Annotated in this window: 51 protein-coding genes, 1 tRNA gene and 2 pseudogenes (1 of these 54 cut by a window edge); 34 read left to right on the plus strand and 20 right to left on the minus strand. The window is 70.4% G+C overall.

Going from position 1 to position 56,647, the window contains the following annotated elements; genetic code table 11:
* Positions 1-208: 208 nt before the first annotated feature.
* The 3 genes and pseudogenes from ACGFZS_RS42095 to ACGFZS_RS42105 all read left to right on the plus strand — a co-directional run.
* A pseudogene (locus tag ACGFZS_RS42095) lies at positions 209-683 on the plus strand (tyrosine-type recombinase/integrase); the annotation flags it as partial.
* A gap of 666 nt (positions 684-1,349) precedes the next feature.
* Positions 1,350-1,901: a hypothetical protein gene (locus ACGFZS_RS42100; protein WP_393799598.1), complete on the plus strand. Its 552-nt coding sequence runs from the start codon at positions 1,350-1,352 to the stop codon at positions 1,899-1,901.
* Between the two features lie 13 nt (positions 1,902-1,914).
* Positions 1,915-2,301, plus strand: a complete 387-nt coding sequence (locus tag ACGFZS_RS42105; RefSeq protein ID WP_393799599.1) for a hypothetical protein — start codon at positions 1,915-1,917, stop codon at positions 2,299-2,301.
* 593 nt (positions 2,302-2,894) lie between these two features.
* On the opposite strand, the gene ACGFZS_RS42110 is transcribed toward ACGFZS_RS42105, so the two are convergent.
* On the minus strand, positions 2,895-3,635 hold the full coding sequence (locus ACGFZS_RS42110) for a GntR family transcriptional regulator (protein ID WP_393799600.1): 741 nt from the start codon (positions 3,633-3,635) through the stop codon (positions 2,895-2,897).
* 204 nt (positions 3,636-3,839) lie between these two features.
* Here ACGFZS_RS42110 and ACGFZS_RS42115 point away from each other — a divergent pair, with 204 nt between their 5' ends.
* The 8 genes from ACGFZS_RS42115 to ACGFZS_RS42150 all read left to right on the plus strand — a co-directional run bounded on the left by ACGFZS_RS42115 (position 3,840) and on the right by ACGFZS_RS42150 (position 9,361).
* On the plus strand, positions 3,840-4,187 hold the full coding sequence (locus ACGFZS_RS42115) for a hypothetical protein (protein ID WP_393799601.1): 348 nt from the start codon (positions 3,840-3,842) through the stop codon (positions 4,185-4,187).
* A 53-nt stretch (positions 4,188-4,240) separates the two neighbouring features.
* Positions 4,241-5,506 carry an FtsK/SpoIIIE domain-containing protein gene (locus ACGFZS_RS42120; RefSeq protein WP_393799711.1) on the plus strand — a complete coding sequence of 422 codons (1,266 nt, stop codon included), beginning with the start codon at positions 4,241-4,243 and terminating at the stop codon, positions 5,504-5,506.
* A gap of 12 nt (positions 5,507-5,518) precedes the next feature.
* Positions 5,519-5,713: a hypothetical protein gene (locus ACGFZS_RS42125; RefSeq protein WP_393799602.1), complete on the plus strand. Its 195-nt coding sequence runs from the start codon at positions 5,519-5,521 to the stop codon at positions 5,711-5,713.
* A 32-nt stretch (positions 5,714-5,745) separates the two neighbouring features.
* Positions 5,746-6,036, plus strand: a complete 291-nt coding sequence (locus ACGFZS_RS42130; protein WP_393799603.1) for a hypothetical protein — start codon at positions 5,746-5,748, stop codon at positions 6,034-6,036.
* Positions 6,037-6,140: 104 nt separating this feature from the next.
* Positions 6,141-6,404, plus strand: a complete 264-nt coding sequence (locus ACGFZS_RS42135; protein ID WP_355718427.1) for a hypothetical protein — start codon at positions 6,141-6,143, stop codon at positions 6,402-6,404.
* A complete protein-coding gene (locus ACGFZS_RS42140) occupies positions 6,401-7,774 on the plus strand; it encodes a replication initiator (RefSeq protein WP_393799604.1) in 1,374 nt (457 codons plus the stop codon). Before ACGFZS_RS42135 ends, ACGFZS_RS42140 begins: the two co-directional genes overlap by 4 nt.
* On the plus strand, positions 7,764-7,976 hold the full coding sequence (locus tag ACGFZS_RS42145) for a helix-turn-helix transcriptional regulator (protein WP_393799605.1): 213 nt from the start codon (positions 7,764-7,766) through the stop codon (positions 7,974-7,976). Before ACGFZS_RS42140 ends, ACGFZS_RS42145 begins: the two co-directional genes overlap by 11 nt.
* Complete coding sequence (locus tag ACGFZS_RS42150; RefSeq protein WP_393799606.1) at positions 7,973-9,361, plus strand: tyrosine-type recombinase/integrase; 1,389 nt, start codon at positions 7,973-7,975, stop codon at positions 9,359-9,361. Before ACGFZS_RS42145 ends, ACGFZS_RS42150 begins: the two co-directional genes overlap by 4 nt.
* An 84-nt stretch (positions 9,362-9,445) precedes the next feature.
* Here the strand turns inward: ACGFZS_RS42150 and ACGFZS_RS42155 are convergent, their stop codons facing one another.
* From ACGFZS_RS42155 to ACGFZS_RS42165, 3 genes are all read right to left on the minus strand, one after another.
* A complete protein-coding gene (locus tag ACGFZS_RS42155) occupies positions 9,446-10,150 on the minus strand; it encodes a hypothetical protein (protein WP_393799607.1) in 705 nt (234 codons plus the stop codon).
* Between the two features lie 500 nt (positions 10,151-10,650).
* A tRNA-Arg gene (locus ACGFZS_RS42160) sits at positions 10,651-10,722 on the minus strand.
* Between the two features lie 183 nt (positions 10,723-10,905).
* Positions 10,906-11,832: a Ku protein gene (locus ACGFZS_RS42165; RefSeq protein ID WP_393799608.1), complete on the minus strand. Its 927-nt coding sequence runs from the start codon at positions 11,830-11,832 to the stop codon at positions 10,906-10,908.
* 75 nt (positions 11,833-11,907) lie between these two features.
* Here ACGFZS_RS42165 and ligD point away from each other — a divergent pair, with 75 nt between their 5' ends.
* Positions 11,908-12,792 carry a non-homologous end-joining DNA ligase gene (ligD, locus tag ACGFZS_RS42170; RefSeq protein ID WP_393799609.1) on the plus strand — a complete coding sequence of 295 codons (885 nt, stop codon included), beginning with the start codon at positions 11,908-11,910 and terminating at the stop codon, positions 12,790-12,792.
* Positions 12,793-12,906: 114 nt separating this feature from the next.
* Here ligD and ACGFZS_RS42175 read toward each other — a convergent pair whose 3' ends face one another.
* On the minus strand, positions 12,907-13,710 hold the full coding sequence (locus ACGFZS_RS42175; RefSeq protein WP_393799610.1) for a nuclease-related domain-containing protein: 804 nt from the start codon (positions 13,708-13,710) through the stop codon (positions 12,907-12,909).
* Between the two features lie 175 nt (positions 13,711-13,885).
* Between ACGFZS_RS42175 and ACGFZS_RS42180 the strand changes: the two genes are divergently transcribed.
* From ACGFZS_RS42180 to ACGFZS_RS42210, 7 genes are all read left to right on the plus strand, one after another.
* Positions 13,886-14,317: a protein phosphatase gene (locus ACGFZS_RS42180; protein ID WP_393666895.1), complete on the plus strand. Its 432-nt coding sequence runs from the start codon at positions 13,886-13,888 to the stop codon at positions 14,315-14,317.
* Positions 14,318-14,411: 94 nt separating this feature from the next.
* Positions 14,412-15,230 carry a hypothetical protein gene (locus ACGFZS_RS42185; RefSeq protein ID WP_393799611.1) on the plus strand — a complete coding sequence of 273 codons (819 nt, stop codon included), beginning with the start codon at positions 14,412-14,414 and terminating at the stop codon, positions 15,228-15,230.
* Positions 15,230-16,459: an ATP-binding protein gene (locus tag ACGFZS_RS42190; protein WP_393799612.1), complete on the plus strand. Its 1,230-nt coding sequence runs from the start codon at positions 15,230-15,232 to the stop codon at positions 16,457-16,459. Before ACGFZS_RS42185 ends, ACGFZS_RS42190 begins: the two co-directional genes overlap by 1 nt.
* Positions 16,460-16,669: 210 nt before the next feature.
* On the plus strand, positions 16,670-17,236 hold the full coding sequence (locus ACGFZS_RS42195) for a hypothetical protein (RefSeq protein WP_393799613.1): 567 nt from the start codon (positions 16,670-16,672) through the stop codon (positions 17,234-17,236).
* 43 nt (positions 17,237-17,279) lie between these two features.
* Entirely contained in the window at positions 17,280-18,650 is a 1,371-nt protein-coding gene (locus ACGFZS_RS42200) for an FtsW/RodA/SpoVE family cell cycle protein (protein WP_355718458.1), read from the plus strand.
* 29 nt (positions 18,651-18,679) lie between these two features.
* Positions 18,680-20,140, plus strand: coding sequence for a penicillin-binding transpeptidase domain-containing protein (locus ACGFZS_RS42205; protein ID WP_393799712.1), 1,461 nt, complete (start codon positions 18,680-18,682; stop codon positions 20,138-20,140).
* Between the two features lie 154 nt (positions 20,141-20,294).
* Positions 20,295-21,233 (plus strand): diiron oxygenase, encoded by a 939-nt coding sequence (locus ACGFZS_RS42210; RefSeq protein ID WP_393799614.1) that lies wholly within the window; start codon positions 20,295-20,297, stop codon positions 21,231-21,233.
* A 95-nt stretch (positions 21,234-21,328) separates the two neighbouring features.
* On the opposite strand, the gene ACGFZS_RS42215 is transcribed toward ACGFZS_RS42210, so the two are convergent.
* From ACGFZS_RS42215 to ACGFZS_RS42250, 8 genes are all read right to left on the minus strand, one after another.
* Positions 21,329-22,471: an NlpC/P60 family protein gene (locus ACGFZS_RS42215; RefSeq protein ID WP_393799615.1), complete on the minus strand. Its 1,143-nt coding sequence runs from the start codon at positions 22,469-22,471 to the stop codon at positions 21,329-21,331.
* Between the two features lie 116 nt (positions 22,472-22,587).
* A complete protein-coding gene (locus ACGFZS_RS42220; RefSeq protein ID WP_393666824.1) occupies positions 22,588-22,872 on the minus strand; it encodes a hypothetical protein in 285 nt (94 codons plus the stop codon).
* Positions 22,873-22,882: 10 nt separating this feature from the next.
* A complete protein-coding gene (locus ACGFZS_RS42225) occupies positions 22,883-23,548 on the minus strand; it encodes a TetR/AcrR family transcriptional regulator (RefSeq protein ID WP_393542404.1) in 666 nt (221 codons plus the stop codon).
* Between the two features lie 183 nt (positions 23,549-23,731).
* Positions 23,732-24,988, minus strand: a complete 1,257-nt coding sequence (locus ACGFZS_RS42230) for a styrene monooxygenase/indole monooxygenase family protein (protein WP_393799616.1) — start codon at positions 24,986-24,988, stop codon at positions 23,732-23,734.
* A gap of 27 nt (positions 24,989-25,015) precedes the next feature.
* Positions 25,016-25,651 carry an ATP/GTP-binding protein gene (locus ACGFZS_RS42235; RefSeq protein WP_355718474.1) on the minus strand — a complete coding sequence of 212 codons (636 nt, stop codon included), beginning with the start codon at positions 25,649-25,651 and terminating at the stop codon, positions 25,016-25,018.
* Positions 25,632-26,057: a DUF742 domain-containing protein gene (locus tag ACGFZS_RS42240; RefSeq protein WP_393666831.1), complete on the minus strand. Its 426-nt coding sequence runs from the start codon at positions 26,055-26,057 to the stop codon at positions 25,632-25,634. Before ACGFZS_RS42240 ends, ACGFZS_RS42235 begins: the two co-directional genes overlap by 20 nt.
* Positions 26,054-26,557: a roadblock/LC7 domain-containing protein gene (locus tag ACGFZS_RS42245; protein WP_393799617.1), complete on the minus strand. Its 504-nt coding sequence runs from the start codon at positions 26,555-26,557 to the stop codon at positions 26,054-26,056. The genes ACGFZS_RS42240 and ACGFZS_RS42245 overlap by 4 nt, the downstream gene beginning before the upstream one ends.
* A complete protein-coding gene (locus ACGFZS_RS42250) occupies positions 26,554-29,775 on the minus strand; it encodes a nitrate- and nitrite sensing domain-containing protein (protein WP_393799618.1) in 3,222 nt (1,073 codons plus the stop codon). The genes ACGFZS_RS42245 and ACGFZS_RS42250 overlap by 4 nt, the downstream gene beginning before the upstream one ends.
* 407 nt (positions 29,776-30,182) lie before the next feature.
* On the opposite strand from ACGFZS_RS42250, the gene ACGFZS_RS42255 reads away from it, so the two are divergent.
* The gene (locus tag ACGFZS_RS42255; protein WP_393799619.1) at positions 30,183-30,971 is read left to right on the plus strand and encodes a hypothetical protein; all 789 of its coding nucleotides are present in this window, start codon (positions 30,183-30,185) and stop codon (positions 30,969-30,971) included.
* Positions 30,972-31,021: 50 nt separating this feature from the next.
* Here ACGFZS_RS42255 and ACGFZS_RS42260 read toward each other — a convergent pair whose 3' ends face one another.
* A complete protein-coding gene (locus tag ACGFZS_RS42260) occupies positions 31,022-31,513 on the minus strand; it encodes a MarR family winged helix-turn-helix transcriptional regulator (protein ID WP_393666837.1) in 492 nt (163 codons plus the stop codon).
* A 289-nt stretch (positions 31,514-31,802) separates the two neighbouring features.
* On the opposite strand from ACGFZS_RS42260, the gene ACGFZS_RS42265 reads away from it, so the two are divergent.
* Entirely contained in the window at positions 31,803-32,609 is an 807-nt protein-coding gene (locus tag ACGFZS_RS42265) for a lysozyme (RefSeq protein ID WP_393666839.1), read from the plus strand.
* 69 nt (positions 32,610-32,678) lie between these two features.
* On the opposite strand, the gene lon is transcribed toward ACGFZS_RS42265, so the two are convergent.
* Positions 32,679-35,108 (minus strand): endopeptidase La, encoded by a 2,430-nt coding sequence (lon, locus tag ACGFZS_RS42270; RefSeq protein ID WP_393799620.1) that lies wholly within the window; start codon positions 35,106-35,108, stop codon positions 32,679-32,681.
* Between the two features lie 172 nt (positions 35,109-35,280).
* Between lon and ACGFZS_RS42275 the strand changes: the two genes are divergently transcribed.
* Complete coding sequence (locus tag ACGFZS_RS42275; protein WP_393799621.1) at positions 35,281-36,084, plus strand: GNAT family N-acetyltransferase; 804 nt, start codon at positions 35,281-35,283, stop codon at positions 36,082-36,084.
* Positions 36,085-36,362: 278 nt separating this feature from the next.
* Positions 36,363-37,853: a sulfatase gene (locus ACGFZS_RS42280; RefSeq protein ID WP_393799622.1), complete on the plus strand. Its 1,491-nt coding sequence runs from the start codon at positions 36,363-36,365 to the stop codon at positions 37,851-37,853.
* 83 nt (positions 37,854-37,936) lie between these two features.
* Here ACGFZS_RS42280 and ACGFZS_RS42285 read toward each other — a convergent pair whose 3' ends face one another.
* On the minus strand, positions 37,937-38,785 hold the full coding sequence (locus ACGFZS_RS42285) for a rhomboid-like protein (RefSeq protein WP_393799623.1): 849 nt from the start codon (positions 38,783-38,785) through the stop codon (positions 37,937-37,939).
* A 343-nt stretch (positions 38,786-39,128) separates the two neighbouring features.
* Here ACGFZS_RS42285 and ACGFZS_RS42290 point away from each other — a divergent pair, with 343 nt between their 5' ends.
* From ACGFZS_RS42290 to ACGFZS_RS42310, 5 genes are all read left to right on the plus strand, one after another.
* Positions 39,129-39,848, plus strand: a complete 720-nt coding sequence (locus tag ACGFZS_RS42290) for a spermidine synthase (protein ID WP_393799624.1) — start codon at positions 39,129-39,131, stop codon at positions 39,846-39,848.
* Between the two features lie 110 nt (positions 39,849-39,958).
* Positions 39,959-40,699, plus strand: a complete 741-nt coding sequence (locus tag ACGFZS_RS42295; protein ID WP_355718510.1) for a response regulator transcription factor — start codon at positions 39,959-39,961, stop codon at positions 40,697-40,699.
* Positions 40,696-41,838 carry an ATP-binding protein gene (locus ACGFZS_RS42300; RefSeq protein ID WP_393799625.1) on the plus strand — a complete coding sequence of 381 codons (1,143 nt, stop codon included), beginning with the start codon at positions 40,696-40,698 and terminating at the stop codon, positions 41,836-41,838. Before ACGFZS_RS42295 ends, ACGFZS_RS42300 begins: the two co-directional genes overlap by 4 nt.
* Positions 41,839-42,164: 326 nt before the next feature.
* Complete coding sequence (locus ACGFZS_RS42305) at positions 42,165-45,992, plus strand: multifunctional oxoglutarate decarboxylase/oxoglutarate dehydrogenase thiamine pyrophosphate-binding subunit/dihydrolipoyllysine-residue succinyltransferase subunit (RefSeq protein WP_393799626.1); 3,828 nt, start codon at positions 42,165-42,167, stop codon at positions 45,990-45,992.
* Positions 45,993-46,118: 126 nt separating this feature from the next.
* Complete coding sequence (locus ACGFZS_RS42310) at positions 46,119-46,298, plus strand: DUF6104 family protein (RefSeq protein ID WP_023586593.1); 180 nt, start codon at positions 46,119-46,121, stop codon at positions 46,296-46,298.
* Between the two features lie 99 nt (positions 46,299-46,397).
* On the opposite strand, the gene ACGFZS_RS42315 is transcribed toward ACGFZS_RS42310, so the two are convergent.
* Positions 46,398-47,159: a hypothetical protein gene (locus ACGFZS_RS42315; RefSeq protein WP_393799627.1), complete on the minus strand. Its 762-nt coding sequence runs from the start codon at positions 47,157-47,159 to the stop codon at positions 46,398-46,400.
* A gap of 215 nt (positions 47,160-47,374) precedes the next feature.
* On the opposite strand from ACGFZS_RS42315, the gene ACGFZS_RS42320 reads away from it, so the two are divergent.
* Together ACGFZS_RS42320 and ACGFZS_RS42325 are read left to right on the plus strand one after the other, a co-directional pair.
* A complete protein-coding gene (locus tag ACGFZS_RS42320; RefSeq protein WP_393799628.1) occupies positions 47,375-48,499 on the plus strand; it encodes a DUF4097 domain-containing protein in 1,125 nt (374 codons plus the stop codon).
* Between the two features lies 1 nt (position 48,500).
* On the plus strand, positions 48,501-49,598 hold the full coding sequence (locus tag ACGFZS_RS42325) for a PadR family transcriptional regulator (protein WP_393799629.1): 1,098 nt from the start codon (positions 48,501-48,503) through the stop codon (positions 49,596-49,598).
* Between the two features lie 134 nt (positions 49,599-49,732).
* Here ACGFZS_RS42325 and ACGFZS_RS42330 read toward each other — a convergent pair whose 3' ends face one another.
* The gene (locus tag ACGFZS_RS42330) at positions 49,733-50,698 is read right to left on the minus strand and encodes a zinc-binding dehydrogenase (RefSeq protein WP_393666863.1); all 966 of its coding nucleotides are present in this window, start codon (positions 50,696-50,698) and stop codon (positions 49,733-49,735) included.
* Between the two features lie 272 nt (positions 50,699-50,970).
* A complete protein-coding gene (locus ACGFZS_RS42335) occupies positions 50,971-52,203 on the minus strand; it encodes an NADP-dependent malic enzyme (RefSeq protein WP_393799630.1) in 1,233 nt (410 codons plus the stop codon).
* A gap of 583 nt (positions 52,204-52,786) precedes the next feature.
* Between ACGFZS_RS42335 and ACGFZS_RS42340 the strand changes: the two genes are divergently transcribed.
* Genes ACGFZS_RS42340 through ACGFZS_RS42350 form a run of 3 tightly spaced genes read left to right on the plus strand, consistent with a single transcriptional unit; the run spans position 52,787 to position 55,508 of the window.
* Positions 52,787-53,749, plus strand: a complete 963-nt coding sequence (locus ACGFZS_RS42340) for an ABC transporter substrate-binding protein (RefSeq protein WP_393799631.1) — start codon at positions 52,787-52,789, stop codon at positions 53,747-53,749.
* Between the two features lie 32 nt (positions 53,750-53,781).
* The gene (locus ACGFZS_RS42345; RefSeq protein WP_393799632.1) at positions 53,782-54,711 is read left to right on the plus strand and encodes an amino acid ABC transporter permease; all 930 of its coding nucleotides are present in this window, start codon (positions 53,782-53,784) and stop codon (positions 54,709-54,711) included.
* Positions 54,708-55,508 (plus strand): amino acid ABC transporter ATP-binding protein, encoded by an 801-nt coding sequence (locus ACGFZS_RS42350; RefSeq protein WP_393799633.1) that lies wholly within the window; start codon positions 54,708-54,710, stop codon positions 55,506-55,508. The genes ACGFZS_RS42345 and ACGFZS_RS42350 overlap by 4 nt, the downstream gene beginning before the upstream one ends.
* Positions 55,509-55,573: 65 nt before the next feature.
* Here the strand turns inward: ACGFZS_RS42350 and ACGFZS_RS42355 are convergent.
* Positions 55,574-55,984, minus strand: a pseudogene (locus ACGFZS_RS42355) (SAM-dependent methyltransferase); the annotation flags it as partial.
* Positions 55,985-56,033: 49 nt separating this feature from the next.
* On the opposite strand from ACGFZS_RS42355, the gene ACGFZS_RS42360 reads away from it, so the two are divergent.
* On the plus strand, positions 56,034-56,647 hold the beginning of the coding sequence (locus ACGFZS_RS42360; RefSeq protein ID WP_393666870.1) for a recombinase family protein. Its footprint extends 910 nt past the window's final position; only the first 614 of its 1,524 coding nucleotides appear in the window; its start codon is at positions 56,034-56,036; the stop codon falls past the right edge of the window.

Raw genomic sequence — 56,647 nt, forward strand, 5'->3', positions numbered from 1 at the left:
GCGGAGTGGATGCGGCCACGGGCACACGTCTCTGGACGTTGTTCCTGCGCGGTGGAGTTGCAGGACTGACTACCTGCGACTCGGTAGTATGAGTGTGGGCCCCGGAAGCGCGGGAGCGTCTTCAGGTATGAGCCGGTCGAGCTGTGCTGACCGTTAGCGAAGCCCTATTTCTATGCCTTACCGAGACTCTAAGAAAGATGTCGAAAGCGTCGTGCACGTCCGCCAACAGATGCAGCGCCGTCGGGGCACGCTGTGCGACGAGGATCCCAAGAGGCGCAGCATCCGCGTGGTGCCGATGCCCGCTCTCTGTATCGCATCGCTGAGTTGGTATCGGCTCCGACAACGGGAGAAATTCGCGCGCACGGGCGTCGCCTGGTCGGAGGCCGGCTACGTCTTCGCCAACGCGCAACGGTCGGCCGGTGGAGCTGCGCAACCTCTACCGCTCGTTCACACGAGTCGCTGAGTCCGCCGGCCTCCGCGTCATCCGCCTGCACGACGCTCGCCACGGCACGGCCACGCTCCTCACGGCGGCCGGAGTCGCGCCCCGCGTCGTGATGGAGATCCTCGGACACTCCCAGATCAGCATCACCATGGACGTCTACACCCACGTCGTCCAGGACACCCAGCGCGAAGCCATGAGCCACATGGACCGCCTGCTCAGGAGGCGGCCCGGTCGTCAGTGACCGCGCTCGTTGATGTCAGCTGTAGATGTCAGAGGGGCCCCCGGCAGGATTCGAACCTGCGACACCCGCTTTAGGAGAGAGGGTGGGGCGTAGGGCAGGTGACCTGAGGCTTCGACGACTGGTGAGACACCCAACAACTCAACCCTAGGCACCTCGTTGACCGCGGCTGACCCCTGCATCTGGCACGGCAGTGGCACGAACCTCAGCCGACGACAGCCAGCCACGACGGCGGGTGCGTCGGCCGATCAGGTGCGCGTATGCCTCGCTGCACCCCCACCGGCCTAGGCCATGTTGCCCCTGCCGTCGACCAGAGCAAGTCGCGACGGCGGTCGCGTAACTAACGGTGCCTGAGCCCCCAGCGGCAGACGGCAGGCGTCAGTTTGCTCGGTGTCCGTGCAAGATCAACGGCCTGCTGGCACCTCTCTCACGAAAGTCGTGGATAAACTATCTGATGCAGAGGGTCGGTGTGATCAACGGACTCCGAGCCTCACTAATGAGGAATCGACAGGAGGGGCAATGGTACGGTGTAAAAATGCGGCAAGGGCAATTGGTAATAATGAAATAAGGAACCTGTATGCAGACGCGGCGGGACGTTGTCAGAATCCACGCTGCCTAGAGCCTGTCCTCGTTAGGGCGGCGAATGGAATGCGGGTTAACGCTGGGGAGGTGGCTCACATCATCGCCGCATCCCCCAAGGGACCCAGAGCTAATTCCGCCCTCGACCCTAGAGTGTTGGCGCTCGAAGAAAACCTGATACTCCTTTGTTTGATTTGCCATAAGATTGTAGACTCGCAAGAAGTGCAATATCCTGTCGAATTGCTCCAGGATTGGAAAAGTTCGCATGAGGCCCGGATTTCGAGTGCCTTCGGTGCGCGCTCATTTGACCGGCGGGAGGAGGCCCGGTCTGTGCTCGAACCCATCCTTCATCAAAATCGAGCGACCTTCGACGCGTTCGGGCCTTATGCGGAATCTTCATGGAACCCTCTGTCCGATGCTGTCGAGATATGGACGACGCGAGTGCGCGAGGTGATCATTCCCAACAATCGAATGATTCTCAGGGTTCTAGACTTCAATGCGCATCTATTGTCCTCCGCCGAGATAATGTTGTTGGAGCGCTTCCGGATTCATGTAGATGAGTTTGAGCGCAAGCATGTGTTCGGTGCTATCTCGTCCTCGGTCCCCCAGTTTCCGGAAGAAATGAACCAGCTGCTTAGCTAAGAAGGGGTGCAACATGACACAAGGCGATTACTATGCGAAGGTTCCCCGGCCCGAGTCGCTTGAGGTGGTAAGGAGATCCCTGTCTCGGCACAATGCTGTCTGCGATTACAAGGAAGTCAGTAAGCAGCTTTACGAAATCGCCCGAACCGGTAAATCCTCCGTGACGCTGTACGTCACCAACGTTTACACGGTGGGCATGGCAGACGTTCAAGAAATTATCGAAGAGCACCCTTCCGTGACGTGCATCGTCACCGTCAGTGCCTGGAATGGGTACACTGGGCAAGCCAAGGAATACGCAAAGTCAATCGGTGTGGGTCTATTCAAATATAAAGAGTGGATGGGTGCATTGAATTATGACGGAGATAAATTCCTTGACTACATTGCTCCATCGGATCGCTAAAAGCGAGAACCTGAATCCGCCTTGGGGCCTTTTTTTGTTCGGGTCCTCGCGCGATAAGTTTCGTGCTGAATCTGATGTTGACCTACTCCTCGTCTACCGATGTGGCGATGAAGGGAAGGCTCGTAGGTTTCGCGTAGAAGCCTGCAGGCGGGCTTGGTCCCTCCTCGAGCTGCAGCTTGATATTACCCTCCTTAGCGGAGAGGAAGAGGAGGCTGTGCATTTCATTTCAATGGAACGGGCGACGCGAATTCTCTCGAGTAGCTCGGCGCGGTAGAGATAAGGCAATGAGGGGGAACGAGCCGGCGGAGCGGATTTGTCCAGTGGCCTACTGGGTGTGAGGTTAGGAGTGGTCAGGGTCACAGATAGGCTGAGGATTGGTGCGGGCTCTAGGGCAGTGGCTCGTCTGTCTCAGTCGCGACATTCTATTTCCCTGGTGTCAGGCGGCTTATTTCCTAGCGCGGCGTCGGCCCCCGGCCGGGCTGGAGCGGGGCGGAGACAGGAGCGCAGGCCCGGCCGGGGGCCGACGCCGCGCGCGGTGAGCGGAGCGAGCCGCCTTGATCACGTGAAGAAAGTCTGAGCCGCCAGAGCCCTGACTACAGCTTGAACGACAGCTCCAACTCGTCACCCGGTAGGTGGAATTCCTCCAGAGCCAAGGGCTTGTCCCGTTCTTCGAGCGTCACGCGGAGGACGTGCAGGAGCGGCACCCCGTCCGTCAGCCGCAGTGCCTGGGCCTGATCCGGTAGTGGCATGCGAGTGCGGATGTACTCCGTGAAGTGGAGTTCGTGGCCCAGGTCGGCGAGCGCCGAGTAGAGCTCCGGTGCCGGCGGCGGTGCCTCTTCCTCGTACTTGGTGTCGACCAGCACCGAGAACGGCACGTATGTCCGGTGGAGTTGGCGGAGCTGGCCGTTGTCTGCCGTCTGAAGGGCGTCGTATGTGAACATCGGCTCGCCCGGCGGGATGCGGAGTAGGTCCGCTAGGGCCAACGGGGCGTCCGTACGAGTCGCAACCGGCGGTTCAGCGTCCGTCCAGCGGATGCCGTCGGCCTCGATGTAGCGGCCGTCTGAGGCTCGGCGTACGCCGCGCGGGCGCGTGAGGCCGGGGCGGCTGTGCGGGGAGCGGGCGAAGGTGCCGCGGCCCATGATGGCCTCGACGAGACCGGATGCCCTTAGCTCGGCCAGGCCCTGACGGACTGTGGGGCGCGTGACGCCGAACTGCTTCGCCAACGCCTCCTCCGACGGAAGCGGCTGGCCGGCCGGGAAGGTGCCGTCCAAGATGCCATCGCGCAGGTAGTCGGCGATCTGCCGATACTTCGGCTGCGTGTCCTTCGGCGGCATGCGGGCCCTCCGTGGCCGTGGTCGCTGCTTCTTCCATCCGTGGTTGGTACGTGCCGCCCATGGATGGTCATAGCTTCTCCCACGCGAAGGCTGTTGACAACCCGTACTACGGGTCGGCACTCTGGTTGGCGCCACCCGTACTACGGGTGGTCTATCAACCCGAAGGGTCGGCCTTCGGGTGCCTGAGATGAGGAGAGACGAACAGTGGCAAGCCTTCCGATCGACACCGCGAAGTACACGGGGATCATCTGCGCCGTACCCCCGGCTCCGCGGGTTGCCAACCGAGAGACCGGTCAGCTGCGGGTCGACCGCGAGACCGGTAAGACCATGTACCAAGTCGGCCTCTGCCTGATGGCCGGAACGTCGGCGGACGTCGTGAACGTGAGCGTGGCCGGTGAGCCGGCCGGTGTGCAGCTGGGCATGCCGGTCGCCGTGCGCGACCTGGTCGCGACGCCCTGGGAGAACGAGGGGCGGCACGGCATCGCGTTCCGCGCGGCGGAGATTCGGCCCCTGAGTGCGCCCCCGTCGGCGGGTAAGGGGGCCGGGCAGTGATGGATTTCGCCGCCGCCACTTCGGCCGGTTCCACCGGGCCGAGTTGGGTTCTGATGGTGGCCGCAACGCTGGGGGTGGGACTGCTTCTGGCGGGCCCGGCCCTGCGCCGCCGCTACCCCGTCGCCTGGTGGCTGTTACTCGGCTTCCCGGCCGTCGCCTTGCGGGTCATGCGAACCTGGCGGCTTCTGATGGCCGGGTGCGGTCTCGCCGTGAGTCGGCGGCCGGCGTTGACCGTCGTGTCAGGGCTCGTCGGCAACGGGGCGCCTCCGCCGCAGCCCCGAGTGCCCCGGCGTGGACTCATACGACCGACCTCCGGCGGCTTCGTCGTGCTGGTGCGGCTGCTGCCGGGCCAGGTGCCGGAGGACTTCGTCAAGGCTGCGCCTGCCATGGCGGAGGACTGGCAGGTTCACGCGGTTCGGGTGACCTCCTGGAAGCCGGGGGTCGTACGGATCGTCGCGTCGGCGGCCGATCCGTTGGCCGATCCTCGGGTTCCGAAGCAGCAGGGGCCCGGTCATCTGCTTCGGGTGGCCGTGGGCGTGCTGGAGACCGGGGTCGCGTGGGTGGTCGACCTGCGGCGCGTGCCTCACTGGCTGATCGTGGGGGCCACCCGCTCCGGCAAGTCCACCCTGATCAACGCCCTCGTAGCCGGTCTGGCTCCGCAACACGTCGCTCTCGTCGGGATCGACTGCAAGGGCGGCATGGAACTGTCCCTCTACGAGCCGCGTTTGTCGGCCCTCGCCACCAACCGCGAACAGGCGGTCCGGCTGCTGACCGCACTCGTGGATATGACCCTCGACCGGATGACCGTCTGCCGGGCGGCTCGCGTCCGCAACATCTGGGGGTTGCCCGACAAGGAACGCCCTGTCCCCGTCGTCGTGATCGTCGATGAGCTCGCGGAACTGTTCCTCGTCGCGAACCGGAACGAGAAGGACGAAGCACAGGCGGCCGGAACCGCGCTCATCCGGCTGGCCCAACTCGGTGCGGCACTCGGGGTGTTCCTGGTCGTCGCCGGCCAGCGTGTCGGTTCCGACCTGGGGCCCGGCGTCACCGCCCTGCGGGCACAACTCAGCGGCCGGGTCTGCCATCGCGTCGCCGACCCCGGTACGGCCGAAATGGCGCTCGGCGACCTCAACCCGGACGCGCTCAAGGCGGCGCAAGCCATCACCCCGGAACAGGCCGGTACCGCCGTCCTCGCCTCCGGCGACGGCTGGGAACGAGCCCGGTCACACCTGATCACGGAAGCGGAGGCCGAAGCCGTCGCTGCCGAGTACGCGCACCTGACTCCCGTCCTGTCCGAGCTGCACGTCGAAGCGCTGTGAAAGGGGCCTGTCGTGCTGGTGTCCATGTCCGCCGCTCTGCTGCTCGGCCTGCTGATCTGGTTCCTCCTGCGCATCCGGTACCTGAGGTGGGCCGACACGCTGCTCTGCGGAGCCTTCGGCTTCCTGCTGGCCAAGACCGTGGCCGCGCCGTTCGTTCAGACGGTCCTCGACGGGGTGAACGGCTTCCTCGGCCAACTCCGCTTCTGAAACGACCCGTTGACCCGAGAGGGGGACACCACGTGTCCGCGTACGCCATCCGCTCCGGTGACCGCGCCGAGTTCCTGGCCGGTCTGCGGGAGCTGATCGACTTCCTGACAGCCAACCCTGCCGTCGTCGTGCCGCGCCGTGCCTCTGTCGCCGTCCTGGTGGACGCGTCCGACTCCGCCGGTCGGCGAGAAGGAGTGGCTTCCGTTGCTGCTCCGCTCGGCGTGCCGGCGGAGGACCTCGGCCAGGGGTACTTCGACGCACGCCGTGAATTCGGACCGATCGCGTACGTCGTAGTCGCGATCCCGCCCGAGGAACGGCAGTGATCGCCCGTACGAAGGGCTCCCGACGGGGCGCGAAGTCGCCAAACCCGACCCCGTCAGGAACCCACTCCATCCGCCACATGAGCAGTGAAAGGAGCACTCACACTTTGACCAGCGCGCATCATTCGCGCAAATCCCCGCTGCCGGACTGCGAACTCAGGCAGCGAGACTCGGAGGTCTCGACCTGCGCCGGGCTGGAACAGGTCGTCCTCGTCGAACTCGACGGCACGGAGCGCCGTCTGTGCCCCGCCCACGCTGCGGCGCTCTGGCTCACGGATCCGACGCTGCGCTTCAGCGCCAAGACTCGGCCGGAGGGGATCTCGGCCGTGATGGGCCATGCGTTCGGTGGCGGCGGGGGTGGTCGACGATGACCACCACCCTCGTGCCAGGGAGCGCTGTGTCCCTGGTCGCCAGGGCTGCGGAACCGGAGTTCGCCGCTTGGCGCCGGAACATCGTCCGTCTCTGCGGCTGCACCAATCCGATTCACCTGGTCGGTGCAGCGACTGTCTTCGACACGACAACGGGGGCGGCTCTGCTCTCGTACGGGTCGGACGTCTACGGCGGTCGAATGCTCATCGCGTGCGGCAACCGGCGAGCGACGGTCTGCCCGGCCTGCTCGGCGCTGTACCGGGCGGACACGTACCAACTCATCCGGGCCGGACTCGCCGGAGGCAAAAACGTCACGGAGGCGGTGAGCGGGCACCCGCGCGTGTTCGCCACGCTCACCGCTCCAGGCTTCGGGCCGGTCCACACGCGACGGGAACACGGCGGGCTCGTACGGGCCTGTCGTCCACGCCGGCCGGGAGAGCGTTGTACCCACGGGCGGCCGGTCGGATGCCGTACGCGCCACCCGGCCGACGATCCTCGCCTCGGCGAACCGCTCTGCCCGCGCTGCTACGACTACGCGGGCGCCGTCCTCTGGCACGCGCTCGCCGGTCAGCTCTGGCACCGGTTCGGGCTGGAGCTGCGGCGGGAGGTCGCACGGCGGGCCGGGGTGCCGCGTACGGAGTTCGGGAAGGTCGCCCGGCTCTCGTACGCGAAGGTCGCCGAGTACCAACGTCGGGGCCTGGTTCACTTCCATGGCGTGATCCGCCTCGACGGACCGGACGGGCCCGACTCGGCTCCGCCTGGCTGGGCGACCGTGCCGCTCCTGACGGATGCCGTGCGGGCGGTGGCCGGCCGGGTGCGGCTGAGCGCTCCGGGGGCGAGCGTCGTCGGTCAGCGGGAGCTGCGCTTCGGCAAGCAGGTCGACGTACGACCAGTCGCCGCGTACCGACCGGATGCGGCGGAACGGCCTCCCTCCGCGGCGGCCGTGGCGGGCTACATCGCCAAGTACGCCACGAAAGGAGCAGAGTCCACCGGCGCGGTGGACGGTCGGATCCACCACGCGCGGGACATGGTCACGCTGCCCGTGCGGGCACATGTGCTGCGCATGATCGGCACGTGCTGGTGGCTCGGGGGCCTGCCGGAGTTCGAGTCGCTCGGGCTCCGCCGTTGGGCTCACATGCTCGGGTACGGCGGGCACTTCTCTACCAAGTCGCGCAGGTACTCCACCACGCTGACCGCGCTTCGGCAGGCCCGTGCCGACCACCGTGCGGAGGAACAGCGAGCCCTGCTCGGCCTGGCCGACCGCTCAACCATCACGGTCGGTCAGTGGCGCTACGCGGGGCGCGGCTACTCGCCGGAGGCGGCGCTCCTGGCTGCCTCCGTGCGGGAGAGCGGTGGTCGTCATGGCGCGTGAGAACCGAGGTAGGGCGGCTGAGCTGCTCACCGTGCGGCAGGTGCTCGACGAACTGGGCGGCATATCGCGGCGCACCTTCTACCGCTGGCGGGAACTGCGCATCGCCCCGGCCTGCATCCGGCTGCCGAACGGGGAGCTCCGGGTTCGGCGGGACGTGCTCAACGACTGGTTGGAGGACCGGGCGGAAGGGGTTGCGTCGTGAAGTCCTACAAGGTCGTCATCTGGAAGCTGAGCATCAACCGCTCCGCGAAGAAGCCGACGCACCTGGTCCGCTGGTCCGTGGACGGCGAGCCCTTTCACGAGTCGTACAAGACGAAGCCGCTGGCCGACCGCTTCCGCGCGAAACTGCTGCGGGCGGCGGACAAGGGGGAACCCTTCGACACGGTGACCGGCCTGCCCGACTCTCTGCGTGGGGGAAAGGCCGCGCTGTCCTTGTTGGAGCTGGCGCTGAAGTACATCGATGCCCGGTGGCCCGAGGCGTCGGCGAAGCAGCGGGACAGCATGACCGATGCCCTGGCGACAGTCATGCCTGCGCTGGTCAAGTCGGTCCGCGGGCGTCCTGCCTCAGCCGATCTTCGGCGGGCACTGCGCTCGTACGTACTGCCTCCGTCTCGGAGGGAGCGTGAACGGCCGGTGGAAATCGTGGCGGCGGTGAAGTGGATCGAGAAGGCATCGCTGCCGGTGGCCGAACTCCAGGAGATCACCCGCGCCCACGAGCTGATCGACGCGCTCACACGGAAGCTCGACGGCAAGCCCGCGGCGACGCAGACGTACCGCCGGCGGCGTGCGGTGGTCTTCAACGTCCTCGAATACGGGGTGGAGCTGGAGGCGCTGACCTCGAACCCGCTGAGCCGTGTGCGCCGTAAGAGGGGAAAGCGAGCAGTGCAGGAAGTCGACCGTCGGGTGGTGGTCAACCCTCGGCAGGCGCGGGAGCTGCTGGCGGCGGTCACGTACGTCGGCGGCTACGACCGGGCGAGCGGCCGGCGGTTACGGGCGTTCTTCGGTTGCCTGTACTACGCGGCCATGCGCCCCGGCGAAGCACTCGGGCTGCGGCTCTCGGACTGCACGCTCCCGGAGAGGGGCTGGGGTCGGATCGATCTGGCTGAGACCAGGCCCACCGCGGGTAAGGCGTGGACCGACTCCGGTGAGGCACACGATCGGCGCGGCCTGAAGCAGCGGGCAGACGGTGAGGTACGCACCGTGCCAGTACCGCCTCCGCTCGTGCGGATGCTCCAGGACCACATCAAGGAGTTCGGTACGGCGGACGACGGCCGGCTGTTCTCCAGCGAGCGGGGCAACGTGATCGCCGCCTCGTCGTACTCGCGCGCGTGGAAGCAAGCCCGTGCCCTGGCGTTCCCGCCCGAACAGGTTGCCTCAGTCCTGGCGGCTCGCCCGTACGACCTCCGGCACGCAGGTGTCTCCCAGTGGCTCAACTCCGGCGTACCCGCCCCGGAAGTAGCGGCCCGCGCCGGCCACTCGGTCGATGTCCTACTGAAGATCTACGCCAAGTGCATCGACGGCCAGGAGCAAGAGATGAACGACCGGATCCTGAAAGGGCTGGGAGAGGAGGACGACAGCGAAGACTGACTGACACGGCCCACACGCCCTCACGCGAGCCCCGGAGAGATCCGGGGCTTCGTCGTGTCGAAGGTGTGTCGGACTCTCGCGAAACTACGGGCCGCGCTCCACAGGAACTGCCGGCAGGCCCGCGGCTCCGGTCAAGGTGGCGGGTTCTAGGAGCCCTGCCACTACAGCTTCGATGATGACGTCGTTGGCTATCCGCTCACTCCCTACTCCGGCGACGTAGAGCCGGAAGGACACGACCAGCATGAGAGCCCACCAAGGGGAGTACAGCCAGCTGAGCGCGGCTGCCAGACCTATGAGGGAATAGGCGACGTTCTTGCGGAACTCGGCCTCGCCCACAGCTCGGTCGTACTCGTTGAACAAGTCGTAGTTGGCGATCAGGAGTTTGATACGAAGTTGCCTGGTCTCGCCAAGAACGTCACGTGCTACAAGATTGACCAGACCACGTTGGCTCTGCTCTTGCCGAGGATCTCTGGCTTCTTCTGGTGTCGGTACCAGTACTCGCCCTTGCGCCTGCAGAAAGTGGATCAGGTCATCGAACGCGAGTCTGGACACGCGCGGCCTGAAGGCCGTCTGCATGTTCCTGAGCCACGCCGTCTTGCGCGCTTCCTGCACATTCACAGTGGCAACTCGAACCATCAACATCGCACCGATGAGGTAGGCGGCAAAGGCTGCGGATGCCAATGCTCCGGTAGGGCCCAGTAAACCGCCCAGACGGTACAGCGACGCCCACACGCCATGCGCCTGCTCCCGAGTGGGGACCCGACGCTCCATGATCAGCCAGAGCGTCAAGAGCCATATACACCCCGCCGACAGCGGCGCCCGGACGTCACGAAGGCCAGGCAGTAGATTCGCCAGCATCTCTACTCCTTGATCCAGCGTGCCGGCATGGGACAGCGGGGCCTCGGCGGAGTCCTGAGCGGTCGAGGCCGAGGTGCCATGCTGGCAGCGCCGATTGCGTCAAGTGGGTGTGCGGTCGGTCGCACCCAGGCTCTCGCACTGCGGGACCTCAGATGCGGGCAGCGCGAATATGGAAGCCTGGCCTCGTGGCCCCATGTCCGGGGTTTCGCTTGAACGGGGCCAGACGAAGAGACTCGGTCGCCCTCGCGGGGACAGGGCAAGGAGGCGGGAAACGGGCGTCTACCTGCCGGAAGGGCCACCAAGATCATTACGTCGTTATTACGTGATCACTGGCAAACGGCTGCATCCGACCGCATCCGCCTGCGCAAACAACAAGACCCCGCACCCAGCAAACGCGCTGGCGGCGGGGTCTTTGGCACACTTACACAGTGTGCCCCCGGCAGGATTCGAACCTGCGCACACGGCTCCGGAGGCCGTTGCTCTATCCCCTGAGCTACGGGGGCGTCTGGCGTTGAGCGCTTGCTCGCGGCGACGGGTAGAACACTACCAGCTCGTCCGGGGTGTTCATGAACGGGTTTCTCGGGCGGTGGGTGGGCTTGGGGTGGGGTGAAGCTGATCATGGCCGGCGTGAGGGTTGCGGGGGGCTGGGCGCGTGGTTCGCTGGGTTGGTTTGGGGCGTTTTGGTGTTAGGCGGGGCGTTTGCGGGGAGTGGTCTTTTTTGCTGTCGCGGGCTTCTTCGTTGTTGTGGACTTCTTCGGTGCTGCCTTCTTGGCTGTGGTCTTCTTCGGCGTCTGCTTCTTGCTGGGTAGTGGGGTGATCTCTGCCTCCGCCGGCTCTCCTCGCGACTCCTTCGCTGCTCGGACGCTCTTCTCCAGGGCTGCCATCAGGTCGAGGACCTTGCCGGCCGGTGCGGTGGACGGGGTTTCCGGCGGGGTCTCGCCGGCGGCTTTGGCGGCGATGACGTCTTCGAGGGCCTGGCGGTATTCGTCGTGGAGGTCCTCCAGGTCGACCTCGCCGAGGGTGTCCATGAGGGCGTCGGCGAGGTCGAGTTCCTTGTCGCGGACGGTGACGTCGGTGTCGGGGGCGATGCCCTCGGGGGCGCGGACCTCGTCGGGCCAGAGGAGGCCGTGCATGGCGATGGCGTCGCCGACGACGCGGAGCATGCCGAGGCGTTCGCGGCCGCGGAGGGCGTATTTGGCGATGGCGACCTTGTGGCTGCGTTTCAGGGCCTCGCGGAGCAGGGTGTACGGCTTGGCGGCAGGAGCGCCGGAGGCGGCCAGGTAGTACGCGGCGTCCATCTGGAGCGGGTCGATGCGCTCGGCCGGGACGAAGGCCACGATCTCGATGGTGCGGGCGGTGGGGATGGGCAGGTGGGAGAGGTCGTCGTCGGTGATCGGGATGATCGTGCCGTCGGCGTCCTCGTACCCCTTGCCGATCTCCGACTGGGCGACCTCGCGGTCCTCCAGCTCGCAGAACTTGCGGTAGCGGATGCGGCCGTTGTCCTCGGTGTGGACCTGGCGGAAGGAGATCGAGTGGCTCTCCGTGGCGTTCACCAGCTTGATCGGGATGCTGACGAGACCGAAGGAGATCGCGCCGTTCCAGATGGATCGCACTTGTGGCTCCTTCCGGCCGACGGTCGGGGGGTCGGAGGGTCGGGACAGGAGGGGTTTATGTGAGATTGTCATCGTATGACGCCGATCACTGAGGTGGACGGGCGGAGGGTCGCGCTCAGCAATCTGGAGAAGGTGCTGTATCCGGCGACCGGGTTCACCAAGGGTGAGCTGTTGCACTACTACGCGACGACGGCCGGGGTGCTGCTGCCGCATCTGCGGGACCGGCCGGTGTCCTTCCTGCGTTATCCGGACGGGCCGGACGGCCAGGTCTTCTTCACCAAGAACGTGCCGCCGGGTACGCCCGAGTGGGTCACGACCGTCGAGGTGGCGCGGTCGGAGGGGGCGGCGCGGATGGTGCTGGTGCAGGACCTCGCGAGTCTGATGTGGGCGGCGAATCTGGTCACCGAGTTCCATACGCATCAGTGGCGGGCGCAGGCGCCGGACGAGGCGGACCGGCTGGTGTTCGACCTGGATCCGGGGGCGCCGGCCTCGGCGGTGGAGTGCTGCGAGGTCGCGCTGTGGCTGCGGGAGCGGCTGGCGGCGGACGGGATCGAGGCGTACGCCAAGACGGCCGGGTCGAAGGGGCTGCATCTGCTGGCGGGGGTGCGGGGGGCGAGCAGTGCGCGGGTGAGTGAGTACGCGAAGGGGGTGGCGGTGGAGGCGGAGCGCGCGCTGCCGGGGCTGGTGCTGCACCGGATGACGCGGAGTCTGCGGCCCGGGAAGGTGTTCGTGGACTGGAGTCAGAACGCGGGGCGGAAGACGACGGCGACGCCGTACACGGTCCGGGCGCGGCGGACGGAGACGGTGTCGGCGCCCGTGACGTGGGAGGAGGTCGCGGAGTGCCGGGCGGCGGGGCGGCAGCTGGAATTCCGGGCGGGGGACATCGCTCCGCGCGTCCAGGTCCACGGGGATCTGCTGGCGCCACTGCTGGACGCGGGGCGGGCGACCCCGCTGCCTTGAGGGCGTGTGCCCGCTGCCTTGAGGACGGGTGGGACGCGAGCGCCTCCTGTGCCCCAAGAATGCGTGGGCGCCCCCGCTCTGAGGGGTCGCGCCGGGACCGTCGGGCGGGCGCCCCTACACCCTCCCCCACGTGTTCCGGTCCCGTGCCATCGCGTGCAGGGCCTCCACGTCCGCCGGTTTGAGGACGCCGCCGAGGCGGGACAGGGCGTCCAGGTCCCGGTCGCGGAGTACGCGGACCTCGCGGGGCGGGGCGGTGAACGTGATGTCCGCCGGTTCGGTGAGGGCGAGGACGGGGTGGACCTCGGCCGTGAGGGCGTACGAGGCACGGTCGGCGTCGGCGCGGAGGCGGCGCAGCAGGGGCTGGGGCTCGCGGCGGCCCAGGGTGACCATCGGGTCGGCGACCAGGACCTTCTGCTTGCGGGCGGAGAGCGCGTGGAAGCAGAAGATGCCGCCGGGGCCGATCAGCAGGTGATGGAGGCGGTCGCCACCGGGGAGCGGGACGGAGTGCAGGGCGTGCCAGCCGACGCCGTCCAGGCGGTCCAGCGCGTCGCCGACGGTCTGCTCGGCGGCCAGGGCCCGGCGGCGCGGGTCCGGGCGGAGCCGGTGGGCCGGGCCGGGGTCCCGGTCGAGGGCGATCAGCAGCGCCTCGCCGGGGCGGTTGGGCGCCAGGTCGTCGTCGGGGTGCAGGGTCAGCCGCGCCAGCTCGGCGGGCGTGGGCACCGGGGGCGGGCCGACCGTGACCGGGCCGGTCAGGAACGGCCGCAGGGTTTCGAGTACGTCGTCCAGGCGCTCCTCGCTGAGCACGTTGACCCGGCCCGCCTCACGGTCGTACCAGGCGATGTTCCGTCCGTCCGGGCGGCAGACGTACAGCCGCTCCTGGCCGTGCCGCCAGGTCGGCACCACGCGCAGTCCGCTCATTGCGACATCACCCCTCGACCATGGGAACAGGCGGGGTGCTCCAGGGGCAAGAACCCGGCTACCTTTGACAGGGGTTGGCGCGCGCGACGGGGAGGCGCCGGTGCGGATCCGTGAGGAGCAGTACGAGGTACCGGCTCCGGACAGTCCGTGGAGCGAGGTGGTGGCCGGGCTGTGGATGGGCGGCCACGAGTTCCGGGGGCGTTCGGGGCGGCTGGAGTCCGCCGTCGTACGGGACGAGTTCGACGTGGTGCAGAGTCTGCTGCGGCTGCCCGGGCACGGGCCCGGTGACGGCGTCGAGCACCATGTGTGGCCGATACCGGACGGACCGCTGGACGGGACGCAGCTGGCGGGTGTGATGCGGCTGGCGCGGGCGGCGAGCGAGGCCCTGGACGCCGGGCGGTCGGTGCTGGTGCGCTGCTACAGCGGGTACAACCGGTCGGGGCTGGTGGTCGCGCAGACGCTGGTGCACCGGGGGTGTACGGCCGAGGAGGCGATCCGGCTGGTGCGGGCCCGGCGCTCGCCGTGGGCGCTGCACAACGAGCTGTTCGTCGCCTATCTGCGGGCCGGTCTGTCCACCGCCCGACTGCTTGAGGACCTCGCCGAGTAGCCTCTCCTCTGCACCGGCCCCCCGTACGCGGCCTTGAGGTGCAAAAAGGACTTCCCTACAAATCTGCGAATAAGGTGTACGGGGCCCGAGACCCATGGCCCCCGAGCTCAGGAGCAGCGTGCCGACCCGTCGTCCCGTCCGTGCCGCCCTCACCGCGGCCGCCGTCGCCCTGCTGGCGGTGGCCGCGGCGGGCTGTGGCGACTCCGGCGGACTGCGGGCGGCCGGGGCGGCCCCGACCGCGGTCAGCCCCGCCCGGCTCTGGCCCGACCTGCGGCCGGCGTCCAGCCCGGCCTGGCCCTACGACGAGGGCAGCTCGGAGCCGGTCAAGGGGATCACGGTCACCGGCGACGACATCCGCACGGTGGATCCCGTGGCCGTCGTACGGGCGGAGATCGCCTCGGACCCGGCGGACTACGGGGCCAAGGGGGCGTACCACGCGACCGCCGAGCGGATGCGGGAGTGCACGGCGGGCGGCGGCGGGGCGCGGTGTCCGCTGCTGAAGCCGTACTACCGGGACCTGACCGGGGACGGACGGGACGAGCTGACGCTCGGCTTCCGGCTGTATCCGACCAACCAGACCGCGCTGCGCGTGTACACCGTCGAGAAGCACCGGCTGGTGCAGGTGCTGGACGACAACGACGCGATCATCGGCGTCGAGCTGGCCGGGCGGACGGTGATCGTACGGTCGCCGGCCGGGATCACCGGGTACGAGTACCGGACCACCTGGGCGTGGGATCCGCAGCAGAAGGCGATGGTGTTCTCGCGGGACGAGTTCCTGCGGACCGGCAAGGGGCGGCACCACAGCCGGACGCCGTCACCGTCAGCGTCGCCGTCAGCGTCTCATTCGGCCTCGCCTGCTGCCTCGCCTTCGGCTTCGGCCTCGGCTTCGGCTTCGGCTTCGGCGGGTGCGTGATGAGGCTCCCCCGGTGGGCCGGGACGCTCGCGGCGAAGTCGGCCGCGTTCATCACGGTGATGTGCTGTGCGCTGGCCGCGCTGCTCGGCGTCCTGGTGCATGTGTCGGTCACCGACCAGACCGTCGCGCAGGCCCGTGACCAGGCGCTGGCCCGGCTCGCGGACGCGACGGCCGACTTCCGGGCCGGGGACGCGCTGGGGCGGGACGCCGGGGTCGACCCGGCCGGGCTGCCGCCGCGGCTGCGGGCGCTGGCGCTGGCCGGGGAGCGCGGCACGATGGTCGCCAAGGACGACGGTCGCCCCCTGATGTGGGCGGCGGGCCCGGCCGACGGGCACCGGGCGCTGGCGGTGGCCGTCGACTACTCCCAGCAGGCCCGTACGATCGCCGCGCTCGACAGCTCCATCCTCTGGTCGTCGGCCCTCGCGATCGGGGCGACGCTGCTGGTCGGCGCGTTCGCGGTGACCCGGGTGACCCGGCGGCTGCACGGCACGGCCCAGGTGGCCCGGCGGATCAGCGCCGGGGACCTGGACGCCCGCGTCGACGACCCCCGGACCAAGGACCCGACCCGGCCGCAGGACGAGGTGGCCGCGGTCGCCGCCGCGCTGGACGGCATGGCCGCCTCGCTGCAGAGCAAGCTGCTGAGCGAGCAGCGGTTCACCGCGGACGTGGCGCATGAGCTGCGGACCCCGCTGACGGGGCTGCACGCGGCGGCGGAACTGCTTCCGCCGGGGCGGCCGACGGAACTGGTGCGGGACCGGGTGGCCGCGCTGCGCACGCTCACCGAGGACCTGCTGGAGATCTCCCGCCTGGACGCGGGCCGGGAGCGGCCGGAGGCCGACGCGGAGGCGCTGGGCACACTGGCCGAGCGGGTGGTGCGGGCGTCCGGGACGGAGACCGAGGTCAAGGTCGTACGGGACGTGTGGGTGGAGACCGACCGGCGGCGGCTGGAACGGGTGCTGGGCAACCTCGTCGCCAACGCGCACCGGCACGGGCGGGGGCGGGTGGTGCTCACGGTGGAGGGGAAGGTGGTCACCGTGCGGGATCACGGGGACGGGTTTCCCGAGTACCTGGTGGCCCACGGTCCGCAGCGGTTCCGGACGGAGGGCGGGGCCAGGGGGCACGGGCTGGGGCTGACGATCGCGGTGGGGCAGGCGGAGGTGCTGGGGGCGCGGCTGGGCTTCGCGAACGCGGTGGGGGGCGGGGCGGTGGCCACGCTGACGCTCCCCTGAAGTCGGCGCTCCCTCAGGGGGGTGCGTGTGAGTCGCGCGGCTGCGGGTGCGTTGTGGTTGCTCGCGCCCACGCGGCGGAGCCGCATATCGCTACAGCCCCGCGCCCCTGGGTTGATGCACTCGGCCCAAGCCGAAGGGCGGCCCCTCCGTCCTCCTCCTAGCGTGGCGATTAGTCAGCTCCGTCCAGAACGCCCGCCCGCCGGAGGCCCCATGTACCCCCGCCGCCCCCTCGCCCGCGCCGTCGCGACGGCCGCCGCCACCCTCGCCTTGGCCGCCCTCTGCGCCACCGCCCCCGCGCACGCGGACGACGACTGGAACACCGGCGACCCGGGGAACGGGTCCTACGACGACTCCGGCAGACCCAACGGCATCGGCAACTCGGGCGACCAGAACAACCCGAGCAACCAGAACAACCCGAGCGATCCGAATCACCCAAGCAATCCCAGCAACCCCAGCAACCCGAACGACCCAAACAACCCGAACAACCCGAACAACCCCGGCGACCCGAACCGCCCCGGTAACCAGAACGGCAACGGCTCCGGTCGCGTCGTAGGTGTCGTCACCGCGGACAACGGCATCTGGCTGCTCGACCGTCCGGACCGGAACGGCGGGCGTGTCAGGTTCGTCCGGCGGGGCGCGGAGGTGTTCATCACGTGCCGGACCATCGGGGAGTCCGTGTACGGCGACCGCGTCTGGTACCGGGTCGGCGACGGCACCTGGGCCTGGGGTCCCGCCCACTACATCGACACCGCGGGCGATACGCCACGCTGGTGCTGAGCGACAAGGCCCGCAACTCCGACTATTTGGGTAAGTTCCGGACATGACCAAGGCCGGAACGACCGGATCCACCCTGGCGGCACCCGAGTCCCCCACCTCCGCCGTACGCCTCCCCCGGCGCCGCGGCATGGAACTCGCCCTGATCGTGCTGGCGGTCCTGCTCTCCGTGTACGGCTACTGCGCGGTCGGCCTGGCCCACACCGGCACCGTCCCGCCCGGCGCCGCCGGTTACGGTGCCGGGCTCGGCGTTCTCGCGCTCGTCGCGCATCTCGCCGTACGCCTGCGCGCGCCGTACGCCGACCCGCTGCCGCTGCCGATCGGCGTGCTGCTCAACGGACTCGGCCTGGTCCTGATCTACCGGCTGGACCTGGAGACCCCGGGCGACCGCGCGGCCCCCGCCCAACTCGTCTGGTCCACACTGGGCGTCGGCTTCTTCATCCTGGTCGTGCTGATGCTGCGCGACCACCGGGTGCTGCAGCGTTACGCCTACGTCTGCGTGGCCGCCGCGCTGGTGCTGCTGCTCCTGCCGATCCTCTTCCCGGCCGTCAACGGGGCCCGGATCTGGATCAGGGTCGCCGGATTCTCCATCCAGCCCAGCGAGTTCGCGAAGGTGCTGCTCGCGGTGTTCTTCGCCGCGTACCTGGCCGCCAACCGCAACGCGCTCGCCTACGCGGGCCGCCGTCTGTGGTTCATGCAGTTCCCGACCGGGCGGGTGCTCGGCCCGATCGTCACGATCTGGCTGGTGAGCGTGGGCGTCCTGATCCTCGAACGCGACCTCGGCACCTCGCTGCTCTTCTTCGGGCTGTTCGTCGTCATGCTGTACGTCGCCACCGGGCGCACCGGCTGGATCGCCGTGGGCCTGGTGCTCGCCGTGTTCGGCGCGGTGGCGGTGGGCCATCTGGAACCGCATGTGCACGGCCGTATCGAGGACTGGCTGCACCCGTTCGCGTCGATCGAGGCGGGCCAGGGACCGAACCAACTCGCCCAGTCCCTCTTCGCGTTCGCGGCCGGCGGGGTCCTCGGCACCGGACTGGGCCTCGGCCACTCCATCCTGATCGGCTTCGCCGCCAAGTCGGACTTCATCCTGGCCACCGCGGGCGAGGAACTCGGCCTCGCCGGACTGTCCGCGATCTTCCTCCTCTACGGCCTGCTCGTCGAGCGCGGCTACCGGGCCGGCCTCGCCCTGCGCGACCCCTTCGCCCGGCTGCTCGCGGTCGGGCTCGCCTCGATCGTCGCGCTCCAGGTGTTCGTCATCGCGGGCGGAGTGACCGGGCTGATCCCGCTGACCGGCATGGCGATGCCGTTCCTGGCCCAGGGCGGCTCCTCGGTCGTCACCAACTGGGCGATCGTGGCCCTGCTGATCCGGGTGAGCGACTCAGCCCGCAGCCAGTACGACGGGCGGGTGGCCCCATGAAGGCCGGGTACGGCCGCCAGCGGGGCGGCATGGCCCGGTACGTGCGGCGGGCCCGCGCCTTCTGCGCCCTGCTGCTCCTCGCGCTGCTCGTCAACGCCGCCCGCGTCCAGGTCGTACAGGCCGGCTCCTACGACCACAACCCGGCCAACCGCCGCGCCTCGATCGCCCGTTACGGCCTCCCCCGCGGCGACATCCTGGTCGGCGGCGTGCCGGTCACCGGCTCGTGGGACAGCAGGGAGCAGCTGCGCTACGAACGCACGTACCCCGAGGGCCCGTTGTACGCCCCGGTGACCGGCTTCGCCTCCCAGCTGTACGGCACCACGTTCCTGGAACACGCCGAGGACCCGCTGCTCTCCGGCACCGACCCGATGCTGGCGCCGTTCCCGCTCTGGAACGACGACACGGGCCGGTCGTCGGCCCCCGGCGGCAACGTCGTGACGACCCTGAACCGGGAGGCCCAGGAGGCCGCCTACCGGGGCCTCGGTGCCCGCAAGGGCGCGGTCGCCGCGATCGAACCGGCGACCGGCCGGATCCTGGCCCTGGTCTCCACCCCGTCGTACGACCCCGCCGAGCTGTCCGGCAACAGCGACGCGGTGACCTCGGCCTGGGCGCGGCTGAACGCCGACCCGGAGAAGCCGATGCTCAACCGGGCGGTCCGGCAGACGTATCCGCCGGGCTCGACCTTCAAGGTGGTCACCGCGGCGGCCGCCCTGGACGCGGGCGTGGTCACCGACCTGGACGCGCCGACCGACTCCCCCGACCCCTACCGGCTGCCGGGCACCACGACCCGGCTGACCAACGAGGGGGACGGCTGCGCGGACGCCTCGCTGCGGGCGGCCTTCGAATGGTCGTGCAACACGGTGTTCGCGAAGCTGGGCGTGGACGTGGGCGTCGCGAACATGACGACGACGGCGGAGGCGTTCGGCTTCAACGACACCCGGCTGCGCATCCCGTTCACCGCCGCGCCGAGCACCTTCGACACGACCCTGGACCGGGCTCAGCTGGCGCTGTCCTCGATCGGGCAGTACAACACCCGCGCCACCCCGCTGCAGATGGCGATGGTCGCGGCGGCGGTGGCGAACGGGGGGATGGCCCGGCCGCCGTATCTGGTGGACCGGACCGTGCGGCGGACCGGCGAGACGGTCGCCACGGGCGGTGCGGGGGCGGTACGGCAGGTGATGAGCCCCTCGACGGCCGTCCGGATGAAGGAGCTGATGACGGACGTGGTCCGGGAGGGCACCGGCACCAACGCGGCGATCCCCGGCGCCACGGTCGGCGGCAAGACCGGCACCGCGCAGCACGGGATCGGCAACTCCGGGGTGCCGTACGCCTGGTTCGTGTCCTGGGCGCAGGCGGACACCGACCTGGAGCCGAAGGTGGCGGTGGCGGTGGTGGTCGAGGACGCGTCGGCGGACCGCGGGGACATCAGCGGGGGCGGGGACGCGGCGCCGATCGCCAAGGCGGTGATGCGGGCGGCGCTCGGGCTCTGAGCGGTTCCGCCCGGCTCTGCCCGGCTCCGCCCGGCCCCGCATCGGTGTAGACGCGGAGTCAACAAGTCGTGCGCGGGGACTTGACCGTCTTGCTGACAGGCAGTCTCATAAGAGCGGACGAAGACGTACCCCCGGGTAACGAGGTGAGGGAGCCATGACGACCCTGACGGATGCGGAGGCGGTCGACGGACTGCGGGACGCGCTCGGTCTCCTCAAGGACCGCGAGCAGGTGGCCGAACGGCTGCTGGTCTCCTCCGCGAAGCACTCCTTCGACCCGGACAAGGAGCTGGACTGGGACGCGCCCTTCGAGGAGGGCAAGTGGTTCTGGCCGCCGGAGCTGGTGTCGCTCTACGACACGCCGATGTGGAAGCGGATGAGCGAGGAGCAGCGGATCCTGCTCTCCCAGCACGAGGCCGCGGCGCTCGCCTCGCTCGGCATCTGGTTCGAGCTGATCCTGATGCAGCTGCTGGTCCGGCACATCTACGACAAGGCGGCGACGAGCGCGCATGTGCGCTACGCGCTGACCGAGATCGAGGACGAGTGCCGGCACTCGAAGATGTTCGCGCGGCTCATAGAACGCGGTGACGCGCCCTGGTACCCGGTGAGCCGGGCCCACCAGAACCTGGGCCGGCTCTTCAAGACCATCTCCACCACGCCCGGTTCCTTCACCGCCACGCTGCTCGGCGAGGAGGTCCTGGACTGGATGCAGCGGCTGACCTTCCCGGACGAGCGGGTCCAGCCGCTGATCCGGGGGGTCACGCGCATCCACGTGGTCGAGGAGGCCCGGCACGTCCGGTACGCCCGCGAGGAGCTGCGCCGCCAGATGCTGACGGCGCCGCGCTGGTCGCAGGAGTTCACCCGGGTCACCTCCGGCGAGTTCGCCCGGGTGTTCTCGGTCGCCTTCGTCAATCCCGAGGTCTACACGAACGTGGGTCTTGACCGGCGGGAGGCCCTCGCGCAGGTGCAGGCGAGTGGGCACCGGCGGGAGGTCATGCAGACGGGGGCGAAGCGGCTGACGGACTTCCTGGACGACATCGGGGTGCTTCGGGGGGTCGGGCGGCGGCTGTGGAAGAGCTCGGGGCTGCTGGGTTGAGTCTCGGGTGCGGGTGGGTGGGGGCTTGTCGCGCAGTTCCCCGCGCCCCTTGGGTGGGTGCGGGAACCGGATCTTGCGATCAGCCCGGCGCTCTCTCAGGTAGGAGTCGGCGCTGTCGGCTGTGACGTTCCGAAGGCTTCGTCCGAGCCCTCCGCCGCCGTCTTCGGCACCGCCGGCGGCGTGTAGTGGGCCAGCGGCCGGGCCTTCGGGTCCGGGCGTACGGCGCCCAGGATCGGGTTGGCGGCGATCGGGGAGACCTTCACCTTCGCGCCGGGGCGCGGGGCCTGGACCACCTTGCCGTCGCCGAGGTAGAGGGCGACGTGGGTGGCCTCGGGGAAGTAGAGGACCAGGTCGCCCGGGCGCAGCTCGTCGATCGGGACGTGCGGGAGGGTGGCCCACTGTTCCTGGCTGGTTCTGGGGATGGGGGTGCCGGCGTGGTCCCAGGCCTGCGAGGTCAGGCCCGAGCAGTCGTACGACACCGGGCCCGCCGCGCCCCACTGGTACGGCTTGCCCAGCTGCTGCACGGCGTAGCGCACCGCGCGGTCGCCCTCCTGGGAGGGGGGCGGTGTGGTGGCGCTCAGGGCGCCGGAGAGGGCGAGTTTCCGCTGGGCGTCGGCCGTCCGGTCCTGCTCCAGGGCGGCCAGGGCGGTGAGCTGGTCGGGGGTGAGGGCGGCCAGCATCCGCTCCACCTCGGAGAGACGGGTCCGCACCTCGTCGCGCGCCTTCTTCTGGCTCTCGGCGAGGGCGAGCCGGGCGTCGAGCGCCTTGCGGGCCTGGCGGGCCAGGTCGAGCTGCTTCTTCTCGTCGTCCGCCAGGCGGCCCACCGTCTCGGCCCGCTCGCGGGCCAGCCGGCCGATGACATGGCCCTCGTCGAGGGCGTGCTGCGGGTCGCGGGCGAGGAGCAGCCGCAGGTACGGGGAGAGGCCGGTGGTGCTCTGGTACTGCTGCCGGGCCAGCCGGCCGGCCTCGGACCTGCTGCCGTGCAGGGAGCTGCGGGCCCTGGCCAGCTCGTCGTCCAGCCGGGTCACCACGGTCCGCTGCCGGTTCAGCCGCTCCTCGGTCGCGTTGTAGGTCTCGGTGGCCTGTTCGGTCTGCCGGTACGCCTGCTGAAGGTCGGTCAGCAGCTCGGCCACCGGCCGCTCGGGGCCGGGCGCGGCGAGTGCGGGTACGGGCGCGAGGACGGCCTGGGCCGCCACCACCGCGGCCGTGCAGGCCAGCCGCAGGAACCTCTCTGACATGCCATCACCTCCGATGCGGAACGGTCCTTCCGCCCGGCATCGTGGTAATCAGACGTGATAATCGGACATGTCCGCTCGGTTCGCACGGCGAGTGTGCGCGGTTCGGCGCACAACTGTCACTCGTCGGTATGGCCCGGCTTCGACCACGGCCACTTCGGCCCGCCGCCGCCGGCGCCCCTGCCCGTCGGGTCGTACGCGTACTTCCAGCCCTGGGTGAGGCCCAGGCGCTTGCTGTGCCCGCGGGGCACCCGGCGGTAGACCAGGACCGTGGGACTGCCCCCGGCCGGGTCCGGGACCGGGATGCGGTACGTCTTCGGGGGGTGGCCGGTCATGCCGAGCAGCACGGGGAGGACGCGGCCGTCCATGGGGCCGCCCTCGAAGGGGGTGTCCTGACTCTTCACGGCACCAGTCTCAGCCATCCGCCGCGAGGGCGTCGACAAGAGCGTCGACGAGGGCGGCCGTCTGCGGGTCGCGGCGCGCGGTCACGCTCAGTACGGCGACGAACTGGTCCACCAGCCAGTCCCGCAGCTCGTCGACGGGCGGCTGCTTGCCCTCGTCGAGCCAGATCAGCGAGGCCGCCTCCACCGCCGTGATCCACATCCGGACGGTCATCCGCAGCCGGGGACCGGGGTCGGCGACGTCGAGGTGGCTGAGGATGTGCTGCGCGGCGGCCCGCCGTACCCCGTCCACGATCGCCGTCGTCCGCGAGGTCTCCACCACGCTGCCGCCCTGGAGCAGGGCGCTGAAACCGGCGTCGTGCTGGTCGACGAAGGCCAGGTAGCGGTCCAGGGCGCGGGAGAGACGGGGCAGCAGCGGGCCCTCGCGGGGCTCGTCGAAGCAGTGCTCCAGCTCCTCGGCGGCGGACCGGAGCGCGGCCTCGTAGAGCTGCTGCTTGCCGCCCGGGAAGTACCGGTACACCAGTGGCCGCGAGACCCCGGCCGCCTCCGCCACGTCGTCGAGGGAGACCTCCTCCGGCGCGCGGTGCGCGAAGAGGGAGAGGGCCGCGTCGAGCAGCTGGCTCCGCCGTTCCTCGACGGAGAGCCTGCGGTAGGCGGGGGTGGCGGCCTGGGGGGTCATATGTGCAGGGTATGTGTTCCGCTCGGGGTGCCGCGATGGGGTGGTGGTCGGGTGCGGCGCCGTCGTGGCCGGCCGCGCAGTTCCCCGCGCCCCTAAAGAAAGGGGCGCTGCAGTGCGCCCCTTTGGGGGCACGGGGAACTGCGCGAGCAACCACGAACGACCCGCGGCCGAAAACCGGCCCGATCAGGCGGCGCCGGTCACCGACGCCAGGTACGCCTCCGTCTTTTCCGGCTCGTAGAAGAAGTTCTCGAAGTCGGCGGGGTCGTTGAAGCCGTTGGCGAAGCGGTTGGCGACCGGGGGGAGCTGGCCGGCGGCGCCGATGAGGTTGAGGATGTGCTCCGGCGGCGGGGCGAGCATGGCGTTCGTCCACTTGGTGACGTGCTGGGCGGTGTTCCAGTAGCGGTCGAAGGTCGCCTGCATCCAGGTCTCGTCGAACTCCTTCTCACCGTGTTCGAGGATCGAGGCGAGGTAGGCGGCGGCGCACTTCGAGGCCGAGTTGGAGCCCTGGCCGGTGATCGGGTCGTTGGCGACGACGACGTCCGCGACGCCGAGCACCAGGCCGCCGCCGGGGAGGCGGCCGATGGGGTTGCGGACGGTGGGGGCGTAGCGGCCGGCGAGGGTGCCGCCGGCGTCGGTCAGTTCGGCCTTGGTGGCCCGCGCGTGCTCCCAGGGCGTGTACCGCTCCATGAGTTCCAGGGTCAGGGAGAGGTGCTCCGAGGGGTCCTTGACGCCGTTGAAGACGTCCAGCGGGCCGCCGGGTATGCCCTCCCAGAAGAGGATGTCGGCGGGACCGGAGGTCGTCAGCGTCGGCATGACGAAGAGTTCGCCGACGCCGGGGACCAGGTTGCAGCGGACCGCGTAGTAGTCCGGGTGCTCGGGGCGGGGGCCGAGGCCGTGGACGTAGGCGACGGCCAGCGCCCGCTGCGGCTCCGCGTACGGGGAGCGGGCGGCGTCGCGGCCGAACATGGAGACCAGTTCGCCCTTGCCCGCCGAGACCATGACCAGGTCGTAGGTACGGGCGAAGTAGTCGAGGTCGCCGACCGCCGCGCCGTGGATGACCAGCTGGCCGCCGCGCTGGGCGAAGGTCTCCATCCAGCCGGCCATCTTCACCCGCTGGTCCACCGACTGCGCGTACCCGTCGAGCTTGCCCACCCAGTCGATCGCGCGGGCCGCGGGACCCTCGCCCCAGGAGCCGGGGGCGGCGACCGAGACGCCGAGTCCTTCGATCTTCGGGGCCTGGGACTCCCAGAAGTTCAGCTGGAGATCGCGCTCGTGCTGCAGTGCGGTGTCGAACATGCACTGCGTCGACATGACCCGGCCGGAGCGGATCTCGTCCGCGGTCCGGTTCGACATCAGGGTGACCTCGTAGCCGTGCGACTGGAGGCCGAGGGCGAGCTGGAGACCGGACTGGCCGGCCCCCACGACGAGTATCTTCCGCATACGGGGGCTGCTCTCCTACTCGGGGGATTACTCGGGGGTTTCGTCCAGCGCGTGGGCGACCAGGGACAGCAGTGTCTCGATGGCCGAGATCCGACGGCGGGCGTCCATGATCATTACAGGTACGCGCGGAGGGATCGTCAATGCCTCGCGCACGTCCTCCGGTTCGAAGCGCTCGCTGCCGTCGAAGTGGTTGACCGCGACGACGTACGGCAGCCCGCAGCTCTCGAAGTAGTCCAGCGCCGGGAAGCAGTCCTTCAGGCGCCGGGTGTCCGCGAGGACGACGGCGCCGATCGCGCCGCGCACCAGGTCGTCCCACATGAACCAGAACCGCTGCTGGCCCGGCGTGCCGAACAGGTAGAGCACCAGGTCGTCGTCGAGCGTGATGCGGCCGAAGTCCATGGCCACGGTGGTGGTCAGCTTGCCGGGCGTGGCGGTGAGGTCGTCGGTCTCCTCGCTCGCCTCGGTCATCAGCGCCTCGGTCTGCAGCGGCGTGATCTCCGAGACGGCTGTGACCAGCGTGGTCTTGCCGACGCCGAAACCGCCCGCCACGACTATCTTCGTCGCGATGGGGGCCCGGCTGCGGTCCGTCTGCCAGGACCGCGGCTGCTCCTCCTCGTCGAGGAGCGGGGCGACGCCGGTGGCGTCAGAGACGGCGTAGTCCACTCAGCACCCTTTCCAGCAGAGCGCGGTCCGGGCGGCCGACGCCGTGACCGGTCCCCGTTCCGTACACACGGATCTTTCCCTGGTCCGCGAGGTCACTGAGCAGGACCCGGACCACACCGAGCGGCATCTTCAGCAGCGCGGCGATCTCGGCCACCGTGCGCATCCGGCGGCACAGTTCGACGATGGCCAGCATCTCCGGCATCACCCGGGAGTTGAGGGAACCATTCGTCAGTTCCTTGCGCTCCTCGGGGGCTTCGAGCGCCGCGACGAACGTCTCCACGAGGAGGACGTGACCGAAGCGGGTACGGCCGCCGGTGAGCGAGTAGGGGCGGACGCGGGCGGGCTTGCGGTCGCCGCCGCGTACCGGGAGGTTGTTCTGCCTGCCGTTCTTCGGGGCGCTGCTCATCGGCCGCTCCTCGTCGCGTCGCCCTCAAGGGATTTGCGTAGCTCGGTGCGGAGTTCGGGGGTGAGGACGTGGCCGGCGCGGCCGACGAACAGTGCCATGTGATATGCCACCACGCTCATGTCGCACTCCGCGCTGCCGTGCACCCCGAGCAGCGAACCGTCGCTGATCGACATCACGAACAGGCTGCCCTCGTCCATGGCGACCATCGTGTGCTTGACCGGGCCGAAGTCCATCAGCCTGGCGGCGCCGACGGTCAGGCTGCCGATGCCGGAGACGATGGTGGCGAGGTCGGCGGCGGAGCCGCGCGGGCCCCTGCGCTTCTCGGTCTGCGCCTCGCGGGCCGCCTCGGTGACGCCGGGGTCGGAGGAGAGCAGGAGCAGGCCGTCGGAGGAGACCACGGCGACGGACTGGATACCGGGCACCTCCTCGATGAGGTTGCTCAGCAGCCAGTGCAGGTTACGAGCCTCACTGCTCAGTCCGAAGGTACTGGGCGCGGTCAACTGCTTGCCTCCTCGACTGTGCCCCCCGTGGCTTCTTCGGATACGGCTGTTCCGGGTACGGCGCGTACGGCGCTCGGCACCTGGTTCTGGCCGGTCTGCTCGGCGATCTCCGCCTCCACGTCGCGCCGTCCGGCGTCGGCGCCGCGGCGGAAGCCGCCGAGCCTGCGGCGCAGGGCGTCGGCGTCGACGCCGGTGCCACGCTGGCGGGGTGGCGCGGCGGGGGCGGTGATCCTGGGGGTGCGCTTGGGGAGGCCCTTGCTGGTGACCTCGTCCTCGGCGTCGTCCTCGTCCTCGACGGCGCCACCGGCCTGCGGGGCGTACTCGCCGTCGGCGGTCGCGGACAGCGGGCGCGAGTGCTCCTCGGCCACGCCGAAGCCGCTCCCACCCACGCCGGCCGTGCGGGCGTCGAGGTCGGACGCGGATCGCCCCGACGGCGCGTACTCGCCGTCGGCGACCCCGGTCACGGGCTGCGCACTCGGCCAGTCGTCGCCCCCGACCCGCCGACGCCGCGGCCGATCCTCGTCCTCGGCAGCCGACGGTGCGCTCTGCGTCCCGGGCCAGTCGTCGTCCTCGGACAACCGACGCCGCGGCCGATCCTCGTCCTCGGCAGCCGACGGTGCGCTCTGCGTCCCGGGCCAGTCGTCGTCCTCGGACAACCGACGCCGCGGCCGATCCTCGTCCTCGGCAGCCGACGGTGTGCCCTGCGTCCCGGGCCAGTCGTCGTCCTCGGCGCGCTGTCGGCGGGGGCGGATCTCGGCGTCGGCGGGGTGGGCACGCTCGTCGGCGGCGCCGGAGGTCGTCCGCTCCTCGGCCGGAACGGCTCGTGTCCGCTCCTCGGGCTCCTCGGAGGCCTCCGGCTCCGGGAGCGGGACCAGCAGTTCCATCGTCGTCTCGGCGAATGTCTCCGCCGGTGCCTTCGGGCGGGCCGTCGGCTCGGGGTCCTGGGGCTTCGGTGCGGGGGCCTGCTCGTGGGCGGGCTGTTCGTCGGCCTCGCGTACGGCCTTCTCGGCGAGGGACACCAGGGGGTCGCCGGAGGCCGAGCGGCCGTGCAGGACGTTGGAGTTGGCCTCCGCGTCCGCGCCGGGGAGGGAGAAGCCGTGGCCGCCGGTGGCCGAGGCGGCGGGGGCCGTCGTCGTGGGGGCCGTGGCCAGCAGGGACTGCGGAAGGACGACGACCGCTGCCACCCCGCCCTGCTTCTGCTCGCGCAACTGGACCCGGACGCCGTGCCGGTGGGCGAGGCGGGCCACCACGTAGAGGCCGAGGCCGAGACCGTCCTCGCCCTCGTGGTCGTACGGCGACTCGGGGTCGAACTCGGCGAGCCGGCCGTTGAGGCGGACCAGGCGGTCGGCGGCCATGCCGATGCCCTCGTCCTGGACGGAGAGCATGACCTCGCCGCTCTCCAGGAGCCAGCCGGAGACCTCGACCGGCATGTCCGGCGGGGAGGACGCGGTGGCGTTCTCCATGAGTTCCGCGAGGAGGTGGCTGAGGTCGTCCGCGGCGAAGCCGGCCACGTGCGCGTGCGGCGGCAGGGCCGCGATGCGGACCCGCTCGTAGCGCTCGATCTCGCTGACCGCCGCCCGGACCACGTCCACCAGCGGGATCGGGCCCGCGTGCGTCTGGACGTGCTCGGTGCCGGCGAGGACGAGAAGGTTCTCGCTGTGGCGGCGCATGACCGTGGCGAAGTGGTCGAGCTTGAAGAGGGTCGCGAGGCGGTCGGGGTCCTGCTCGCGCTCCTCCAGGCCCTCGATGACCGCGAGCTGGCGTTCGACCAGGCCCAGCGTGCGCAGCGCCAGGTTGACGAAGGTGCCGCCGATGCTGGTGCGCAGCCGCGCCAGCTGGGCGGCGGAGTCGGTGAGTTCGGTGCGCAGTTCCTCACGGGCGTCGGCCATCTTCTGGCGCTGGCCGACCAGGTGCTTGCGGTCGGTCTCCAGGGTGGCGATGCGGTCGTAGAGCTCGACGGCGTGCGCGTGCAGGGCGTTGACCGAGCGGACGACCTGGGCGAACTCGTCGTTGCGGCCGGTGAAGGCGACCGGTTCCGCGGTGCGCGGGTCCTCGGCCTCGGCGAGCCGGGCCGAGCCCCGGCGGAGCACCGAGAGGGGGCGGGTGAGGGTGCGGGCCATGGCGGTGGCGATACCGACCGCGACCAGCATCAGCGCGCCGAGCACCGCGACCCGGATCTCCAGCGCGGTGACGTCGTCGTCGCGGAGCTGCTCCAGGTCCTGGGTGCGGTGCTCGTAGAGCGCGGACTCGACGCCCCGCATCAGCTCGACCCGGCCGGACAGCGCCGCGTCCAGCTTCTTGGTGCCGGTGGAGAGGTCGTCGTCGGAGAGGGTCGGCTGGTCGGTGAGGGCGGCCAGGAACTTCTCGGCGTCGTTGACGTCGTTGCCGGTGACCGTGGAGTCGTACGACTCGATCGCGGCCTTGGGCGCGGTGTCCCGGAAGTCGGCGAGGGCCGCGTCGGCGCGCAGCCTGGCCTGCTGGGCGGCGGCGGTGAGCGCGTCGCGCTGCTTGCGGTCCGCCGCGGAGGTGCTCGTGCTGGTGGTGGACAGACCCGTGAGCGGGTCGATCGTGGTCTGGGTGGTGCTGGGGATGTTCAGGGCCGCGAGGAGCAGGCCGCGGGCGGCGGCGGACTGCTGGACGGCGGAGTCCAGCTCGGCGAACGCGTAGGCGCCCGAGCCGGCCCTGGCGGGCGTCTGCTCGGCCAGCTGTTCGGCGAGCCGGTGCAGCTCGGTGATCGTCTGCGAGTACGCGTCGTGCGTCTGGAGGGCGGTGCTCTGGCCGGTCAGCGCGGAGCGGCGGACGGCCGCGATGCCGTCGAGGTCGGTGCGCAGCCAGCCCGGGGTGTCGGTGTCCGCGCGCAGGTCCTCGACCTGGCGGTCGACGCGGGCGCCGCGGTCCTCGGAGGGCGCCTTGGCCTTGGGGCGGCCCGCCGCGATGTAGGTGGTGACCTCGTCGCGCTCGTCGGCGAGCGAGTTGGCCAGCGCCAGCGCGTCCTGGGTGCGGCTCGCGAGCGTCACCAGGTCCTGGGAGTCGCTGAGCTGCCCGGAGGCGGTCAGCAGGGCGGGCGCCCCGGCTCCCGCGATCGCGGCGGCCACCACGGCCACGGCGACGATCAGCCGGGTCCGGACGTGCTTGGGGCGGCCGGTGCCGACGGGAGCGACGGCGCCCGTTTCGGAGGCCGTCTTCTTGCCTGTGCGCCGAGGCCGCGTCTTCTGCACCGGTGCTCGCATTCCTGAACTCGTGTACCCAAGGGGCCGGGTGGCACCCCGTCATGATCCCCGGCAATTCGGTGCCAAGTGGTGCGTGCACCCGATACGTGCACTGATACGTCGGTCCCCGACCCTCCCAGCGCCGGTGGGCGGTGGTCTCGCATCGTCGGACCCGCCACCCGAAGGAGTGAACATCGGAGGGGAGTTGGCGGGCAAGTTCCGGCGGCCTGTGCACGGTCCTTTTCCGGCGGGCCGGTTGGACGCGGACGGCAGGCTTTGACAGGATTCGCCACCACGCCTTCCCGGAGTGCTCCATTCCCTCCCAAAACAGGCGGCTGACCTGCGAGACCGCGGGAATTCCCGGGCGGTTGCCAGCCTTTGGCGAAGATCGTGAAGGGGTCGTGCAGACTGGCCGAATGCGTACTGAAGTCGTTTCGGAGCCCGGCACCCCCGATCGCCCCAATGAGGACTTCGCCGGTGTCGCCCTTCCCGCCTCGGGGCAGGGGGGTTGTGTGATCGTCCTGGACGGGGTCACTCCGCCGAGGGACGGGACCGGGTGTCTGCATTCCGTCCCCTGGTTCACCGCGCGCCTGGGCGGGGCACTGACCGAACTGACCGTTTCGCGGCGAGATCTGACGCTGCGGGAGATCCTCGGCGAGGCGATCCGCCGCACAGCCGAGGCACATGGTGACACCTGTGACCTTTCTCACCCGCGCACCCCGCAGGCAACGGTCGTCATGACCCGCTGGTCCGAAACCGCCCTGGAGTACCTCGTTCTGTCCGACTCCGCGCTGCTCCTGCGGTCCCCCGACGGCACGGTGACCGCGGTCCTGGACGACCGGCTCGACCGGGTCCCCCGCGCCTCTCTCGCCTCGGACGCGATCGCCGACGCCACCGTCCGCAACAAGGAGGGCGGCTTCTTCACGGCCGCCGCCGACCCCTCGGTCGCCGCCCGCGCGGTCACCGGGACCGTGCCCCGGCACGAGGTGGGCGCCCTCGCTGCCCTCACCGACGGGGCGACCCGCTGGACGGAGAAGTTCCGCGAGGGCGACTGGACGGCCCTCTTCGACGTCGTCCGCAAGGAGGGTGCCCGGGCGCTGGTGGACCGGGTGCGGGAGCTGGAGGCGGCCGACCGGGAGGCGCGGACGTTCCTGCGCCGGAGCAAGACGCACGACGACGCGACGGCGGTGTACGTCGAACTCTGACGACGCGACGGCGGTCTACGTCGAGCTCTGAGGTCCGCCGGGCCGGCCGGCTACTTCTCCATCACGCCGTTCAGCTGGTGGAGCAGCCGGGCCAGCTCCGCGACCTCCAGGCGGGGCCAGTGGGCGAGCTGACGGACGTAACGGCCGCGGCGGGCCTCGCGGACCGTGCCGACCCGGCGCCGGCCCTCGTCGGTGAGGGCGACCAGCCAGGCCCGTCCGTCGGCCGGGTCGGGCTCACGGGCGATCAGGCCGAGTTCCTCCAGGGCGCGCAGCTGGCGGGACATGGTGGCCTTGCCGACGCCGATGTAGGCGGCGAGGTCGGTGGCGCGCTGGCCGCCGTACTCGTCGAGCCGGACGAGCAGCCCGTACGCGGCGGACTCCAGGTCGGGGTGGACCTCCCGGGCCATCTCGCCCTGGCTGGCCCGGGCGCGGCGCAGCAGCACCGTCAACTCGCGTTCCAGCGCCAGGAACTCCTGGTCCGCACCGCTCGGCGGCAACCCGGCGGCGGTGGGCCGTCCGTCGCCCTTTTCGTCCTCGTGCACGTCAGCACCCCTGGTCGGTTTCACTGTCCTGAAAGTTTCCGTCAAACGCCGTCGTCGCCGCAGCTCGCCAAGTATTTCGCAGGCGTAGACCAACGGCAGCCCCCGGACCCCCTTCCCGCCGGGTCCGCCTCCTGCGTAGCGTCTCCGCCGGGCCTCATCGATGGCATGCCCACGCCAGGGATTGCGCCGTGTGAACCCGTGTCGTGTGACCTCGCGTCGTGTCGCGCCGTGTCAGGTCGGCCGCCTCTGGCATATGTGGGACCCCCACCTCACCCCACGGAGGCACGTCATGCCTGTGCACAGACCCTCCCCCATCCCGCTCGCCGCGCTGCTGGCCCTGCTGCTGGCGGCCCTCTCGCTCACCCCCGCCCACGCCGACACCGCCGCCCCCGCCCGCGGTTCGGCGTACATGGGCATGGGCGTCCTGGCCCACGACGGCCAGAACGGCAGGCCCAGGACCGGTGACGCCACCCAGACCGAAGGCGTCGACGTGGCCAGCTACCAGGGCAACGTCGCCTGGCCGACCCTGCTGAGCAGCGGGGTCAAATGGGCGTACTCGAAGGCGTCGGAAGGCACGTACTACACGAACCCCTACTTCGGCCAGCAGTACAACGGCGCCTACGACGCCGGCATGATCCGCGGCGCCTACCACTTCGCGACCCCGGACACCACGAGCGGCGCCACCCAGGCCGACTACTTCGTCGACCACGGGGGCGGCTGGTCCCAGGACGGCCGGACCCTGCCCGGTGTCCTGGACATCGAGTGGAACCCGTACGGCGCCGCCTGCTACGGCAAGTCCGACGCCGCGATGGTCAGCTGGATCAACGACTTCCTCACCACCTACAAGGCCCGCACGGGCCGCAACGCCGTCATCTACACCGCCACCAGTTGGTGGTCCGACTGCACCGGCAACTACAGCGGCTTCGGCTCCGTCAACCCGCTGTGGGTCGCCCGGTACGCCTCGGACGTGGGCACCCTGCCGGCCGGATGGTCGTTCTACACGATGTGGCAGTACACCTCGACCGGTCCGACGGTCGGGGACCACGACCGGTTCAACGGCGCCCTCGACCGGGTGATCGCACTCGCCAACGGCTGACCGGCCCGCACGGGGCGAAGGCCCGGGTCCCTCGCGGGGCCCGGGCCTCCTGTCATCCGGCAGCGTCCGTCACGCCGCTGCCGGAACCTCCGGCGCCGTGTCCGCCGCGCCGTTCACGGCGGGCGCGAGCGCCAGCTCCAGGACCTGGCGGACGTCGGTCACGGCGTGGACGTCGAGCTTGTCCAGCACCTCGGCCGGGACGTCGTCCAGGTCGGCCTCGTTGCGCTTCGGGATGATGACGGTCTTCACTCCCGCACGCTGGGCGGCGAGCAGCTTCTGCTTCACACCGCCGATGGGCAGCACCCGGCCGGTCAGCGAGACCTCGCCGGTCATCGCCACGTCCGTGCGGACCAGGCGGCCGGAGAGCAGGGACGCGAGGGCCGTCGTCATCGTGACGCCGGCGCTCGGGCCGTCCTTCGGGACCGCGCCCGCCGGGAAGTGGATGTGCACGCCCCGGTCCTTCAGGTCGCCGACCGGGAGCTCCAGTTCGGCGCCGTGGGAGCGCAGGAAGGACAGGGCGATCTGCGCCGACTCCTTCATCACGTCACCCAGCTGACCGGTGAGGGTCAGGCCCGCCGCGCCCGTCTCCGGGTCGGCCAGGGACGCCTCGACGAACAGGACGTCACCACCCGCGCCGGTGACCGCGAGGCCGGTGGCCACGCCCGGCACGGCCGTGCGGCGCTCGGCCGGGTCCTGGGCGGACTCGGGCACGTGGTGCGGCCGGCCGATCAGGGCACGCAGGTCCTCGTCCCGGATCGTGAACGGCAGCTCGCGCTGCCCGAGTTCGTGCTGGGCCGCGACCTTGCGGAGCAGTCGGGCGATCGACCGCTCCAGGGTGCGGACGCCCGCCTCCCGGGTGTACTCGCCGGCGAGCTTGCGCAGCGCGCTCTCGTCCAGGACGACCTCGCCCTCGTCGATACCGGCCCGCTCCAGCTGGCGCGGGAGCAGGTGGTCACGGGCGATGACGACCTTCTCGTCCTCGGTGTAGCCGTCGAGGCGGACCAGCTCCATACGGTCGAGCAGGGCCTCCGGGATGGCTTCGAGCACGTTGGCGGTGGCGAGGAAGACCACGTCGCTCAGGTCGAGTTCGACCTCCAGGTAGTGGTCGCGGAAGGTGTGGTTCTGCGCCGGGTCGAGGACCTCCAGGAGGGCCGCCGCGGGGTCGCCGCGGTAGTCGGAGCCCACCTTGTCGATCTCGTCGAGCAGGACGACCGGGTTCATCGAACCGGCCTCCTTGATCGCCCGCACGATCCGGCCGGGCAGCGCGCCGACGTACGTACGCCGGTGACCGCGGATCTCCGCCTCGTCCCGCACACCGCCGAGGGCGACCCGGACGAACTTGCGGCCCATCGCGTGGGCGACCGACTCCCCCAGGCTGGTCTTGCCGACACCGGGCGGACCGACCAGGGCCAGCACGGCACCGCCGCGCCGTCCGCCGATGACTCCCAGCCCGCGGTCGCTACGGCGCTTGCGCACCGCCAGGTACTCGGTGATGCGCTCCTTCACGTCCTCCAGACCGGCGTGCTCGGCGTCCAGGACCGCCTTGGCGCCCTGGATGTCGTACGCGTCCTCGGTCCGCTCGTTCCACGGCAGTTCGAGGACGGTGTCCAGCCAGGTGCGGATCCACGAGCCCTCGGGCGACTGGTCGCTGGACCGCTCCAGCTTGTCGACCTCCTTGAGGGCCGCCTCGCGGACCTTCTCGGGCAGGTCGGCGGCCTCCACGCGGGCGCGGTAGTCGTCGGACTCCTCGCCGTCCTTGGCCGAGTCGCCGTTCAGCTCGCGCAGCTCCTTGCGGACCGCCTCCAGCTGACGGCGGAGCAGGAACTCGCGCTGCTGCTTGTCGACGCCCTCCTGGACGTCCTTGGCGATGGTCTCGGCCACATCCTGCTCGGCGAGGTGGTCGCGGAGCTGCTGGGTGGCCAGCTTGAGGCGGGCGACCGCGTCCACGGTCTCCAGGAGTTCGATCTTCTGCTCGGTGGTCAGGAACGGCGAGTAACCGGAGTTGTCGGCCAGCTGGGACACGTCGTCGATGGCCTGCACCCGGTCCACGACCTGCCAGGCGCCGCGCTTGCGCAGCCAGGCGGTGGCGAGGGCCTTGTACTCGGTGACCAGTTCGGTGACATTTCCGGGCACCGGGTCCGGGACGTTCTCGTCGACGCGGGTGCCCTCCACCCACAGGGCGGCGCCCGGACCGGTCGTACCGGCGCCGATGCGCACCCGGTAGCGGCCGCGGATCAGCGCGCCCGGGTCGCCGTCGGCGAGGCGGCCGACCTGCTCCACGGTGCCGAGCACACCGGTGCCCGGGTAGGTCCCGTCGACCCGCGGCACCAGCAGCACCTTGGGCTTGCCGGGCTCGGTACGGGCGGCGGCCTGCGCGGCCTCCACGGCGGCGCGTACATCAGGGTCCTTCAGGTCCAGCGGGACCACCATCCCGGGCAGCACGACCTCGCCGTCGAGAGGCAGCACAGGGAGGGTGAGTGATGCGGACGTCGAAGCCATGATCTCCCCTTAGGCAGTCAACTTGAGCTATGCCGACTCAATGCTTGGGGGCGGAGAAATGTTCCCATGCATATGTTCGCTCTGAGCGATCGACTGGTGACCTGGCCGAACACGGTCCCGCGCCCGGAAAAACAGTTGATCCGCGCGGGCGCATTCCCCGTACGGTCGCCCGGTGACCGACACCGACCGCACGGCGACCCTGCTCGCCGCCTACGACGCCCAGATGCGCGCCGTCCAGCCCACCCCCGCGCCCGGGATCACCTACGAGCACGACGGTGCCCTGCTGCGGGTCGTCGGCCAGCACCGCGGCTTCGTGACCGGGCCGCGCGACTGGGGCGGGCTGCGCGGCGCCGGCCTGGACGCGGCGATCGCCCGGCAGCGGGACTTCTTCGCGGCACGCGGCGAGGCGGTGGAGTGGAAGGTACGGGGCCACGACGACCCGGCGGACCTCCCCGACCGGCTCCGCGCGGCGGGCTTCGTACCCGAGCCGCAGGAGACGGTCGTGATCGCCCCGGTCGCGGACCTCGCCGTACCGACCCCGGCACCGCCCCCGGGGGTGACCCTGCGCCGGGTCGCCGACGACGCGGACCTGGACCGTGTCGCCGCGCTGGAGACCGCCGTCTGGGGCGCGGACATGACCTGGATCGCGGAGTACCTGCGGGGCCGGCTGGCGGTGGACCCGGACGGCACCGAGATCTACGTCGCCGAAGCCTCCGGGGAACTCGTCTCGGCGGCCTGGGTGGCCTTCCGCCCGGGCACCGACTTCGCCATGCTGCTGGGCGGCTCGACCCTCGCGGCCTGGCGCGGCCAGGGCGTCTACCGCGCCCTGGTGGCCCTGCGAGCGACCCGCGCGGCGGCCCGGAACGCGACCCACCTCCTCGTGGAGGCCTCCGACGACAGCGCCCCGATCCTCAAACGCCTCGGCTTCACAGCGGTGACGACCACCACGCCGTACGTCTGGACACCGGCCGACTGACCAACGCCGCCCACTTCAGCGCCCCGACAGGGGCGCGGGCTGTATTCGATATGCGGCTCCGCCGCGCGGGCGCGACCAGCCACGACGGAGCCGCACCCGGCAACCGCCCGAAACCCGCCACGACGAATGCCCCGCCGAACGCCACCGCCACGACTTCGCAAGGCCATCGCTACACCACCGCAACGCAACCCACAGGAAAATCCCCGAAACTGCCAGCTGGTTCACAGCCAGAAGCCGAACAGCTGAACAGCACCGCGCATCGGGGCCCGGGGGGACACATGAACGAGAAGCCGACAACCGGGCCGAGCCGACGGGCCGTGCTCACCGGCGCCGCCGTGGTCGCGGCCGGCGCCGCGGTTCCGGTGGTCGTACAGGCCATGGGCGACGACGGAGGCGGAGGCGGCACCACCACCCCCGCCCGCACCGCCTCCGCCGCCCCCGTGGCGAGCCGCCCCCCGGCCTCGCCCCTCCCCCGCACCGACCCGCGCCCGAACATCCTCTTCGTGCTCACCGACGACCAGCCGAAGGAGACGGACTGGGCGGTCCGCCGTACCGCCGACTGGCTGGGCGGGCAGGGCGTGACCTTCGCGCGGGCGCACGCCAACACCCCGCTCTGCGCGCCCTCCAGGGCCTCGATCATGTCGGGCCGGTACGCGCACAACCACGGCGTCCTCGACACCCGCCACCCCTACCACCTGGACCAGCACACCACCGTCCAGCGCCGGTTGCAGGCGGCCGGCTACCGCACCGGCCTGTTCGGCAAGTACCTCAACTTCTGGCACACCGGGGACAACCCGCCGTACTTCGACGAGTGGCTCCTCCAGGAACCGGTGGCCTACTACAACGGCCACTACAACGACAACGGCACGGTCCGGAACATCCCCGGCTACAACACCACCGTCATCAGGGACCGCGCCCTCGCCTTCATCGACGCGTCACGCACCGACACCCGGCCCTGGTTCGCGTACGTCGCCACCCGCAGCGCCCACGAACTCAACATCCCGGAGCGGAAGTACGCGCACACGCGCGTGCCGGAGTGGCCGGGGCGGCCGTCCGTCCACGAGGCCGACAAGAGCGACAAGCCGCCGTTCCTGCAACAGGCGGACCACACCTACGAGCAGGGAAAGGCGCTGCGCACCCGCCAGTTGCGCACCCTGCTGTCGGTGGACGACGCGATGCGCGACCTCCGGGACAAGCTGCGCGAACTGGGCCAGCTGGAGAACACGCTCGTGGTGTACACCAGCGACCACGGGCTGTGCTGGGCGGACCACGGCTGGCTGCGCAAGTCGGTGCCGTACCGGCCCAGCCTGGAGGTGCCGTTCTGGCTGTCCTGGCCGGCCCGGGGCCTGGGCAAGGGGACCGTCGACGACCGGCTCACCGGCCATGTCGACATCGCCCCGACGTTCCTGGACGCGGCCGGCCTCACCCCGGACACCCCGCACGACGGCCACTCGCTGCTCGACACCCGCAACGACCGCGACCGTCTGCTCGCCGAGTGGTGGTGGAACCGCCAGGACCAGGAGCCGATCCACACCTGGGCCACCCATATCGGCAGGTCGACGCAGTACACGGAGTACTACCGCACCCGCCTCGACCGGCAGGGCCGCCCCACCCGGGGCGACGGCGAGGTCCTCTTCCGGGAGTTCTACGACCTGGCCGCCGACCCGTACCAGCTCACCAACCGCCTGCACGGCGCGACGGCGGAGCAGGAACGGGCCCTCGGCATACCGGAGTCGGCGAAGGCACTCGCGGCGGCGCGGCGCGCCTGAGCACCGCGCTCGGACCGGACGGCTCAGACCGGGACGGCTCAGACCGGGACGGCTCAGGCCGGGACGGCTCAGGCCGTGATGGCTCAGGCCGTGACGGTGTCGGCCGCCGGACCCCGTTCCCGGTACCAGCGGCGCACGGCCGGCCAGAGCCCCATCCCGATGCCCAGCGAGATCAGATGGCCCCAGTTGGTCATCGGGTCCTCGAAGGCGACGAGGTCCGTGAGCAGGCTGTAGCCGACCAGGGCGAGCAGAGGCCAGCGCAGCCAGGGGGCGAGGAGGCCGGAGAGGGCGCCGATGCTGGCGGCGACCCCGAAGCTGATGCCGTAGTCGAGGCGGTGCAGTGAGGTGTCGGGCAGATGGCCGACCAGGACCGCCAGACCGACCGGGACCTCGGTGGCGAGGGTGGCCAGCACATGACCGGTCAGGAAGACGAGGATCGCGCGCGCACCCCCTATCCGGCGTTCCAGCGCGGTCAGCACGAGGACGAAGGCGAGGGCGTACGGCGACAGCAGCCCGCCCGCGATCCACAGCGCGCTGGCCAGCAGGACGAAGACCGGGGTGCGCAGGAGGTGCGCCACGTCGGTGCTGGAGTCCTGGTAGACCGAGTGGAGCAGCCCGGGGCTGGCGTAGCTCGCGAAGAGCGAGGTGAGGGCCAGGATCACGGTGTAGGCGAAGGTGGCCGGGGTGCCGGTCGGGCTCGGCAGCAGGCGCCAGGGGCGCAGCCGGAGGGCGGGACGCGTCGTCCGAGGCAGCGGGAGCGGGATCGAGAGCGCGACCGGGCCGCGCTGGCGGGGCACGCCGTCGAGCAGGACGGCGACCTCCGCGGCCGGCAGCGGCTCGGGCGAACCGACCGGAAAGGGATCGTGCGCGGCGGCCGGAACGGAAAGGGGCTCGGGCTCGGGCGTCGATGCGGCCCTCGCGGTCCGTTGCACGGTGAGGCGCTCCTTCCGTTTCACCCCACCCTTCGCCGTGCCACCAGCCGCTGTCTATGACCGAGGCCACGCGGCGGGCAATTCACAGGATTTTCTGAAGAATCAAGAGGGGCCAGGAGGAACCATATGAGCCGCATCCGGCCGCCGACGGGCCCGCAGCGCCGGGCAGCCCCTCGAACGGGTGACGCCTGTACGACGCTCCGACGCCCGTGAACTCGACGGCCCGACGCCCGTGATACCGCGGCCCGACGCCCATGACGCGACGACCCGACGCCCGTGATGCAGCGGCCCGACGCCCGTAATTCGCGTGGCCGCAAAGCCCTGTTGGGGCAGGATGACGGCCATGACTCCCGCGGCCCCCCGGTCCGACCTGTCCGTCCTGTCCGTCCTGTCCGACCGCCCTCCCGTGGTGCTGGACCGCCGCACGGGGCCGTACGGCGAGGTGGTCCTGCGCCGGCACGGCGACCTGCTGCAGATCATCGCCAACGGCTGCTTCCTGATGGACACCTCCGACGGCCGCTCGGAGCGGCTGCTGGTGGACGCCGCGCGGGCGGCCCTGGACGGGCGGCCGGATCCGGCGGTGCTGATCGGCGGACTCGGCGTCGGGTTCTCGCTCGCGCACGCCGCGCGGGATCCCCACTGGGGGCGGATCACGGTCGTGGAACGGGAGGCCGCGGTCGTCGACTGGCACCGCGCCGGCGGACCGCTGTCCGCGCTCTCCGCACGCGCGTTCGCCGATCCGCGCACGGTGATCGTCGAGGACGATCTCGTGACCTACGTCAATGAGACTTACGACACGTTCGACGCGCTGTGCCTGGACATCGACAACGGCCCCGGCTGGACCGTCGACGAGGACAACGAGGGGCTCTACTCACCGGCCGGACTCGCAAGCTGCGCAAGGGTGTTGAGACCGGGTGGGGTACTGGCCGTATGGTCGGCGCAGCCCTCTGCGGAATTCGAGGGAACCTTGTGGAATGCCGGGTTCCAGCGGGTGCGTACCGAAGAGATCCCGGTTGCCCGGGGCGTTCCGGACGTCGTTCACCTTGCCGTCCGCCCTGGATAGCGAGTGCGCCTCCTGTCCCCGTAATGTGCATCCCTGACGCGGATCATTCAAGCGTCAATCGCAGTCATGGGATCACCCCACTGGTTCCGGAAAGCACACAGGGGCGGGCGATGGAGCAGACACACACCTCCCACAACAGCGCGGCGGCGGCAACTCCGGGCGCCCAGCGCCGGGTTCTGGTCGTCGAGGACGATCCCACGATCGTCGACGCCATCGCGGCCCGCCTGCGCGCCGAGGGATTTCTCGTGCAAACCGCGGGTGACGGCCCGGCCGCCGTCGACACCGCCGAGGCCTGGCAGCCCGACCTGCTGATCCTCGACATCATGCTGCCCGGTTTCGACGGCCTGGAGGTCTGCCGGCGCGTGCAGGCCGCCCGGCCGGTGCCGGTGCTGATGCTCACCGCGCGGGACGACGAGACCGACATGCTGGTCGGCCTCGGGGTCGGCGCCGACGACTACATGACCAAGCCGTTCTCCATGCGGGAACTGGCGGCACGCGTGCACGTACTGCTGCGCCGGGTGGAGCGGGCGGCCATCGCCGCCTCCACGCCCCGCTCCGGCATCCTGCGCCTGGGCGAGCTGGAGATCGACCACGCACAGCGCCGGGTCCGGGTGCGCAGCGAGGACGTGCACCTCACCCCGACCGAGTTCGACCTGCTGGTGTGCCTCGCCAACACCCCGCGCGCGGTGCTCTCCCGTGAGCAGCTGCTCGCCGAGGTGTGGGACTGGGCGGACGCCTCGGGCACCCGCACGGTCGACAGCCACATCAAGGCGCTGCGCCGGAAGATCGGCGCCGAGCGGATCCGTACCGTGCACGGTGTGGGCTACGCGCTGGAGACACCGACGCCATGAGCGCCGGGCCGACCGGACCAAGAGGACCCGGGGGGCCGGGCGGACCCGGAGGCCCCGGAGGACCCGGGGAAGAGCCCTGGGGCGGAGTGCGCCCGTTCTCGATCAAGACCAAACTGGGCGCGCTCGTCGTCGTCTCGGTGCTGATCACGACGGGCCTGTCGATGATCGCCGTGCACACCAAGACGGAGCTCCGCTTCATCACGGTCTTCTCGATGATCGCCACACTGCTGATAACGCAGTTCGTGGCCCATTCGCTCACCGCGCCACTGGACGACATGAACACGGTGGCCCGGTCGATCTCCCAGGGCGACTACACGCGCCGGGTGCGCGAGAACCGCCGGGACGAGCTGGGCGACCTGGCCGAGACGATCAACGTCATGGCCGACGAGCTGGAGGCCCAGGACCGCCAGCGCAAGGAGCTGGTCGCCAACGTCTCGCACGAGTTGCGCACGCCCATCGCGGGGCTGCGGGCCGTCCTGGAGAACGTCGTCGACGGCATCGCCGAGCCGGACACCGAGACGATGCGTACGGCCCTCAAGCAGACCGAGCGCCTCGGACGCCTCGTCGAGACCCTGCTGGACCTCTCCCGGCTCGACAACGGGGTCGTCCCGCTGCGCCAGCGCCGCTTCGAGGTGTGGCCGTACCTCTCGGGCGTGCTCAAGGAGGCCAACATGGTCGTCGGAGCCCGCGGCCTCGCCTCCAACTCGGGCAGCCACACGCGTACGGACGTCCATCTGCACCTCGACGTCTCCCCGCCCGAGCTGACCGCGCACGCCGACCCGGAGCGCATCCACCAGGTCGTGTCGAACCTCATCGACAACGCGGTCAAGCACAGCCCGGCACACGGCCGGGTGACCGTGAAGGCGCGGCGCGGGCCGCAGCCGGAGTCGCTGGAGCTGGAGGTCCTGGACGAGGGCCCCGGCATTCCGCGCTCGGAGTGGCACCGGGTCTTCGAGCGCTTCAACCGGGGCGCCGTACGACGGCCGCACGGACCCGGCAGCGACGGCGGCACCGGACTCGGGCTGGCGATCGCCCGGTGGGCGGTGGATCTGCACGGCGGCCGGATCGGCGTGGCCGAATCCGACCGGGGCTGCAGGATTATCGTCACTCTGCCGGGGCTTTCATCCGTGCCAAGTTGACGTAAAGTTCGATCCGGAGCCTCAAGATCCACCTGTGGTCCCCACGGTCGTCGGCGCAGCCGGACACGTGTGATCAGGTGCGGACTCCGCGCATGTCGCGGCGGAGACCGGAGCGAAGTGATCTCCGGGGCGGCGGAGCCATGCCTGGTTCAGTCCTTTTGCAACGCAACCACGCTTGTTTCCCGCCATATCAAGCCCTGAAACACAGTTTTCGATGTGACTTACGCGACGATGAACCGGCCCGACCTGACCTTCGCGGTCTTGGAGGCGTAGCCTTTATTCCCGCTGTCCATCACCTTGTGAAGCGGAAGAGGGCGGTTGCCGCCGTGTCGCCACAGTCCCCCAGTAACTCGAGCATCTCGACCGACGCAGACCAAGCGGGCAAGAACCCCGCAGCCGCGTTCGGACCGAACGAATGGCTCGTCGACGAGATCTATCAGCAGTACCTCCAGGACCCGAATTCGGTAGACCGAGCCTGGTGGGACTTCTTCGCCGACTACAAGCCGGGAGCGCCCGCCGCCTCGGCTCCGGCGGGTACCGCGGCCGCGGGGGCCGCGGGCACCACCACGACACCCGCGCAGGCACCGCAGGCCGCGGCTCCGGCCGCCCCGGCGCCCGCGCAGGCCGCGCCCGCCGCCCCGGCGCCCGCCCCGGCTGCTCCGGCCGCCCCGGTGGCTCCCAAGGCCGCTGCGCCCGCACCGGCGCCCGCGAAGCCCGCCGCCGCCAAGCCGGCCGCAGCCAAGCCGGCCGCCGCCGCGCAGGCCGCGCCCGCCACCGCGGCTCCCGACGGTCCCGAGCTGATCACGCTCCGTGGCCCGGCCGCCGCCGTCGCGAAGAACATGAACGCCTCGCTGGAGGTGCCGACGGCCACCTCGGTCCGCGCGGTCCCGGTGAAGCTGCTGTTCGACAACCGCATCGTCATCAACAACCACCTCAAGCGCGCCCGGGGCGGGAAGATCTCCTTCACGCACCTGATCGGCTTCGCGATGGTGCAGGCCCTCAAGGCCATGCCGTCGATGAACTACTCGTTCGCGGAGAAGGACGGCAAGCCGACCCTGGTCAAGCCGCCGCACGTGAACTTCGGCCTGGCCATCGACCTGGTGAAGCCCAACGGCGACCGCCAGCTCGTCGTGGCCGGCATCAAGAAGGCCGAGACGCTGAACTTCTTCGAGTTCTGGCAGGCCTACGAGGACATCGTCCGTCGCGCCCGCGACAACAAGCTGACGATGGACGACTTCACCGGCGTCACGGTCTCCCTGACCAACCCCGGCGGCCTCGGCACCGTCCACTCGGTCCCGCGTCTGATGCCCGGCCAGTCGGTCATCATGGGCGTCGGCTCCATGGACTACCCCGCGGAGTTCCAGGGCACCAGCCAGGACACCCTGAACAAGCTCGGCATCTCGAAGGTCATGACGCTCACGTCGACCTACGACCACCGGGTCATCCAGGGCGCCGCCTCCGGCGAGTTCCTGCGCCAGGTCGCGAACCTCCTCCTCGGCGAGAACGGCTTCTACGACGAGATCTTCGAGGCGCTGCGCATCCCCTACGAGCCGGTCCGCTGGCTCAAGGACATCGACGCCTCGCACGACGACGACGTCACCAAGGCCGCCCGCGTCTTCGAGCTGATCCACTCCTACCGGGTCCGCGGCCACGTCATGGCCGACACCGACCCGCTGGAGTACAAGCAGCGCAAGCACCCCGACCTGGACATCACCGAGCACGGCCTCACCCTGTGGGACCTGGAGCGCGACTTCGCGGTCGGCGGCTTCGCCGGCAAGTCGATGATGAAGCTGCGCGACATCCTCGGTGTGCTGCGCGACTCGTACTGCCGCACCACCGGCATCGAGTTCATGCACATCCAGGACCCGAAGCAGCGCAAGTGGATCCAGGACCGCGTGGAGCGCCCGCACTCCAAGATGGAGCGCGAGGAGCAGCTGCGGATCCTGCGCCGCCTGAACGCGGCGGAGGCCTTCGAGACCTTCCTGCAGACGAAGTACGTCGGCCAGAAGCGCTTCTCCCTGGAGGGCGGCGAGTCCGTCATCCCGCTGCTCGACGCGGTGATCGACAGCGCGGCCGAGTCCCGCCTGGACGAGGTCGTCATCGGCATGGCCCACCGCGGCCGGCTGAACGTCCTCGCCAACATCGTCGGCAAGTCGTACGCGCAGATCTTCCGGGAGTTCGAGGGCAACCTCGACCCGAAGTCGATGCACGGCTCCGGCGACGTGAAGTACCACCTGGGCGCCCAGGGCACCTTCACCGGCCTGGACGGCGAGCAGATCACGGTCTCGCTGGCCGCGAACCCGTCCCACCTGGAGACGGTCGACCCGGTCATCGAGGGCATCGCCCGCGCCAAGCAGGACATCATCAACAAGGGCGGCACGGACTTCACGGTCCTGCCGGTCGCGCTGCACGGCGACGCGGCCTTCGCGGGCCAGGGCGTGGTGGCCGAGACCCTGAACATGTCGCAGCTGCGCGGCTACCGCACCGGCGGCACGGTCCACATCGTCATCAACAACCAGGTCGGCTTCACGGCGGCGCCCGAGTCCTCGCGCTCCTCCATGTACGCCACCGACGTGGCCCGCATGATCGAGGCCCCGATCTTCCACGTGAACGGCGACGACCCGGAGGCCGTCGTGCGTGTCGCGCGCCTGGCCTTCGAGTTCCGCCAGGCGTTCAACAAGGACGTGGTGATCGACCTCATCTGCTACCGCCGCCGCGGTCACAACGAGTCGGACAATCCGGCCTTCACCCAGCCGCTGATGTACGACCTGATCGACAAGAAGCGCTCGGTGCGCAAGCTCTACACCGAGTCCCTGATCGGTCGCGGCGACATCACCCTGGAAGAGGCCGAGCAGGCCCTGCAGGACTACCAGGGCCAGCTGGAGAAGGTCTTCACGGAGGTCCGCGAGGCCACCGCGCAGCCGGCCGCCGCGCCCGCGCACGAGCCGCAGGACGGCTTCCCGGTCGCCGTGCCGACCGCGATCTCCGCGGAGGTCGTGAAGCGCATCGCCGAGTCCCAGGTCAACATCCCGGACTACTTCACCGTCCACCCGCGTCTGCTGCCGCAGCTGCAGCGCCGGGCGGCGATGATCGAGGACGGCACGATCGACTGGGGCATGGGCGAGACCCTGGCCATCGGCTCGCTGCTGATGGAGGGCACCCCGGTGCGCCTGTCCGGCCAGGACTCGCAGCGCGGCACCTTCGGCCAGCGCCACGCGGTCCTCATCGACCGGGAGACGGGCGCCGACTACACGCCGCTCCTCTACCTGTCCGAGGACCAGGCCCGCTACAACGTCTACAACTCGCTGCTCTCCGAGTACGCGGTGATGGGCTTCGAGTACGGCTACTCGCTCGCCCGTCCGGACGCGCTGGTGATGTGGGAGGCGCAGTTCGGTGACTTCACCAACGGCGCCCAGTCGATCGTCGACGAGTACATCTCGGCGGCCGAGCAGAAGTGGGGCCAGACGTCCGGCGTCACGCTCCTGCTCCCGCACGGCTACGAGGGCCAGGGCCCGGACCACTCCTCGGCCCGTATCGAGCGCTTCCTGCAGCTCTGCGCCCAGAACAACATGACGGTCGCGATGCCGACGCTCCCGTCGAACTACTTCCACCTCCTGCGCTGGCAGGTGCACAACCCGCACCACAAGCCGCTGGTCGTCTTCACCCCGAAGTCGATGCTGCGTCTCAAGGCGGCGGCGTCCAAGGCGGAGGAGTTCACGAACGGCCAGTTCCGCCCGGTCATCGGCGACTCCTCGGTCGACCCGAACGCGGTCCGCAAGGTCGTCTTCTGCACCGGCAAGGTCTACTACGACCTGGAGGCCGAGCGGCAGAAGCGCGGTGTCACGGACACGGCGATCATCCGCCTCGAGCGCCTGTACCCGCTGCCGGGTGCGGAGCTCCAGGCCGAGGTCAACAAGTACCCGAACGCCGCGAAGTACCTGTGGACCCAGGAGGAGCCGGCGAACCAGGGTGCCTGGCCGTTCATCGCGCTCAACCTGATCGACCACCTGGACCTGGCCGTCGGCGCCGACGTCCCGGCCGGCGAGCGCCTCCGCCGCATCTCCCGCCCGCACTCGTCGTCCCCGGCGGTGGGTTCGGCCAAGCGCCACCAGGCCGAGCAGGAGCAGCTGGTGCGCGAGGTCTTCGAGGCGTAAGCCCGCGGAGCACTGCCAGAAACGGCCCGGTTCCCGTACGCGGGGGCCGGGCCCTTCGGCGTCCGCCTAGGCTGGTAGACGCCCACCACCGGGCACCCACCCATGCAGGCAGCAGGAGAGCACCCCATGTACTTCACCGACCGAGGCATCGAGGAACTGGAGAAGCGGCGCGGCGAGGAAGAGGTCACCTTCGAGTGGCTCGCGGAGCAACTCCGCACGTTCGTCGACCTCAACCCCGACTTCGAGGTCCCGGTGGAGCGCCTGGCGACGTGGCTGGCGCGGCTGGACGACGAGGACGAGGAGTAGGGCCCCTGGGAGCGCGCCCCGTCAGGGAACGCGCCCCGTCAGGGGCGCAGCCGAAAATACGACCCCGCCGGCCCCGGTCGGCCCCGGTCGGCCCGCCGGTCAGTCCCGCGGAAACACCGTCTCGTACGACAGCTCCAGCCCCCCGTGCACCATCAGCACCGCCCCCACCGCCGCCCACCCCACACTGCGCCGCCGCACCGCCCACGCGGCGACCGGCGCCCCGACGGCCAGCTCGGCCAAGGCCAGCCAGTGGGCCCGCGGCATCCCCGCTCCCCGGGCCCCGTCGGGGCCGGCGCCCTCGACCTGCCTCGCGTCGGCCACCGCGCCCAGCAGGCGGTGGGCCGGTTCGCCGGCGTCGAGGCCCTCCGGCATTTCCACCCCCGCGCGCGCGAGGACCGCGAGCAGCCCGTGCAGCCGCGCGCGGGCGTCGGCGGCCGGGTCCGGCACGGTCAGCCCGTCGAGCAGCTGAGCGTCCAGCACCGGGTCGAGCCCCAGCCGCGCCGCGAACGTGTGCATCGCCTCGCCCTCCCCGGCGGGCGTGCCGTCGGCGAGCCACACATAGCCGACCGGGCGGCGGAAGCCGGAAGCGAGGGTGTAGCCCGCGCGGTCGGCGTCCCACCACAGCCCCAGCACCGGCCACGGGGAACCCACGGCGAGCGCGGCGGCCCAGCCGGTCAGGACACGGTCGACGGGTTCGCCCGCGCGGAGCCACGGTGAGCCCTCGGGAACGAGGACGCTCCACTCGCCGGCCCCGGTCAGCAGCATCCGCTCCCGCAGCAGGGGGGCGAGCGGGGCGACGGCGTCGGGGGCGGCCCGGCACAGGAGCAGGGCGCCGGGGGCTGTCGATGCATCCGTCGGCATGGACACACGCTAAGCAATGCGTCCGCTCGCCGCCCGATTTAGCACCTGGCCGAGCCCCCTCGGCGTCAAGCGCCGACCCGCCCCCCTCACACGAATGGGTGTCTTGACTTCCCGCAGCCACGATATATCGTGTTTCACGGAAGACGCGATATGGCGCGAGCCGTGCATGCGCGTACCGGTACAGCCGCCGTACCCGGCCGAGGGAGGTCCGCACCATGTCCAAGTCCGAGTGGTCCGTCGCCAAGCCCGACAAGCTCGTTTTCGACGCCCCCGTGGGCGATCTGCATGTCCGCATCGTCAACGGAACAGTCAACGTCGTGGGCACGGACGAGGGTTCCGCCCGCCTGGAAGTCTCCGAGATCGAGGGCCCGCCCCTGATCGTCACCTACGAGGGAGGCACCCTCACCGTGGCCTACGAGGACCTGCCCTGGAAGGGCTTCCTCAAGTGGCTCGACCGCAAGGGCTGGCGGCGCAGCGCGGTGGTCTCGCTCGCCGTCCCGGCGGACACCCGCGTGGAGGTGGGCGTGGTCGGCGCCGCCGCGGTCGTCTCCGGGATCAACGGCACCTCGGTGGTGAAGGGCGTCACCGGCGACACCACACTGGTCGGCCTCTCCGGCGAGGTCCGCGCGGACACCGTCTCCGGAAACCTGGAGGCTCAGGCCGTGACCGGTGACCTGCGGTTCAACTCCGTCTCCGGCGACCTGACCGTGGTCGAGGGCTCGGGCTCCGCCGTGCGCGCCGACTCGGTCAGCGGCTCCATGATCATCGACCTGGACCCGGACGGCCCGACCGACGTCCGGCTGACCAGCGTCTCCGGCGAGATCGCCATCCGGCTGCCCCACCCGGCCGACGCCGAGGTCGAGGCCAACACCGCGAGCGGCTCGATCTCCAACGCCTTCGACGGACTGCGGGTGCACGGCCAGTGGGGCGCCCACAAGATCACCGGCCGCCTCGGCGCGGGCAACGGCAAGCTCCGGGCCACCACGGTCTCCGGCTCCATCGCCCTGCTGCGCCGCCCACCCAAGGAGGACGAGGACGAGCGGACGGCCTGGGAGTCCACCCCGCCGTCGAGCCCGACGGGACCGGGCGGCCCGGGCGGCCCGGGCGGGCCGAGCGAGCCGGTGGGCCCCGTCGGACCGGTGGGCCCCGTCGGACCGGTCGGACCCGTCGGACCGGTAGGCCCGGTGGGCCCCTCCGCCGCCCCCACCGGCGCAGGGCCGCACAGCAAGCCGGGAGACAATGCCGACGCGGACGCCGATGCCCCCGAGTCCGGCTCCGACGCCCCCGAGTCCAAGCCCGCAGCCCCGGCCGACGGTTCGACCGACAAGAAGGTGCTCTGACATGCCTCCCGTCTTCGCCCACGGCCGCCTCCGCCTCTACCTGCTCAAGCTGCTGGACGAGGCGCCGCGCCACGGCTACGAGGTGATCCGGCTGCTCGAAGAACGCTTCCAGGGCCTGTACGCACCGTCGGCGGGCACCGTCTACCCCCGCCTCGCCAAGCTGGAGGCCGAGGGCCTGGTCACCCACACCACCGAGGGCGGCCGCAAGGTCTACGCCATCACGGACGCCGGCCGGGCCGAACTGGCCGACCGCAGCGGCGAACTGGCCGACCTGGAGCTGGAGATCCGGGAGTCCGTTGCCGAACTCGCCGCCGAGATAAGGGCCGATGTACGCGGTGCCGCCGGCGATCTGCGCCGCGAGGTGCGGGCGGCCGCCTCCGAGGCCCGGCGCGGCGCCGGGACGGGGGCCGGGGCCGGGGAGTTCGGCGACCTGGGCGACAAGGAGTCGTGGCGGGCCGCCAAGGAGGAGATGCGGCGCGTCAAGCAGGAGTGGAAGGAACAGGCCCGCCGCGCCAAGGACGAGAGCCGCCGGGCCCGGGACGAGGCCCAGCGGGCCCGCAGGCAGGCCCAGGAGGCCCAGGCCCGGGCGCGGGCCCAGGCCCAGGAGGAGATGCAGCGCATCGCCCGCCGGGTGCAGGACCACGTCCAGGACCACTTCGCGCGCGGCGACTGGCCCACGGGGGTCCGCGAGGGACTTACCGAACTCGCCAAGGAGTTCGGCGACTTCGGGAAGGACTACGGCAAGGAGTTCGGCAGGGACTTCGGTTTCGGCGGCCGCGCCGAGCCGGAATCCGGTACCGGCCCGGACCTCCGCAAGCCGCCGTCGACGTCCGCGACCGCGCCGGCGCCCGCACCGGAGTACTCGAACACCCCGGAGGACTTCCCGGCGCAGTACGTCCCGTCGTGGGCGCACGGCGACGAGACCGGCACCGGCGACCCGGTCCGTGACCTCGACCGGCTGCTGGACCGCTTCCGCGACGACATCCGCGACGCGGCCCGCGACCACGGAGTCACCGCGGACCAGCTCCGCGACGCCCGCCGCCACCTGTCCACGGCGGCGGCCCACATCGGAGCACTGCTGCGCGAAGCGAAGCACTGAGACCGGCGAGCCAGACAGACGGGACGAGCGAGGCAGGCGAGGCAGGCAAGACGGACGAGGCGGGCGAAGGCGGGCCCGGACACACGACCGACCCGCCCCGGCCCGCCCCGACCCAGCCCTCTCCCCCCTCGCGCTCAGGAGCGGGTCAGCACGATCTTCCCGAACTGGTCACCGGACTCCAGCCGTTCGAAGCCCTCGCGGGCGCGGTCGAGGGGGAGGAGTTCGTCGATGACGGGGCGTACGCCGGTGGCGGCGCAGAAGGAGAGCAGGTCCTCCAGCTCGTCCTTGGTCCCCATGGTCGAGCCGACGACCTTCAGTTCGAGGAAGAAGATCCGGGTCAGCTCGGCGTGCGAGGGCCGGTCGCCGCTGGTGGCGCCGGAGATGACGAGGGTGCCGCCGGGTCGCAGCGACTTCACCGAGTGGGACCAGGTGGCGGCGCCGACGGTCTCGATGACCGCGTCCACGCGCTGCGGCAGCCGGGCCCCCGACTCCACCGCCTCGACGGCGCCCAGTTCCACGGCCCGCTTCCGCTTCGCCTCGTCCCGGCTGGTGGCGAAGACCCGGAGGCCCGCCGCCTTGCCGAGCACGATGGCGGCCGTGGCGACACCGCCGCCCGCGCCCTGCACGAGGACCGAGTCACCGGGCCGTACACCCGCGTTGGTGAAGAGCATCCGGTACGCCGTCAGCCAGGCGGTGGGCAGACAGGCGGCCTCCGCGAAGGAGAGCTCCTTGGGCTTGGGCAGGATGTTCCAGGTGGGTACGGCCACCCGCTCGGCGAAGGTGCCCTGGTAGCGCTCGGTGAGGATGGACCGGGGCTCGTCGGGGCCGACCCCGTGACCGCTCTGCCCGATCACGGAGTGCAGGACGACCTCGTTGCCGTCCTCGTCGACGCCGGCGGCGTCACAGCCGAGGATCATCGGCAGCCGGCCCTCCGGGAGACCGACACCGCGCAGGGACCAGAGGTCATGATGGTTGAGGGAGGCGGCCCGGACGTCGACGGTACTCCAGCCTGGCCGGGCCTCGGGGGCGGGACGCTCCCCCAACTCAAGGCCGGAGAGCGGCTGGTCGCGGTCGATTCGGGCGGCGTAGACGGCGAACATAAGGCCGACGATAGGTTCCCGGCGCCGCACGCGAAACCGGACGCCCCTGTGACACATCCCCTCTTGCGCACAACGCGCCCCGTCAGGGGCGCGGGGAACTGCGCGACAAGCCCCCACCCACCGGCACCCGACCACGCCCCTACCGCCCCCTCCCCCCACGCGGGGGCCTGGGGGCGGCAGCCCCCAGCACGACGGTCACCTCGCGAACACCCGATCGGGTGGGCGGGTGGGCAAAGAAATGGCCCCGCCCCAACAGGGCGAGGCCATTCAGGTCACCGCCGCGCAACCCCTTCGGCCCGCGCGGCCGCCGCCACCGCCGCGGTCACCGCAGGAGCAACCCGCTCGTCGAACGGAGACGGGATGACATAGTCGGCGGCAAGATCGTCGCCGACGACCGCCGCCAGCGCCTCCGCCGCCGCGATCTTCATCCCCTCGGTGATCCGGGACGCCCGCACCTGGAGCGCGCCCGCGAAGATGCCCGGGAACGCCAGCACGTTGTTGATCTGGTTCGGGAAGTCCGACCGCCCGGTCGCCACGACCGCCGCGTACTTGTGGGCGACGTCGGGGTGCACCTCGGGGTTCGGGTTGGCCATCGCGAAGACGAAGGCGCCGTCCGCCATGGAGGCGACCGCCTCCTCCGGGACCGTACCGCCGGAGACGCCGATGAAGACGTCGGCGCCGGCCAGCGCGTCCTCGAGGGTGCCCTTGAGCCCGGCCTTGTTGGTGAAGCCGGCGACCTGGCGCTTGACCTCGGTGAGGTCGTCGCGGTCGGCCGAGATGATGCCCTTGCGGTCGGCCAGGGCCACGTCCCCGATGCCGGCCTCGACCAGCATCTTGGCGATGGCGACCCCGGCCGCGCCGGCGCCCGAGATGACCGCCCGGAGCTGCCCGATCTCCCGCCGGCTGAGCCGCGCCGCGTTCCGCAGCGCCGCCAGCGTCACCACGGCCGTACCGTGCTGGTCGTCGTGGAAGACCGGGATGTCGACGCGCTCCTGGAGCTTGCGCTCGATCTCGAAGCACCGCGGTGCCGAGATGTCCTCCAGGTTGATTCCCCCGAAGGAGGGGGCGAGCCGGACGACGGTCTCCACGATCTCGTCGACACCGGTGCAGGCGAGCGCGATCGGAACCGCGTCCACGCCGCCGAACTGCTTGAAGAGGATCGCCTTGCCCTCCATCACGGGGAGGGAGGCCTCGGGGCCGATGTCCCCGAGTCCGAGCACGGCCGTGCCGTCGGTGACGACGGCGACGACGGACGACTTCCAGGTGTAGTCGTTGACCAGCTCGGGCTGTTCCGCGATCGCGGTGCACACGCGCGCGACGCCGGGCGTGTACGCGAGGGAAAGGTCGTCCTTGTCACGGAGCGGCACGGTGGCCTGCACGGCCATCTTGCCGCCGCGGTGCAGCGCGAAGGCCGGATCGAAGGAATCGAGGGGCTCGGCCCCGCCGTCCTGGTCCGGATTGCCCGACGTGCTGTCGCTGCGAGGATTGACGATCTCCGCTGCCACTTGTCTTACCCCTTAGGTATGCATGGTTTGAGGGTCGGCCACTCCCGGTGAGGGGGTGGGCGGGCACCGCGCAGGGCCCGATCACTGATACGTACGAGTGGCACGTACGAGCACCTGCGCGACGGGCGCGCCGCACACGCGCCCTGAGCCCCGGATGAGGGGTGTAAAGAACCTTCTTACCGGACGGACGGCGCCCACGACGAGTCGAATAGGTGCAAGGTCACATCACGGATGTCGTAGACAGCCGACAGATGAGCGGGGAAGTGACCGTCGTATGCCGTGCTGCCGCGCCGCGCGATGAACCGGAGATGAACCGAAGATCTTCCGGCCGGAAGGTGGGATTCCCGCAGATGTGCGGGGCGGCGGGCCGGGGAGGGGTCGACCCGGCGCGTCTCGGGGGTCACCCGTTATCCGATTTTGACATGGTGACAGGCCTGAATGGAGCAATCCCAATGGCAGGATGCCGTAAACCCACGAGGTCGCGACACCCGAAGGTGTGTGTTTCCGTCGACCCAACGGCATATCGACATATCAGACACATCGGTATATCGGCTTGTCCTACCCACTGCCGGAGGAACCCACCATGACCGCAAGCTCCACCCGTCGTACCACCACCTCGCGCTCCCAGATTGCCGCGTTCGGTGCGATCGCGGTCGCAGGCGCCCTTGTCCTCACCGGCTGCGGTGACCAGACGGACAAGGGCGGCGACACCGGCTCCTCCTCGTCCACCTCCTCGGCCCCGCTGGCGAGCAAGCTGCCGGACGACATCCGCAAGGCCGGTGTGATCAAGGTCGGCTCCGACATCGCCTACCCGCCGGTCGAGTACATGGAGAACGGCAAGGCCGTCGGCGTCGACCCGGACATCGCGGCCGCGCTGGGCAAGCAGCTGGGCGTGACGTTCGATTTCCAGAACGGCAAGTTCGACAACCTGATCGTCGGTCTGCAGGCCAACCGCTTCAACGTGATCATGTCGGCGATGAACGACACGAAGAACCGCCAGAACGGCATCGACTCCGACACCGGCAAGAAGGTCGGCAACGGTGTCGACTTCGTCGACTACTTCACCGCCGGTACCTCGATCCTGGTCCAGAAGGGCAACCCGAAGGGCATCAAGTCCCTGGACGACCTGTGCGGCAAGGTCGTGGCCCTGCAGAAGGGCACCACGTCCGAGGGCATCGCCAAGGCGCAGAGCGAGAAGTGCACGAAGGACGGCAACAAGGCCATCGACCTGCAGACCTTCGACACCGACCCGGAGGCGCTGCTCCGGCTGAAGCAGGGTGCCTCGGTCGCCGACCTGAACGACTTCCCGGTGGCCGCCTACAACGCGAAGACCTCGGGCAGCGGCAAGGACTTCGAGGTCGTCGGCGACCAGATCGAGGCCGGCCCGTACGGCATCGCGGTCGCCAAGGAGAACACCCAGCTGCGCGACGCGCTCCAGGCCGCGATGGCCGCCATCATCAAGAACGGCGACTACCAGAAGATCCTGGAGAAGTGGAACGTGACGCAGGGCGCGGTCACCGAGGCGAAGATCAACGGCGGCTCCTGAACGGCCTCGGGCACGACTGAAGGACTGTCACTGTGACTGAACCGGTCGACAAGGTTCCGGCGGCGTCGGTGCCGCCAGAGCAGATCAAGGCCATCCCGGTCCGCCACTACGGCCGCTGGGTGTCCGGCGTCGTGGTCCTCGCCCTCGTGGTGATGATCGGGATCGCCTTCTCCAACGCGAAGATCAACTACAGCGTCATCCCCGACTACCTCTTCGACAAGGGCATCGTCTCCGGCGCCTGGACCACGCTCTACATCTCGGTCCTCGCCATGGTGCTCGGCGTCGCGCTCGGCGTGATCCTCGCGGTGATGCGGCTGTCGTCGAACCCGGTCACCAGCACGGTGTCCTGGTTCTACATCTGGTTCTTCCGGGGCACCCCGGTCCTGGTCCAGCTGCTGCTCTGGTACAACATCGCGCTGGTCTTCCCCATCCTCAACCTGGGGTTCTACAAGGACGAGATGAACCAGGTGATGACCCCGGTCCTCACCGCCCTGCTGGGCCTCGGCCTCAACGAGGCCGCGTACATGTCGGAGATCGTCCGCGCCGGCATCCAGTCGGTCGACGAGGGGCAGACGGAGGCCTCGCACGCGCTCGGCATGACCCAGGGCCAGACGCTGCGCCGGGTGATCCTGCCGCAGGCGATGCGGGTGATCATCCCGCCGACCGGCAACGAGTTCATCAACATGCTGAAGACCTCGTCGCTGGCCTACGCGGTCCAGCTCCCCGAGCTGATCAAGAAGGCCACGGACATCTCCAGCACCTCGCTGGCGGTCGTCGAGATGTACTTCGTCGCCTGCATCTGGTACCTGTTCCTGACCACGATCTTCAGCATCGTGCAGTACTACATCGAACGCCGTTACGCCCGCGGCTCCTCGCGCAACCTCCCGCCCACCCCGCTGCAGCGGCTGCGGCGGAATCTGTCCCAGTGGGGTTCGTTCCGTCGCCCGGAGGTGGCCCGATGACCTCTCTCGCCAAGGACATCACCCCGCCGAGCAGCGGCGCCCCGATGGTCAAGGCCGAGGGCGTGCACAAGTCGTTCGGGCTGTCGCACATCCTCAAGGGCATCGACCTGGAGGTGCTGCCCCGCGAGGTGTTCTGCCTGATCGGCCCGTCCGGTTCCGGCAAGTCCACCTTCCTGCGGTGCATCAACCACCTCGAGAAGATCAGCGCCGGCCGCCTGTACGTGGACGGCAGCCTGGTCGGCTACCGCCAGCACGGCGACAAGCTCTACGAGTTGAAGGAGAAGGAGGTCGCGGCGCAGCGGCGGGACATCGGCATGGTGTTCCAGCGCTTCAACCTCTTCCCGCACATGACGGCTCTGGAGAACGTCATGGAGGCGCCGGTCCAGGTCAAGCGCGAGTCCAGGGCCGTGGCCCGGGAGCGGGCGGAGCGGCTCCTGGGCCGGGTGGGTCTCGGCGACCGCAAGGGCCACTACCCGGCGCAGCTCTCCGGCGGCCAGCAGCAGCGCGTCGCGATCGCCCGCGCGCTCGCCATGCAGCCCAAGCTGATGCTCTTCGACGAGCCGACCTCCGCGCTCGACCCGGAACTGGTCGGCGAGGTCCTGGACGTGATGCGGGACCTGGCCGAGGACGGCATGACGATGATCGTCGTCACGCACGAGATGGGCTTCGCCCGCGAGGTCGGCGACAGCCTGGTCTTCATGGACGACGGCGTGGTGGTCGAGTCCGGCCACCCGCGCGACGTCCTGGGCAACCCCCAGCACGACCGGACGAAGTCGTTCCTGTCGAAGGTGCTGTAGCGGTACGACCCACAAGGGGCGGTACGAGCATGCTCGTACCGCCCCTTCGGTCTGTGTGACGGCGGCTACTTGACGGCGAGCAGCAGGGTGTCCGAGGGCGAGCACCACACGGGCCGGGCCTCCCCGAACCCCTTCTCCCGGAGCACGCGCGCGTGCCACTCCGGCGAGGGCATGTCACCGTCCGCGTGTTCGCCGTAGATCTCGAAGCGGCGGGCGGTCGGACCGGCCAGCACCGGGTCCTGGGCCGCCAGTTGCCACCACTCGGCCCAGTCCAGCGCGCCCGAGGCCTTGGCCTGTTCCATGCGGAGATGCCGCTGGGCCCGCTCCGCCGCGTTGATCCGGGGCGTGCTGTCGTCGATCATGTGGTCCGCGTTCATGAAGACACCGCCGTCGCGGACGAGTCCCGCGACCTGACCGTAGAGGGCCGCGAGGGGTTCGCTGTGCAGCCAGTGCAGGGCCGTGGCGGTGAGGAGCGCTCCCTAAACGCACATGCGTGCGGAACGGAGAGCGGCCACCATGGACCAGGTGATCACCACCGAGTACGACGGATGCGGGAAGTGCCTGATAGGCGTACGCCGCCTCTCGCGCATGAAGGACGCGAGCAACAGCCCTGCGAAGCAACTGGACCAGGTTCTCAGCGCCGCAGAGTCCGTCGGTGGTCACATCATCGCGTGGGCCGATGACTGGGAGGTCTCAGGCGCCACAGACCCCCTCACACGGCCGGGACTTGGCCCGTGGCTCCGAGGCGAGGCAGGCCCGTATTCCGGCATCGTAGGCGCCGCCGTCGACCGGATCGGCCGCAACCAGCGCGACGTACTGAACACCGCTTATACGATCCACGAGGCTGGCCGCTTGTTGGTCACGTACGGCCATGACGGACCCTGGGATCTCACCGACCCCACCGACGAGATGCGGCTTTCCATGGAATCCTTCGGAGCCCAGATGGAGTTGCGAGCGATCCAGAAGCGGAACCGCGACGACACACAGCGGGCCCGTGCCGCCGGGAAGCCGAAGCAGAAGAACCGGTACGGATACCGCTACGTGCGGCTTACTCCCAACGGCAAGGTCGATCACGTCGAAATCGACCCAATGCCGGCGGAGGTTCTTCGCACCGTGGCTGAGCGCATCTTGGCTGACGA

It is taken from the genome of Streptomyces sp. NPDC048288 (assembly GCF_043201555.1).
GTDB lineage: Bacteria > Actinomycetota > Actinomycetes > Streptomycetales > Streptomycetaceae > Streptomyces.

Coding starts and splice junctions, on each gene's coding strand:
- ACGFZS_RS42120 (WP_393799711.1), top strand. CDS start 4,241: ATGGTGGCCGCAACGCTGGGGGTGGGACTGCTTCTGGCGGGCCCGGCC.
- ACGFZS_RS42280 (WP_393799622.1), top strand. CDS start 36,363: ATGAACGAGAAGCCGACAACCGGGCCGAGCCGACGGGCCGTGCTCACC.
- ACGFZS_RS42105 (WP_393799599.1), top strand. CDS start 1,915: ATGACACAAGGCGATTACTATGCGAAGGTTCCCCGGCCCGAGTCGCTT.
- ACGFZS_RS42140 (WP_393799604.1), top strand. CDS start 6,401: ATGACCACCACCCTCGTGCCAGGGAGCGCTGTGTCCCTGGTCGCCAGG.
- ligD (WP_393799609.1), top strand. CDS start 11,908: ATGACGCCGATCACTGAGGTGGACGGGCGGAGGGTCGCGCTCAGCAAT.
- ACGFZS_RS42230 (WP_393799616.1), bottom strand. CDS start 24,988: ATGCGGAAGATACTCGTCGTGGGGGCCGGCCAGTCCGGTCTCCAGCTC.
- ACGFZS_RS42185 (WP_393799611.1), top strand. CDS start 14,412: ATGGCCCCCGAGCTCAGGAGCAGCGTGCCGACCCGTCGTCCCGTCCGT.
- ACGFZS_RS42310 (WP_023586593.1), top strand. CDS start 46,119: ATGTACTTCACCGACCGAGGCATCGAGGAACTGGAGAAGCGGCGCGGC.
- ACGFZS_RS42265 (WP_393666839.1), top strand. CDS start 31,803: ATGCCTGTGCACAGACCCTCCCCCATCCCGCTCGCCGCGCTGCTGGCC.
- ACGFZS_RS42110 (WP_393799600.1), bottom strand. CDS start 3,635: ATGCCGCCGAAGGACACGCAGCCGAAGTATCGGCAGATCGCCGACTAC.
- ACGFZS_RS42215 (WP_393799615.1), bottom strand. CDS start 22,471: ATGTCAGAGAGGTTCCTGCGGCTGGCCTGCACGGCCGCGGTGGTGGCG.
- ACGFZS_RS42180 (WP_393666895.1), top strand. CDS start 13,886: ATGGGCGGCCACGAGTTCCGGGGGCGTTCGGGGCGGCTGGAGTCCGCC.
- ACGFZS_RS42190 (WP_393799612.1), top strand. CDS start 15,230: ATGAGGCTCCCCCGGTGGGCCGGGACGCTCGCGGCGAAGTCGGCCGCG.
- lon (WP_393799620.1), bottom strand. CDS start 35,108: ATGGCTTCGACGTCCGCATCACTCACCCTCCCTGTGCTGCCTCTCGAC.
- ACGFZS_RS42295 (WP_355718510.1), top strand. CDS start 39,959: ATGGAGCAGACACACACCTCCCACAACAGCGCGGCGGCGGCAACTCCG.
- ACGFZS_RS42290 (WP_393799624.1), top strand. CDS start 39,129: ATGACTCCCGCGGCCCCCCGGTCCGACCTGTCCGTCCTGTCCGTCCTG.
- ACGFZS_RS42205 (WP_393799712.1), top strand. CDS start 18,680: ATGGCCCGGTACGTGCGGCGGGCCCGCGCCTTCTGCGCCCTGCTGCTC.
- ACGFZS_RS42255 (WP_393799619.1), top strand. CDS start 30,183: ATGCGTACTGAAGTCGTTTCGGAGCCCGGCACCCCCGATCGCCCCAAT.
- ACGFZS_RS42240 (WP_393666831.1), bottom strand. CDS start 26,057: ATGAGCAGCGCCCCGAAGAACGGCAGGCAGAACAACCTCCCGGTACGC.
- ACGFZS_RS42320 (WP_393799628.1), top strand. CDS start 47,375: ATGTCCAAGTCCGAGTGGTCCGTCGCCAAGCCCGACAAGCTCGTTTTC.
- ACGFZS_RS42340 (WP_393799631.1), top strand. CDS start 52,787: ATGACCGCAAGCTCCACCCGTCGTACCACCACCTCGCGCTCCCAGATT.
- ACGFZS_RS42300 (WP_393799625.1), top strand. CDS start 40,696: ATGAGCGCCGGGCCGACCGGACCAAGAGGACCCGGGGGGCCGGGCGGA.
- ACGFZS_RS42175 (WP_393799610.1), bottom strand. CDS start 13,710: ATGAGCGGACTGCGCGTGGTGCCGACCTGGCGGCACGGCCAGGAGCGG.
- ACGFZS_RS42225 (WP_393542404.1), bottom strand. CDS start 23,548: ATGACCCCCCAGGCCGCCACCCCCGCCTACCGCAGGCTCTCCGTCGAG.
- ACGFZS_RS42145 (WP_393799605.1), top strand. CDS start 7,764: ATGGCGCGTGAGAACCGAGGTAGGGCGGCTGAGCTGCTCACCGTGCGG.
- ACGFZS_RS42330 (WP_393666863.1), bottom strand. CDS start 50,698: ATGTTCGCCGTCTACGCCGCCCGAATCGACCGCGACCAGCCGCTCTCC.
- ACGFZS_RS42195 (WP_393799613.1), top strand. CDS start 16,670: ATGTACCCCCGCCGCCCCCTCGCCCGCGCCGTCGCGACGGCCGCCGCC.
- ACGFZS_RS42350 (WP_393799633.1), top strand. CDS start 54,708: ATGACCTCTCTCGCCAAGGACATCACCCCGCCGAGCAGCGGCGCCCCG.
- ACGFZS_RS42325 (WP_393799629.1), top strand. CDS start 48,501: ATGCCTCCCGTCTTCGCCCACGGCCGCCTCCGCCTCTACCTGCTCAAG.
- ACGFZS_RS42315 (WP_393799627.1), bottom strand. CDS start 47,159: ATGCCGACGGATGCATCGACAGCCCCCGGCGCCCTGCTCCTGTGCCGG.
- ACGFZS_RS42210 (WP_393799614.1), top strand. CDS start 20,295: ATGACGACCCTGACGGATGCGGAGGCGGTCGACGGACTGCGGGACGCG.
- ACGFZS_RS42200 (WP_355718458.1), top strand. CDS start 17,280: ATGACCAAGGCCGGAACGACCGGATCCACCCTGGCGGCACCCGAGTCC.